Origin of the sequence: Stutzerimonas marianensis (genome assembly GCF_022810315.1) — a bacterium.
GTDB lineage: Bacteria > Pseudomonadota > Gammaproteobacteria > Pseudomonadales > Pseudomonadaceae > Stutzerimonas > Stutzerimonas marianensis.
Map to the genome: position 1 here is coordinate 282,513 of NZ_JALGRD010000007.1, position 42,291 is coordinate 324,803.

The 42,291-nt window shown below is 62.8% G+C and carries 34 protein-coding genes, 1 tRNA gene and 1 pseudogene (1 of these 36 cut by a window edge); 29 read left to right on the forward strand and 7 right to left on the reverse strand.

Translation table 11 applies throughout. The features are described 5' to 3' along the window. From asd to MST27_RS14370, 11 genes and pseudogenes are all read left to right on the forward strand, one after another. Positions 1–458, forward strand: partial view of an aspartate-semialdehyde dehydrogenase gene (asd, locus tag MST27_RS14320; RefSeq protein WP_243606613.1) — the final stretch only. 655 nt of this gene lie to the left of the window's left edge; the window shows 458 of its 1,113 coding nt (coding positions 656–1,113); its start codon lies off the left edge, out of view; it ends in the stop codon at positions 456–458. A gap of 270 nt (positions 459–728) precedes the next feature. After that, positions 729–824, forward strand: a pseudogene (locus MST27_RS14325) (aspartate-semialdehyde dehydrogenase); the annotation flags it as partial. A gap of 150 nt (positions 825–974) precedes the next feature. Then, positions 975–3,698 (forward strand): motility hub landmark protein FimV, encoded by a 2,724-nt coding sequence (locus MST27_RS14330; protein ID WP_243606614.1) that lies wholly within the window; start codon positions 975–977, stop codon positions 3,696–3,698. A 2-nt stretch (positions 3,699–3,700) separates the two neighbouring features. After that, positions 3,701–4,564 carry a tRNA pseudouridine(38-40) synthase TruA gene (gene truA / locus MST27_RS14335; protein ID WP_243606615.1) on the forward strand — a complete coding sequence of 288 codons (864 nt, stop codon included), beginning with the start codon at positions 3,701–3,703 and terminating at the stop codon, positions 4,562–4,564. A gap of 100 nt (positions 4,565–4,664) precedes the next feature. After that, on the forward strand, positions 4,665–5,288 hold the full coding sequence (locus MST27_RS14340; protein WP_243606616.1) for a phosphoribosylanthranilate isomerase: 624 nt from the start codon (positions 4,665–4,667) through the stop codon (positions 5,286–5,288). A gap of 224 nt (positions 5,289–5,512) precedes the next feature. Beyond that, complete coding sequence (gene accD, locus MST27_RS14345; protein WP_243606617.1) at positions 5,513–6,406, forward strand: acetyl-CoA carboxylase, carboxyltransferase subunit beta; 894 nt, start codon at positions 5,513–5,515, stop codon at positions 6,404–6,406. After that, positions 6,403–7,707 carry a bifunctional tetrahydrofolate synthase/dihydrofolate synthase gene (folC, locus tag MST27_RS14350; RefSeq protein ID WP_243606618.1) on the forward strand — a complete coding sequence of 435 codons (1,305 nt, stop codon included), beginning with the start codon at positions 6,403–6,405 and terminating at the stop codon, positions 7,705–7,707. The genes accD and folC overlap by 4 nt, the downstream gene beginning before the upstream one ends. Continuing rightward, on the forward strand, positions 7,673–8,332 hold the full coding sequence (locus MST27_RS14355; RefSeq protein ID WP_243606619.1) for an SPOR domain-containing protein: 660 nt from the start codon (positions 7,673–7,675) through the stop codon (positions 8,330–8,332). The genes folC and MST27_RS14355 overlap by 35 nt, the downstream gene beginning before the upstream one ends. A 131-nt stretch (positions 8,333–8,463) precedes the next feature. Continuing rightward, positions 8,464–8,976, forward strand: coding sequence for a CvpA family protein (locus tag MST27_RS14360; RefSeq protein ID WP_243606620.1), 513 nt, complete (start codon positions 8,464–8,466; stop codon positions 8,974–8,976). 77 nt (positions 8,977–9,053) lie between these two features. Then, a complete protein-coding gene (purF, locus tag MST27_RS14365; protein WP_243606621.1) occupies positions 9,054–10,559 on the forward strand; it encodes an amidophosphoribosyltransferase in 1,506 nt (501 codons plus the stop codon). Between the two features lie 40 nt (positions 10,560–10,599). After that, complete coding sequence (locus MST27_RS14370) at positions 10,600–11,811, forward strand: O-succinylhomoserine sulfhydrylase (protein WP_243606622.1); 1,212 nt, start codon at positions 10,600–10,602, stop codon at positions 11,809–11,811. Positions 11,812–11,864: 53 nt separating this feature from the next. Here MST27_RS14370 and gspD read toward each other — a convergent pair whose 3' ends face one another. Both gspD and MST27_RS14380 read right to left on the reverse strand, forming a co-directional pair. After that, positions 11,865–14,126 (reverse strand): type II secretion system secretin GspD, encoded by a 2,262-nt coding sequence (gspD, locus tag MST27_RS14375; protein ID WP_243606623.1) that lies wholly within the window; start codon positions 14,124–14,126, stop codon positions 11,865–11,867. Positions 14,127–14,129: 3 nt separating this feature from the next. Next, positions 14,130–14,708, reverse strand: coding sequence for a type II secretion system protein N (locus tag MST27_RS14380; protein WP_243606624.1), 579 nt, complete (start codon positions 14,706–14,708; stop codon positions 14,130–14,132). Positions 14,709–15,088: 380 nt separating this feature from the next. Here MST27_RS14380 and MST27_RS14385 point away from each other — a divergent pair. Together MST27_RS14385 and MST27_RS14390 are read left to right on the forward strand one after the other, a co-directional pair. Beyond that, a tRNA-Asp gene (locus MST27_RS14385) sits at positions 15,089–15,165 on the forward strand. Positions 15,166–15,504: 339 nt separating this feature from the next. Then, a complete protein-coding gene (locus MST27_RS14390) occupies positions 15,505–17,634 on the forward strand; it encodes a putative bifunctional diguanylate cyclase/phosphodiesterase (RefSeq protein WP_243606625.1) in 2,130 nt (709 codons plus the stop codon). 11 nt (positions 17,635–17,645) lie between these two features. Here MST27_RS14390 and MST27_RS14395 read toward each other — a convergent pair whose 3' ends face one another. Further along, positions 17,646–17,813 carry a hypothetical protein gene (locus tag MST27_RS14395; RefSeq protein ID WP_243606626.1) on the reverse strand — a complete coding sequence of 56 codons (168 nt, stop codon included), beginning with the start codon at positions 17,811–17,813 and terminating at the stop codon, positions 17,646–17,648. Positions 17,814–17,855: 42 nt separating this feature from the next. Between MST27_RS14395 and MST27_RS14400 the strand changes: the two genes are divergently transcribed. Genes MST27_RS14400 through MST27_RS14410 form a run of 3 tightly spaced genes read left to right on the forward strand, consistent with a single transcriptional unit; the run spans position 17,856 to position 20,483 of the window. Next, positions 17,856–19,295, forward strand: a complete 1,440-nt coding sequence (locus MST27_RS14400) for a cytochrome ubiquinol oxidase subunit I (RefSeq protein WP_243606627.1) — start codon at positions 17,856–17,858, stop codon at positions 19,293–19,295. A 3-nt stretch (positions 19,296–19,298) separates the two neighbouring features. After that, positions 19,299–20,306: a cytochrome d ubiquinol oxidase subunit II gene (cydB, locus tag MST27_RS14405; protein WP_243606628.1), complete on the forward strand. Its 1,008-nt coding sequence runs from the start codon at positions 19,299–19,301 to the stop codon at positions 20,304–20,306. A 21-nt stretch (positions 20,307–20,327) separates the two neighbouring features. After that, a complete protein-coding gene (locus tag MST27_RS14410) occupies positions 20,328–20,483 on the forward strand; it encodes a DUF2474 domain-containing protein (RefSeq protein WP_243606629.1) in 156 nt (51 codons plus the stop codon). 266 nt (positions 20,484–20,749) lie between these two features. On the opposite strand, the gene MST27_RS14415 is transcribed toward MST27_RS14410, so the two are convergent. Beyond that, positions 20,750–21,793: an AraC family transcriptional regulator gene (locus MST27_RS14415; protein ID WP_243606630.1), complete on the reverse strand. Its 1,044-nt coding sequence runs from the start codon at positions 21,791–21,793 to the stop codon at positions 20,750–20,752. Beyond that, positions 21,790–22,797 (reverse strand): carbon-nitrogen hydrolase family protein, encoded by a 1,008-nt coding sequence (locus tag MST27_RS14420; protein ID WP_243606631.1) that lies wholly within the window; start codon positions 22,795–22,797, stop codon positions 21,790–21,792. The genes MST27_RS14415 and MST27_RS14420 overlap by 4 nt, the downstream gene beginning before the upstream one ends. Positions 22,798–23,014: 217 nt before the next feature. Here MST27_RS14420 and MST27_RS14425 point away from each other — a divergent pair, with 217 nt between their 5' ends. From MST27_RS14425 to MST27_RS14445, 5 genes are all read left to right on the forward strand, one after another. Further along, complete coding sequence (locus MST27_RS14425; RefSeq protein WP_243606632.1) at positions 23,015–25,045, forward strand: NADPH-dependent 2,4-dienoyl-CoA reductase; 2,031 nt, start codon at positions 23,015–23,017, stop codon at positions 25,043–25,045. A 43-nt stretch (positions 25,046–25,088) separates the two neighbouring features. Continuing rightward, on the forward strand, positions 25,089–25,517 hold the full coding sequence (locus tag MST27_RS14430) for a nuclear transport factor 2 family protein (RefSeq protein ID WP_243606633.1): 429 nt from the start codon (positions 25,089–25,091) through the stop codon (positions 25,515–25,517). 166 nt (positions 25,518–25,683) lie between these two features. Then, positions 25,684–27,045, forward strand: coding sequence for a chromosome partitioning protein ParA (locus tag MST27_RS14435; RefSeq protein ID WP_243606634.1), 1,362 nt, complete (start codon positions 25,684–25,686; stop codon positions 27,043–27,045). A gap of 2 nt (positions 27,046–27,047) precedes the next feature. Further along, the gene (locus MST27_RS14440) at positions 27,048–28,004 is read left to right on the forward strand and encodes a 1-aminocyclopropane-1-carboxylate deaminase/D-cysteine desulfhydrase (RefSeq protein WP_243606654.1); all 957 of its coding nucleotides are present in this window, start codon (positions 27,048–27,050) and stop codon (positions 28,002–28,004) included. A 24-nt stretch (positions 28,005–28,028) separates the two neighbouring features. Then, entirely contained in the window at positions 28,029–29,132 is a 1,104-nt protein-coding gene (locus tag MST27_RS14445) for a cyclic nucleotide-binding domain-containing protein (protein ID WP_243606635.1), read from the forward strand. Between the two features lies 1 nt (position 29,133). Here MST27_RS14445 and chrA read toward each other — a convergent pair whose 3' ends face one another. Beyond that, positions 29,134–30,345 (reverse strand): chromate efflux transporter, encoded by a 1,212-nt coding sequence (gene chrA / locus MST27_RS14450; RefSeq protein WP_243606636.1) that lies wholly within the window; start codon positions 30,343–30,345, stop codon positions 29,134–29,136. A gap of 58 nt (positions 30,346–30,403) precedes the next feature. Beyond that, complete coding sequence (locus MST27_RS14455) at positions 30,404–31,351, reverse strand: DUF1853 family protein (RefSeq protein WP_243606637.1); 948 nt, start codon at positions 31,349–31,351, stop codon at positions 30,404–30,406. Positions 31,352–31,560: 209 nt separating this feature from the next. Between MST27_RS14455 and MST27_RS14460 the strand changes: the two genes are divergently transcribed. The 8 genes from MST27_RS14460 (at position 31,561) to MST27_RS14495 (ending at position 41,949) form a co-directional block, all read left to right on the forward strand. Next, positions 31,561–32,448 carry an NAD(+) kinase gene (locus MST27_RS14460; protein WP_243606638.1) on the forward strand — a complete coding sequence of 296 codons (888 nt, stop codon included), beginning with the start codon at positions 31,561–31,563 and terminating at the stop codon, positions 32,446–32,448. Next, on the forward strand, positions 32,448–33,407 hold the full coding sequence (locus MST27_RS14465; RefSeq protein ID WP_243606639.1) for a metallophosphoesterase: 960 nt from the start codon (positions 32,448–32,450) through the stop codon (positions 33,405–33,407). The genes MST27_RS14460 and MST27_RS14465 overlap by 1 nt, the downstream gene beginning before the upstream one ends. After that, a complete protein-coding gene (locus MST27_RS14470) occupies positions 33,408–34,274 on the forward strand; it encodes a rhomboid family intramembrane serine protease (protein WP_243606640.1) in 867 nt (288 codons plus the stop codon). Between the two features lie 61 nt (positions 34,275–34,335). Continuing rightward, positions 34,336–34,611: a YeaC family protein gene (locus MST27_RS14475; protein ID WP_243606641.1), complete on the forward strand. Its 276-nt coding sequence runs from the start codon at positions 34,336–34,338 to the stop codon at positions 34,609–34,611. Then, positions 34,611–35,444 (forward strand): DUF2797 domain-containing protein, encoded by an 834-nt coding sequence (locus tag MST27_RS14480; RefSeq protein ID WP_243606642.1) that lies wholly within the window; start codon positions 34,611–34,613, stop codon positions 35,442–35,444. Before MST27_RS14475 ends, MST27_RS14480 begins: the two co-directional genes overlap by 1 nt. A 98-nt stretch (positions 35,445–35,542) precedes the next feature. After that, positions 35,543–38,200, forward strand: a complete 2,658-nt coding sequence (gene pepN, locus MST27_RS14485) for an aminopeptidase N (RefSeq protein WP_243606643.1) — start codon at positions 35,543–35,545, stop codon at positions 38,198–38,200. 294 nt (positions 38,201–38,494) lie between these two features. Further along, complete coding sequence (locus tag MST27_RS14490) at positions 38,495–39,583, forward strand: YCF48-related protein (protein WP_243606644.1); 1,089 nt, start codon at positions 38,495–38,497, stop codon at positions 39,581–39,583. A gap of 11 nt (positions 39,584–39,594) precedes the next feature. Further along, a complete protein-coding gene (locus MST27_RS14495) occupies positions 39,595–41,949 on the forward strand; it encodes an efflux RND transporter permease subunit (RefSeq protein ID WP_243606645.1) in 2,355 nt (784 codons plus the stop codon). Positions 41,950–42,291 lie beyond the last annotated feature (342 nt).

Below are 42,291 nucleotides of genomic sequence, written 5' to 3' on the forward strand. Positions count from 1 at the left end.
GCGTGCCGTTGGCTGGTAGTCTCATCCCCTATATCGACAAGGAACTGCCAAACGGGCAGAGCCGCGAGGAGTGGAAAGCACAGGCCGAGACCAACAAGATCCTGGGGCGTTTCAAGAGTCCGATTCCGGTCGACGGTATCTGTGTCCGCATCGGTGCGATGCGCTGCCATAGTCAGGCATTGACGATCAAGCTGAACAAGGATGTGCCGATTTCGGACATCGAGGGGATGATCAGCCAGCACAATCCGTGGGTCAAACTGGTACCCAATCATCGCGATGCCAGCATGCAGGAGTTGAGTCCGACCTCCGTCACCGGCACGCTGACCGTTCCGGTGGGGCGCCTGCGCAAGCTCAACATGGGCTCGCACTACCTTGGCGCCTTCACTGTGGGTGACCAGTTGTTGTGGGGTGCCGCCGAGCCGCTGCGTCGCATGTTGCGAATCCTGCTCGAGCGCTAAGCTTCGTTTCAGTTTGTCAGATGAAAACGCCACGCATTGCCGTGGCGTTTTTTTTGCCAGAAGGAATAAGCCGGCGATTTGTGACGCATGGAACAGAAGTGCTTCACGTTCGTCGGGCTGCGGCCGATATAGGCGGAAAGGGCTTTGATTTCCTATAGAGTCCGGCACGTCCGCGGTTCAGCGCCGGAAGGTTGGATAGCTAACGTCACGTGCACGCCATCCTGCCCAGAATGCGGATTCGCTGACAGGGACCTGACCTTAGGCAGCGCGCAGGTCAAATTGTGGATTGTGTCTGATAACGTGCGAAAAGGCCTGAGGCTTAATGCGGTGCGGTCGGGTCGGTTGTTGATAAAACACTATCTGTAAAAGATACTTACTGAAAGTTCAAAGAACTATTCTAGCTGACGGTGTTAACAGGCTTGTCGCTGACGGGGGCCGCCATCCGGGCGGCATGGGCAGTGATTATGGCCTCTCTCTCGAAAATCCGAGAAAGTTAAAAAACAAGGGATTACATCAATGGTTCGGGTTCGCAATCTGGTGCTGGCAATCGCGGCTGCTACCGCGTTGACTTCCGAAATGGCTTACGCGCTAGGGTTGGGCGAAGTCACCCTGAAATCGGCGCTGAATCAGCCTCTTGTCGCTGAGATCGAGCTGCTCGATGCGAAATCCCTTGCGCCTGGCGAGGTTGTTCCGGTGCTGGCCTCGGTTGAGGACTTCAACAAGGCGGGCGTTGATCGTCAGTATTTTCTCACTGACCTGACGTTTACGCCGGTGCTGCGGCCTGATGGCAAGAGCATCATTCGCGTGTCTTCGACCAAGCCGGTTCGCGAGCCCTACCTTAACTTTTTGATCGAGGTGCTGTGGCCGAACGGTCGTCTGTTGCGTGAATACACGCTGCTTCTCGATCCGCCACTGTATTCGCCGGAAATCGCCGCGGCCGTCGCTCCGCAGCTGCCGGTTTCCGTACCGACCTCGAGGCCCGCCGCGCCATCGCGTACCCCCACGCCTTCAGCGGCAGGCACCCCTGCCGCCTCCACGGTTACGCCACTTCAGGGTAATGAGTACAAAGTCACACCTAACGACACGTTGTGGGAGATTGCCGAACGCGCGCGTCAGGGTGGTACGGTCCATCAAGCCATGCTTGCGATCCAGGATCTGAATCCTGATGCATTCATCGGCGGCAATATCAATCGCATGAAAAACGGTCAGGTGCTGCGTTTGCCAACCGAGGAGCAGGTCCGGAGCCGCTCCCAGGCTGAGGCGATTCAGCAAGTGGCGCAGCAAAATGCCAGCTGGCGGCAGGGGGCCGGTGTCGCGGGCCAGGGCTCGCGCCAGCTCGACGCCACTCAGCGGGGTCAGGCTGGTGCCGCGCCTGCCCGCAGCGAGACAGGCGACAATTTGCGTCTGGTTGCACCTGAGGCGGGTGAGGCCACCACCGGTAGCGATACTGGAGGTACTGACGACACCAAGTCGCTTCGCGACAAGCTCGCCGTTACTGAAGAGAGCCTGGACTCCAGTCGCCGAGAAAATCTGGATCTCAAGGATCGCCTGAATGATCTGCAGGGGCAGCTCGACAAGCTTCAGCGCCTCATGGAGCTCAAGGACAATCAGCTGGCCAAGCTTCAGGCCCAGCTGGGCGCCGATGCTGAGCCGATATCTAGTGCGCCGGCTGGCGTCGAAGGGCCAGTCGACACTCAGGCTGACGCTGGCAATGGGGCGGCCGAGCCGGTTACGGCCGGTGCGGATGCTCAGGGCAGTGAGTCACCCGTCGAACAGGACGACACGGCGCAGCCCGTCGAGCCAGTTCAGCAGCCGACCGCGCAGACGTCACCTGCTCCTGTTGCCGCTGCCCCTGAGCCGGCACCTGTATCTGCCCCCAGCTCCGAGGCACCGGAATCCGGTGGCTTTGTTGACGACCTCATGGGCAATCCGGTAATGCTGGGCGTGATCGGAGGCAGTGCGCTCCTGTTGCTGCTGGTCGGCCTGATGGCGCTGTCGAGACGCAACGCAATGAAGGAGGCAGAGCTGCAGGAAAGTCTGCTTGCCGAAAATGAGGACGATCATTTCTACGGCGCCGTTCATGAGGGTGCTGCATCCGGCAAGGACAATCACGTCAACCAGGCGCCTGTTGAAACGAGCCCGGCTGACGCATTGGCTGGTGCGGCGACCGACCCGCTCGCGGAAGCCGATATCTACATCGCCTATGGCCGATTCAATCAGGCCGCCGAACTGCTGCAAAACGCCTTGAATGATGAGCCTCAGCGTAGCGATCTGCGTCTGAAATTGATGGAGGTCTACGCCGAGCTGGGAGACCGTGAAGGTTTCGCCCGTCAGGAGTCGGAACTTCGCGATATCGGTGGCTCGACACCTGCTATCGAGCTATTGAAGGCACGTTACCCCGGCATGGCGGTGGCTGCCGCGGCCGGTTTCGCTACGGGTGCAGCAGCCTCCAGTCAGGATGATCTCGACACGCTGAGCCTGGATGATCTCGATCTGGATGGCCCTGCGGCACCGGTAGCTAAGGCTGAGTCCGATAGCGCTTTCGATTTGAGTCTCGATGATCTGGAGCTAGACGAGTCCACTGCGCCTGTCGAGCAGCCGAAGGGCGTTTCCGAGACCGATGCGTTCAGCTTTGACGAGCTGTCGCTGGAGGCGGCTGCTGAAGAGCAGCGTGGGGATGACTTCGCGCTTGAGCTCGATGAATCGACCGCATCGGACGTGTCTTTCGAGCAGGAAATGGCAGCGTTCTCGCTTGATCTCGACGAAGAACAGGCGCAGCCAGCGGATAATCGCGACGATGAACTTGGCTTGAACATGAGCGCGGCTGCCGACGCTTCTGTTACCAAGCCTACGGCTGACAGCTTCGATTTCGAGTTGCCCGAATTGACCGAAACGGCGGCGATGCCCGATGAGTTCGACCTTTCGCTCGAAGAGGAAGATACGTCGGCTCAGCCTGAAAGCTTCGCCTCCAGGCTCGAAGAGGTCGAGGCCGAGCTTCAGGATCTTTCGCGCGATCTGGAGGAGCCGGCAGCGCCTGCTGCCGAGTCGGTCGATGAACTCGGCGATGATTTTGATTTCTTCTCGGACACTGATGAGACCACCACCAAGCTGGATCTGGCGCGGGCCTATATCGATATGGGCGATGCCGAAGGGGCACGGGATATCCTGGACGAAGTGATGAACGAAGGAAGCGATGTTCAGCAACAAGAGGCGCGCGAGATGCTCGCCAAACTCGCCTGAACATGATCGATGCAGTACCTGAAGCGGCAGCCTCCTTGGCTGCCGCTGGCATTTCCAGGATTGCCCTCGGAGTCGAGTACAAGGGCTCTCGCTATCGTGGATTTCAGCGCCAGCGTGATGGCGTGCCGTCTATCCAACTGTCCCTGGAAACTGCATTGAGCAAGGTTGCGGGCGGGCATCCGGTCACGTTGAGTTGCGCGGGACGGACGGATGCTCTGGTCCATGCCTGTGCGCAGGTCGTCCATTTCGATACGCCTGTTACCCGGTCCATGCATGCCTGGGTGATGGGTGCCAACATGAACCTGCCAGGCGACATCAGCGTGACCTGGGCCAAGGAAATGCCGCTTCACTTCGATGCGCGTTTCAGCGCCATGGCTCGCCGTTATCGTTATGTCATCTATAACGACCAGATACGGCCGGCGCATCTGGCCGAAGAGGTCACTTGGAACCACCGTCCGCTCGATATTGATTTGATGCGCGAGGCGGCGAAAGCGTTCGTGGGCACCCATGATTTCAGCGCCTTTCGTGCGCGTCAGTGTCAAGCCAAGTCGCCTGTCAAGACGATTCATCATCTGGAACTGTTGCAGCATGGACGTCTGATCGTCGTCGATGTCCGGGCAAACGCATTTCTTCATCACATGGTGCGCAACTTTGCTGGCGTACTCATGACGATTGGTGCTGGTGAGCGCCCTGTCGAGTGGGCCAAACAGGTGCTGGAGTCGCGGGTAAGGCGAACCGGCGGCGTAACGGCGCACCCCTACGGCCTGTACCTGGTCGAGGTCGATTACCCCGAGGAGTTCGAGCTCCCCAATCGCTATCTGGGGCCTCACTTTCTTTCAGGCCTGCCGGACGTTAGGCCGCGCTAAGGGGCGGGCCTTGTCCCCTCGACTCGGTGTATGAATGGCCGCTTGCAGGCCTCGATGCTTTTGTTAAGATCGAAGGTCTTTTATCGCAGGTATCCCACCGTTGGCCATCGTTCGCACCAAGATATGTGGCATCACCAGTGTTGAGGATGCAGTCGTGGCCGCCGAGGCGGGCGCGGACGCCATCGGTCTTGTTTTCTACAGGCCGAGCCCGCGCGCAGTCGATGTTCGGCAGGCGCGGGCTATCGTTGCGGCGTTGCCGCCTTTCGTCACCACCGTCGGCTTGTTCGTCAACGCTTCGCGCTGCGAAATCAACGAAACGCTGGATGCGGTTCGACTGGACATGCTGCAGTTCCATGGTGATGAATCCCCGGCGGACTGCGACGGTTACCATAAGCCCTGGTACAAGGCGCTGCGCGTCAAACCGGGGATCGATGTCCGCGCACACGCTGGCGAATACCAGGGTGCCAGCGCGATCCTTCTCGATTCCTATGTCGCCGGCGTGCCCGGCGGGACCGGCGAGTCGTTCGATTGGTCACTGATCCCGCGCGATTTGAGTCAACCTTTGGTGCTTGCCGGCGGGCTAAACCCCGAAAACGTCGAACGTGCCATCGCTCAGGTCAAGCCTTACGCCGTAGACGTGAGTGGCGGCGTGGAGGTGCGCAAGGGTGTCAAGGATGCCGACCGTGTTCGCGATTTCGTGAGAAGAGTAAGAGGGTGGGTGTGACGAACCGGTGCTGGATGCCGTCCAGTTACCGCTCGCTGGCAGATTAGCCGGTATTCAGTGCGGCCCGGCGGTGAGTCGGGTGTTTTTGGCACGTTCGGTGCGGCCTTTGTGGCGCATCGCTTTCGCGGTACGGAGCGCTCCGACGGAGCCCGAGCCGCCACGATGAATTCGCCTGTAGCGTGCATGCTCACGCGCGGGACAGACAAGCTGTGGAGAATAAAAGCATGAGCAACTGGCTGGTAGACAAGCTGATCCCCTCGATCATGCGCTCGGAATCGCAGAAGAGCTCAGTCCCGGAAGGGCTTTGGCATAAGTGCCCGTCTTGCGAGGCGGTGCTCTATCGTCCCGAGCTGGAAAAAAGCCTGGATGTCTGCCCGAAGTGCCAGCACCACATGCGCATCGACGCCCGCACGCGTCTGGACATCTTTCTGGACAAGGATGGGCGGCATGAAATCGCGGCGGAGCTCGAACCGGTCGACCGACTCAAGTTCCGTGACAGCAAGAAGTACAAGGATCGCCTGTCCGCAGCCCAGAAGCAGACCGGTGAAAAGGACGCGCTCATCGCCATGAGCGGCACACTTATGAACATGCCGGTTGTCGCCTGTGCCTTTGAGTTTTCCTTCATGGGCGGCTCGATGGGTGCGATCGTTGGTGAGCGCTTCGTCAGAGCAGCGGACGCCGCGTTGGAGCAGCGCTGTCCGCTGGTATGCTTCGCGGCCTCCGGTGGTGCGCGCATGCAGGAAGCCCTGATTTCCCTGATGCAGATGGCGAAGACTTCAGCCGTACTGGCGCGCATGCGTGAAGAAGGTCTGCCCTTTATTTCCGTGCTGACTGACCCGGTTTACGGGGGGGTTTCCGCGAGCCTGGCGATGCTGGGCGATGTGATCGTGGCCGAACCCAAGGCGCTGATCGGTTTCGCCGGCCCGCGCGTCATCGAGCAGACGGTGCGAGAGAAGTTGCCCGAAGGCTTCCAGCGCAGCGAGTTCCTGCTTGACCATGGTGCGATCGATCTGATCATTCCGCGTGCAGAACTGCGTGCACGACTCGCTCGTCTCCTGGCGCAACTGCAGCGGCTGCCAACGCCTGCTGAGCCGGCACTGGTCAACGCTCCTGCATGACCAATCGGGGGCTGGAGGATTGGCTCTGTTATCTGGAGCGCTTGCACCCGACCGCGATCGACATGGGGCTCGATCGCGCCCGACTCGTTGCGCAGCGGCTCGGGCTCAAGCGCCCGGCGCCGCGGGTGGTGACTGTTACAGGCACCAACGGTAAGGGCTCCACCTGCGCGTTCATCTCGAGCCTTTTGTCCGCACAAGGCTTGAAAGTCGGCGTGTACAGCTCGCCGCACCTGCTCCGATACAACGAGCGCGTCCGCATCGATGGTCGCGAAGCAAGCGATGCTGCCCTCTGCGAGGCTTTCGAAGTCGTCGAGCAGGCACGGCGCGAGACGTCACTGACCTACTTTGAAATGGGGACTTTGGCGGCGTTCTGGCTATTCGAACGTGCACAGCTCGATGCGGTGGTGCTTGAAGTGGGGCTGGGAGGCCGCCTGGATGCGGTCAATCTGGTCGCTGCGGACGTTGCGGTCGTCACGAACATTGGCCTCGATCATGCGGAGTGGTTGGGTGACACCCGGGAAAGCGTAGGCTTCGAAAAAGCAGGGATCTTCCGCTCGGGCGCACCTGCCGTCTGCGGTGATTCGCGTCCACCGGCGACGCTGCTCGAAGTGGCTGATCGCTTGCCCGCACCGCTGATGCTTCGCGGACGCGAGTTCGATCTTGCCGCTACCCCTGGCGGGTGGCGTTGGCGCGGCCTGGCTGCTGATGGGCAGCCCCTGCTGCTCGATCATCTGCCGCTCCTGGATCTGCCCATGGAGAACGCTGCGGTTGCGTTGCAGGCCTATGCGCTGCTCGACCTGCCCTGGCAGCCCGATCGCCTGAGTGAGGCTTTGGCGAGCACGCGGATCGCGGGCCGTCTCGATCGCCGTCAGATTGTCTGGCGTGGTAAGCGACTCAATCTGCTCCTAGATGTGGCGCATAATCCTCATGCCGCCGAGTACCTCGCATGCCGCCTGGCGGAACGACCCGTGTTGGGACGGCGCACCGCCGTGTTCGGTCTGTTGACCGACAAGGATCTGGCCGGGGTCGTCGGTCCGTTGCTCGGCGCTATTGACGCATGGGCCGTTGCGCCTTTGCCCAGTCCACGCTCTTGCACAGCGCAGCAGTTGGCTCAGGCATTGAACGAGCGAGGCGCCTCGGTCAGTATCTGGCCAGACGTGGCGCAGGCGATCGAGGCGCAGGGTACCGAGGTGACCGAATCGGACGAAATATTGGTTTTTGGCTCTTTCTATTGCGTGGCTGAGGCGCTGACGTGGCTCGAGCGCAATGCGGAAAACGGAGGGCGAGACATTGCTGGATAAGGGATTGCTGCAACGAATCGTAGGCGCGTTGGTGCTGGTCGCGCTGGCGGTGATTTTCGTGCCGATGCTGTTCAATCGCGAGGATGCCGGGCGCGAGGTGGTGGTCGACGCGCCGCGTATGCCGGAGTCGCCCGAGGCGCCAGAGATTGAACCGACCCCCGTTGAGGTGCCGGAGCCGGTACCGGAGTCGTTCGAAATCATCGAAGAGGAGCCGGTCGTCGAAGGAGTCTCGCCAACCCCGGAGCCCGAGCTACCCTCCGCTCCGATCGCCGACGCGCCTGAAGTGGCTCCGGCTCCGGACGCACCCACACCAGCACCTTCGTCCGCACCGGAGTCTGGCCCGGCGCAAGCTGAAGGGGACGGCCAGCGCCTGGACGCGTCAGGTCTGCCCGTGAGCTGGTCGGTGCAGCTGGCAAGCCTGTCCAGCCGCGAGAACGCGGAGAAGCTTCAGCGTACGCTGCGGTCTCAGGGCTACAACGCCTATATCCGCACAGCCGACGGCATGAATCGAGTGTTTGTCGGCCCGCTGGTCGAGCGCGCCGAAGCGAACCGTTTGCGCGACCAGTTGCAGCGTCAGCAGAAGCTCGACGGCTTCGTGGTGCGTTTCAAGCCCGAAGCACAGTAGGACAGGCATTTAGACGTACGGGTGACCGGGCTCGAGCGCCCCTGGTCGCCGCACGAATACACTGACGAGGCATACTCCTTGTTGAGGCGCTCTGCTAAAATGCGCCGCCTTTCTCCCTTGCAGGAATACCTGTGGCATTCACCTGGGTCGATTGGGCGTTTGTCGCCATCGTGGTCATCTCCAGTCTCATCAGCCTGAAGCGTGGTTTCGTCAAGGAGGCGCTCTCGCTGCTTACCTGGATCATCGCCGGTGTCGTCGCCTGGATGTTCGGCGGTGCGCTGTCGCATCATCTCGCCGAATACATCGAAACCCCGTCCTTCCAGGTCATTGCCGCGTGCGCGATTCTCTTCGTGGTGACCTTGCTGGTCGGAGCACTGATCAATTTCCTCATCGGCGAACTGGTCCGCGTGACAGGGTTGTCCGGTACGGATCGTTTTCTTGGAATGGTCTTTGGAGCGGCAAGGGGTGGTCTGCTGATCGTCGTGTTGGTGGGGTTGCTCAGCCTCGCACCCGTTCAACAAGACCCCTGGTGGCGCGAATCCGCGCTCGTTCCGCATTTCCTGCTGGTGGCCGATTGGTCGAAGAACCTCATTCTGGGGTTTGGGAGCCGTTGGGTCGCCGGCTCGTTCGACTCGGGCATCTGAGTCAACGCACATTCACAACGGACGCGCGTGGAATCCACCAAGCGTTCGGATCAGCCTGTAAATGAGGGGTTCCTTGCATGTGTGGCATTGTCGGCATCGTCGGTAAGTCGAACGTCAACCAGGCGTTGTATGACGCGCTTACCGTACTGCAGCATCGCGGGCAGGACGCGGCTGGAATCGTCACCAGCGACCGGGGCAAGCTGTTCCTGCGCAAGGACAACGGCCTCGTTCGTGATGTGTTCCAGCAACGCCACATGCAGCGACTGGTCGGTAACATGGGAATCGGGCATGTGCGTTATCCCACGGCGGGCAGTTCCAGTTCAGCCGAGGCGCAGCCCTTCTACGTCAACTCGCCGTATGGCATCACCCTGGCGCACAACGGCAACCTGACCAACGTCGACCAGCTGACCAAGGAAATCTACGAGTCCGATCTGCGCCACGTGAACACCAATTCGGACTCCGAGGTGTTGCTCAATGTCTTCGCCCATGAGCTGGCGGTGCGCGGGAAGCTGCAACCGACCGAAGAAGACGTCTTTGCCGCGGTGACGAAGGTGCACGAGCGGTGCGTCGGCGGCTATGCCGTGGTGGCGATGGTTACCGGCTACGGCATCGTCGGCTTCCGTGACCCGCATGCCATTCGGCCGATCGTTTTCGGTCAGCGCCACACCGACCAAGGGGTCGAGTACATGATCGCCTCGGAGAGCGTCGCCCTCGACGTGTTGGGTTTCACCCTGATCCGCGATCTGGCCCCGGGCGAGGCGGTCTACATCACGACCGACGGTAAGCTCCATACCCGCCAGTGCGCGCCGAACCCCCAGTATGCCCCCTGCATCTTCGAGCACGTCTACCTGGCACGCTCCGATTCCCTGATGGATGGCGTATCGGTGTACAAGGCCCGCTTGCGGATGGGTGAGAAACTGGCTGAAAAGATCCTGCGCGAACGCCCGGACCATGACATCGATGTGGTGATTCCGATTCCGGACACCAGCCGCACGGCCGCGCTCGAGCTGGCCAACCGGCTGGGTGTGAAGTTTCGCGAAGGTTTCGTCAAGAACCGTTATATCGGGCGTACCTTCATCATGCCGGGCCAGGCGGCCCGCAAGAAGTCGGTTCGGCAGAAGCTCAACGCGATCGATCTCGAGTTTCGTGGCAAGAACGTGATGTTGGTGGACGATTCGATCGTGCGAGGCACCACCTGCAAGCAGATCATCCAGATGGCGCGCGAAGCAGGGGCGAAGAACGTCTACTTCTGTTCCGCCGCGCCGGCTGTGCGATACCCGAACGTATACGGCATCGACATGCCCAGCGCGCACGAACTCATTGCCCACAACCGCACCACCGAGGAGGTGGCCGAGCTGATCGGGGCTGACTGGCTGGTCTACCAGGACCTGACGGATCTGATTGACGCTGTAGGTGGTGGAAAGGTGAAGATCGATAACTTCGACTGTGCGGTGTTCGACGGCAACTACGTCACCGGTGACATCGACGAGGCCTACCTGCACAAGATCGAGCAGGCACGCAACGATCTCAGCAAGGCCCAGGCTGCCGTCGCCAGCGCCATTATCGACCTGCACAACAACTGACCGATTTCGGCGGCATGCTGCCGGACCGAGGAGGATGACCATGGCACACGATTGGGATGCCGGCCGCCTGGACAGTGATCTGTCCGGAGCCGGCCCGGACACGCTGGCCGTACGGGCAGGCCAGCAGCGTACGCCTGAAGGCGAACATGGCGAGCCGCTGTTCTTTACCTCCAGCTATGTGTTCCGCAGTGCTGCCGACGCGGCGGCGACCTTTGCCGGGGAAATGCCGGGTAACGTCTATTCGCGCTATACGAACCCGACCGTGCGCGCGTTCGAGCAGCGTATCGCCGCGATGGAGGGGGCCGAACAGGCCGTGGCGACTTCCTCCGGCATGTCGGCGATCCTGGCGACGGTGATGAGCCTGTGCTCAGCCGGCGACCATGTGCTGGTCTCTCGCAGCGTGTTTGGCGCGACCGTCTCCCTGTTCGAGAAGTATTTCAAGCGCTTCGGGCTCGAGGTGGACTTCGTCCCGCTGGTCGACCTGCAGCGCTGGGAGCGAGCCTTCAAGCCGAACACGAAACTGGTGTTCGTCGAGTCCCCCTCGAACCCGCTGGCCGAACTGGTCGACATCGAGGCACTGGCTGGGATTTGTCACGCCAAAGGCGCATTGTTCGCGGTGGACAACTGCTTCTGTACGCCCGCGCTGCAACAGCCGCTGGCCCTGGGTGCCGACATCGTCATCCACTCGGCGACCAAATACATTGATGGACAGGGCCGATGCCTGGGTGGCGTGGTTGCCGGGCGTGCAGAGCTCATGAAGGAGCTTGTCGGGTTCCTGCGTACCGCTGGGCCGACCATGAGCCCGTTCAACGCCTGGGTATTCCTCAAGGGTCTGGAAACCCTTCGCCTGCGCATGCAGGCCCATTGTGCGAGCGCGCAAGTGCTAGCCGATTGGCTGGAACAGCAGTCGGGCGTGGAGAAGGTGTATTACGCGGGGCTCGAAAGCCATCCGCAGCACGAGCTGGCCAAGCGTCAGCAGAAGGACTTCGGCGCGGTGCTGAGTTTCGAGATCGCCGGTGGCAAGGAAGCAGCCTGGCGCTTCATCGATGCGACGCGCCTGATCTCCATCACTGCGAACCTGGGTGACAGCAAGACCACCATCACCCATCCCGCGACTACCACGCACGGTCGTCTTTCTCCCGAGGAACGCGCCAACGCAGGGATCCGCGACAGCCTGATCCGCGTCGCGGTGGGCCTGGAAGAGGTCGAGGACCTCAAAGCCGACCTCGCCAGAGGCCTGGCGGCCATCTGAAATGCATGCCATGCGGCCCTCCGAGGCCGCATTGCCTGCTACCGCTCGGTCGGCTAATTGCTAGCCGGCCCGACTCTTACCAGGAAACCATTGAGCCGTTGCTCATCGGACAGCTGTTGGAGCAGGCGATTCGCTTCCGCGCGTTGCTCGACGGGGCCCACGAAGACTCGATGGGTAGCGCCGGCAGTTTTCACATAAGCGTTGTAGCCCTGACTGACGAGCTTCTCCTGCAACGCTTGCGCGCCGTTCCGGTTCCTTAGACTGGCAAGCTGAATGGCCCAGCCCGAACGTACCTCGGTTGTTGCAGATTGAGGCTCGGGCGTCGATTGCGCGGGCGCCCGTTGCGGTGCCGGCTGTGAGGGCGGGGTGGCCGAGGTATCGCCTGAACGCAGGTCGATCGCTGGCGCTGGCTGGCCTTGTCCATCGAACAGGCGTTCCGGCGTGGCGGGTAGGATGCTGGGGCTTTCCGAGTCGGTCTCGATGACTCGGATATCGCTGTATTTCTTGCCCGACAACGCCGCCAGGCCTGCACGATCGCGAACCACCGTCGGTTTCAGGAACACCATGAGGTTGCGCTTGACATGCGTTTCCTGCGTGGAGCGGAACAGGGCGCCCAGAAGAGGAATGTCACCGAGCAGCGGCACCTTGGAATCGGTGCGGGTCACGTCGTCCTGGATCAGGCCGCCGAGCACGATTACCTGCCCGTCTTCGGCAAGGATGGTGCTCTTGATGGAGCGTTTGTTGGTCACCAAGTCCACAGCCTGCGCCGAGAGCGAAGCCGACGGGGCAATGGACGAAATTTCCTGCTCGATTTCCAGGCGCAGCGTGGCGCCGTCATTGATGTGTGGCACCACCTTCAGAGTGACACCGATGTCCTGGCGCTCGATGGTAGTGAAGGGGTTGTTGGCGCCGGAGGCATCTGTGGTGTAGGTGCCGGTCTGGAAAGGGACATTCTGGCCAACCAGTATCTCGGCTTCCTGGTTGTCGAGCGTGAGCAGGCTGGGGGTCGATAGCAGGTTGCTCTTGGTGTTGGCCGACAGGGCCGTGATCAGCGCACCGAAGCTGCTTGTGCCGATCCCAATGATCGCGCCATCCGGTAGGTCGCTCGGGATTTCATTTTCGTTGATGGCGTTCAGCACGCTGCCGATGGAAATGCCGGTGTTACCGAAGCTGACGCCGCCGGCGCCGCCTGTGCTGCCGCGCGCGTCCACTGCCCATTGCACGCCGAGGGCGTCGGTGATGTCACCGGACACTTCGACGATAGCCGCCTCCACCATCACCTGGGCGCGTGGGATGTCCAGCTGGCGCACGATGGACTCGAGGGTACCGATGACCTCCGGCTCGGCCAGCATCACCAGCGCATTGAGGCTCTCGTCGGCGCGGATGAGAATATTCTGCTGGCGCGCGCTTTGGGTTTCGCCCTCGGCCGGCTCGGACAGGCGTTCGGAGATGTCGCCCAGTGTCTCGGCCAGTGATTTGGCGTCGTTATGCCGCAGCCGAATGACGCGGGTGTTCGCCGAGCGGGTGCTTGGCGTATCCAGTGTCTTGGCCAGGCTGGCGAGCTTCTGTCGAGCCTGCTCGGGGCCGGTGAACACCAGGCGATTGGTGCGCGAGTCGGCGATGATCTGCGCCCCGGCGGTATCGCGGGCCTCACCACGGGCGAGGGTGTTGCGCAGGACTTCGGCAATGTCAGTCGCCCAGCCATATTGCAGGTTGACCACGCTGTGATCATCGCTCTGGGCCCGATCAAGCTGGCGAACGATGTCTTCGATACGCGCAATGTTCGCGCTGCGATCGCTGATGATCAGTGCGTTGGCGGAGCCGACGGCGGCGAGGTGGCCGTATTGGGGCACGAGCGGGCGGATCAGTGGAATCAGTTCGGTTGCCGAGGTGTGCTGCACCTGGATGACCCGGGTTTCCAGCAGGTCGCCTCCGCCCGGGCCGCCGCCGGCCTCCGACTTGGCTTCCGCGTTCGGCACGATGCGCGTCACTTCGCCCTGAGTGAGGACGCTGTAGCCATGTGTCGCCATCACGGACAGAAACAGTTGATACACCTCGTCCAGCGACAACGTTGTCGAAGACACCACGCTGACCTGTCCTTTGACCCTGGGGTCAACGATAAAGGTTTGCCCGGTCAGCTGGCTGATCTGGTCGACGAAGGCGCGGATATCGGCGTCCTTGAGATTGATCGTCCAGCCATCCTGCTGGGTTTCGCTGGGTTCGATGCCGGGCTCCGCGGCGAGCAGGGGAAGTGGAGCGGCCAACAGACTAGCGGCCAGCAACAGGGCAAGCGGACGAGAGGAGAAAGGCGGCATCAGTCAGTCATCTTCCATGTTCTGTTCATCTAGGGGCGTATCCTCCGGCGGGTTGGTCGAGCCTTCCATCTGCTGGCGAAGCGCTTCCATCTGCTGCTGAAGCATTTCCGCTTGGGGATCCAATGCGTCCATCTCGGCAGGCTCGCTGTAGTCCGGCAGATTATCCGGCACGGCTGTTACGGCTCGGGTAGTGGGGAAGAATAGGTTCTCGATCCGGCCGCCGCGCTGTATTTCGACGCGGTCGGGGTGCACGCTTTCCAGGCTCAAGCCAGGTTGGAGTTCTTCTCCGACCCGATACAGACGGGGAGGGCTGCCGGCCAGCTGGACGATCGCGGTCGAACGCGACGGATCGGCATGTACGAAGCTGCCAAGCAAGGTTAGATCAGTATTCGTCGCCTCGGGGGTATAAGCAGCGCTTGGGGGAGTACCGAAAAGGCTGGACATGCGCTGCAGGTCAGGCACCACGCCGGCGGGTTGGGTCTCGCCTGCAGGCCGTTCGGTCGGCTCGCTTACCAGTTCCAGCCACTCGCTGATCTGCATCGCCAGATAAAGGCCGAACAGCACGACCACTACGGCGCTCACGATGAGCGGTGCCAGCGGTCGAACTCGTTGGAGAGCAGCGGGAAAAGCCAAGCGAGGCACTCCGAGGGCTAAAGGAGGAACAGACATGACCCATCCCGGTAACACTGCGAGCCGATGCCTGTAGGACAGGCTAGCCTCACGGCAGGATCATGGCGAGGAAATGCCTGAGTATGCCAGGCCAACTGACTGTTTTTCAGGCAAAAGGTGCCCGACGGGCTGAGAAATGCGTGGCGTGATTGCATCTTGCCGTCCTTTCTAGGAAAAAAATGTTGCAGCCTGTTGACTTGCCTGGGGTGGGTGCGTAAATTGCGCGCCTCGCAGGGCGGTCGGCCATCAGGCTGGTCAGCAATCTGCGAATCGGACATCAGTCCGGCCGACGCGCAGCGGTAGTTCAGTCGGTTAGAATACCGGCCTGTCACGCCGGGGGTCGCGGGTTCGAGTCCCGTCCGCTGCGCCATATCTGCTTCCACTGGAAGCCTCGCTAAAAGCGGCCATTGGCCGCTTTTTTCGTTTCAGTTCCTCATCCTTCTTTCATGAAGCTGCTGCGTGTCCGCTACGGCGATGCCCGTGCGCCCATTTGGTGCTTGTCGGCGGTGCGCGGGGAGGCTCGGCACCGAGGTGGTGCGTCGCTTGATTTCGCTCGGTAGCCGATGCACCGCTTGGCGAGGGTTGTGGGTGCATCGGCTCAGGAGTCGCGCTGGCACATTAATAGCTTCCCGCTGGGTTTCCGAACCCGCTGCGTCTTCTGAGGGATCAGCGGTGGCCAGTCCCGAATCCACTGCCGAGCGATAGCTAAATGACCCTCCCTCCCAGCCGCCCACAGCGGCCGCGCAAGAGCTTGCTCTCCAGCGAAGTACTGGACCGTTCGCGTGTGCTCGACACGCTGGTCAACAACCTCGATGCCATGACCTACCGCTGCCTTCACGATGCCCAATGGACCATGATCTTCGTCAGCCAGGGGTGCGTGGCGCTGACGGGGCACAGCGCGGCGGATCTGATCGGTCCTTCGGGCGTTTCCTGGGAGCTGATCACCCACGAGGAAGATCGCGGTCGGGTTCGTCGGGCTGTCGACCGAGCGGTGGCCAGTCGCCAACGGTTCTCCGTTCAGTACCGTATCGTCACCGCGAATGGCCTGATCAAGTGGGTCACCGAGCGTGGAGTGGCCGTTCATGATGAGCAGGGGCAGCTCGTCATCGAAGGCATCATCGAGGACTACACGGTGCAGAAGGCGACGCTCGATGCGCTGGAACAGGCCGAGTCGCGTTACCGCAGCATTTTCGAGAATGCCTCCGAGGGCATCTTCCAGTCGACGCGCGAAGGACGCTACCTGGCTGCGAACCAGGCGCTGGCCCGGCTGTACGGTTATGCCTCGGCCAAGGCGTTGATCGCCGACCTGTCCGATATCGATCGTCGACTGTACGTTCAGAGCGGCCGCCGCGAGGAGTTCTGCCGTCTGATGGAGCTTCATGGGCAGGTGCTCAATTTCGAGTCGGAGGTGTTTCGCCAGGACGGCTCCCGTATCTGGATATCCGAAAATGCTCATGTCGTGCGGGATCCGGCTGGGCGTTTCATCTGTTACGAAGGCACGGTCCAGGATATTTCCGAACGGCGGCACTACCAGGCGCAACTCGAGCGTCAGGCCAACCACGATCTGCTGACGGGATTGCCGAACCGTATCCTGCTCGCCGACCGGATCGAGCAGGGCTTGGCACATGCCGCGCGGTCGGGCTACTACCTGACGCTGGTATTCATGGACCTCGACAACTTCAAGTTCATCAATGACGGCCTTGGGCACAGCGCTGGCGATGAGCTGCTGAAGATCGTCGCGAGCCGCCTGACGGGTTGCCTGCGCAGCTCGGATACCGTCGCCCGGCTGGGCGGGGACGAGTTCGTGCTGGTGCTCAATGATCATTACCGTATCAGTACCGTGGTGACCCTGCTCGAACGGGTCGTCCAGGATGTCGGTCGTCCCATTACCCTGGGCAACCGGGAATTCCAAGTCACATCCAGCCTCGGCGTCGCGCTTTATCCGGAGGACGGTGAGGATGCACAGAGCCTGCTCAGGCACGCCGACGTCGCCATGTACGAAGCGAAGAAGCGAGGGCGTAACAATTTCCAGTTCTTTACTCCGGAGCTCAACCGGGTGGCGGACGAGCGGCTCAATATCGAGGCCGCGATGCGCGTGGCGTTGGACACGGGCGGGTTCGAAGTGCATTACCAGCCGAAGGTCGATCGCGCTCGTCGCGTTACCGGCGTAGAGGCGCTGGCGCGCTGGACGCACAAGGAGCTCGGGCCGATCACACCGGACCGCTTCATCCCGGTCGCCGAGGAAACCGGGCTCATTCTGCCGCTGACCCTGGCGGTCCTGCGCCAGGCCTTCGCCGCGGGGCAGCGATGGAACCGTGAACGCCAATCGCCTCTGCGCGTGGCGGTCAATCTGTCCGCCCAACTGTTTCTCACCGACGATATCGTCGGTCATGTCGCCGGATTGCTTGAGCAGACTGGCTTGTCGGCGCGGCAGGTGGAGCTGGAAATCACCGAAACCGTATTCCTCGGCGACAACGATCGCGCCGTGACGATCCTGCGTGACTTCAAGGCGTTGGGGCTCAGCCTTGCCATGGACGATTTCGGGACCGGTTACTCCTCGCTCGGCTACCTGCGTCGCTTTCCGCTCGACACGATGAAGATCGACCGCTCATTGGTTACCGATGTGGAGCGAGAGCCAGAGGTGGCGATGATCGCCCGTGCCGCCATCTCCCTGGGCAAGAGCCTGGGCAAGACGGTGGTCGCCGAAGGCGTGGAGAACGCTGCCCAATTCGACTTTCTCGCGCTGCACGGTTGCGATGAGTTCCAAGGCTACCTGCTGTCCCGGCCGGTGCCGGAAGCCGCTATCGATGAGCTCCTGGCGCAGCACGCGGCAATCTGACCCAGGACTCGTCAGCGCCCGCCGCTTTGCTGCGAATGCTTCGTAACGCCCCGGTTTTCGCCGCTTCGGGTGATATCAATGCCGACCTTGATCCAGGTCATCCGGCGTGCCTGCGTCATCTGGTAGCGCGCCTCGTGCGCACCCTTGCGTTCTAATGCTGTCACTAATGCGTGAATCATTAACGAAGCCAAGTGCAAGCGGCTGCTGACGAGGGGTAGTGAATGTTCGGTTTGGAAGCTCTCGAGCTTGCGCGGATCCAGTTCGCTTTTACCATTTCCTTCCACATCATCTTTCCGGCGATCACCATCGGCCTGGCGAGCTTCCTGGCCGTGCTGGAAGGCCTGTGGCTGAAGACCAAACGCCAGGTCTACCGGGATCTCTACCACTTCTGGCTGAAGATATTTGCGGTCAACTTCGGGATGGGCGTGGTGTCGGGCATCGTCATGGCCTACCAGTTCGGTACCAACTGGAGCGCCTACTCGGAATTCGCCGGCAGCGTGACGGGTCCCTTGCTGGCCTATGAAGTGCTGACCGCGTTCTTCCTCGAGGCGGGCTTCCTCGGGGTCATGCTGTTCGGCTGGAACCGGGTCGGGCCGGGGCTGCACTTCTTCTCCACGCTCATGGTGGCGGTCGGCACCCTGATCTCGACGTTCTGGATCCTTGCTTCCAACAGCTGGATGCACACACCACAAGGACACGAAATCATCGATGGCGTGGTGGTCCCGGTGGACTGGCTGGCAATCATCTTCAACCCCTCGTTCCCCTATCGCCTGACACACATGGCCATCGCCGCGTTCCTGGCGACGGCCTTCATGGTTGGCGCTTCTGCCGCCTGGCACCTGCTGCGCGGAAACGACAACCCGGCAATTCGCAAGATGTTGTCGATGGCGATGTGGATGGCGTTGATCGTCGCGCCGATTCAGGCGGTGGTCGGTGACTTCCACGGTTTGAACACGCTCGAGCATCAGCCGGCGAAGATCGCCGCGATGGAAGGGCATTGGGATAACAGCGCGGGCGAGGCCACGCCGTTGCTGCTGTTCGGCTGGCCGGACATGGAGCGGGAGGAGACCCGATACAAGGTCGAAATTCCCTATCTGGGCAGCCTCATTCTCCAGCACAGCCTGACCGAGCAGGTGCCCGCGCTCAACGAGTTCCCGCCTGAGGACCGTCCCAATGCGACCATCGTGTTCTGGACCTTCCGGGTCATGGTCGCGCTGGGGTTGTTGATGATCCTGACCGGATTCTGGAGCCTCTGGCTGCGGCGCGGGGGGCGGTTGTACCAATCCCGCCCCTTCCTGCGGCTGGCCTTGCTGATGGGGCCGTCCGGCATCCTGGCGATCCTGGCCGGCTGGTTCACGACCGAGATCGGGCGGCAGCCTTGGGTCGTCTACGGCGTGATGCGCACCGCCGATGCGGTTTCCAACCACGGCGCCGAGCAGCTCGGGCTCACCTTGGCCATGTTCGTGCTCATTTATTTCGCAGTGTTCGGTATCGGTTTCGTCTATGTGCTGAGACTGATTGCCAAGGGGCCGATCCTCAACGAGGGCAACGAGAAGGGTGCCGGAGGTCCTGGCGAGAAGCGTACGCCGATGCGGCCGTTGTCGGCTGCGGACGAGGCCATCCCGCATGATGGCGGTGACGAACTGGGCGAGAGGAACTGAGTCATGGGCATCGATCTTTCGCTGATCTGGGCGATCATCATCATCTTCGGCATCATGATGTACGTGGTCATGGACGGCTTCGATCTGGGCATCGGCATCCTTTACCCCTTCCTCGCCGACAGTTCGGAGCGGGACGTGGCGATGAATACCGTCGCGCCGATCTGGGACGGTAACGAGACCTGGCTGGTATTGGGTGGGGCAGGGCTGTTCGCGGCTTTCCCGATGGCCTATTCGGTGGTGCTATCGGCGCTGTACCTGCCGATCATCTTCATGCTGATGGGCCTGATCTTCCGCGGTGTAGCCTTCGAGTTCCGTTTCAAGGCCAGTGCGGATCGCCAGCATATCTGGGACAAAGCCTTTGTTGGCGGCTCGCTGGCCGCGACCTTCTTCCAGGGGGTTGCGCTGGGGGCGTTCATCCACGGGTTCCCGGTCGAGGATCGCGCCTATGCGGGCGGTGCACTGGATTGGCTGACGCCCTTTTCGGTGTTCTGCGGCCTGGCCCTGATCGCTGCCTATGCCCTGCTAGGTTGCACCTGGCTGATCATGAAAACCTCCGGTGAGCTGCAGAAACGCATGCACGATATCGGCATCCCGCTGGTCTGGGCGGTGCTTGCCGTGACCGGTATCGTCAGCATCTGGACCCCACTGACGCACCCGGATATCGCCGAGCGCTGGTTCAGCATGCCTAACCTGCTGTTGTTCATGCCGGTGCCAGTTCTCGTGCTGCTCTGCACCTTCGGTCTGCTCCGTTCGATTGCCCGCTACGCTCACTACTCGCCATTCCTCTTCACGCTGGCGCTGATCTTCCTTGGTTACAGCGGACTGGGCATCAGCCTCTGGCCGAACATCATTCCGCCTTCGGTCAGCATCTGGGAAGCGGCTGCGCCCCCGCAGAGCCAGGGTTTCGCCGTTGTCGGCGCCTTGCTGATCATTCCGCTGATCCTCATGTACACCGCCTGGAGCTACTACGTATTCCGCGGAAAGGTCAGTGCGGAAGACGGCTATCACTGAGGCCTGCGATCGGAGCGCGACATGAGGAAACAGCACGAAGAGGGTGCGCCGCCCAGGCCGTTGTGGCAGCGCATGACCTGGCTGGTGGTCATCTGGTCCGCCAGTGTCCTGGCGCTCGGTGTGGTGGCCTGGCTGCTGCGACAGTTCATGACAGCGGCAGGGCTGGCGACACCTTAGGGCCCGTTTCAGTGGCCTCGGCACCTGTTCACCAGCCGCGGCAATAAGGCGCGTTGCAGCTTCACCTCGCCGGGATTATTTCTAGACCAGCCTGAGTGCGGTCATCTGTCGGTCATTTGCGCGAATTAGTGTGGCTGGCACGGCCTTTGTATTGGTCCAGTCGAACCTCCAGAGGAGACGCCAATGGACGACTATCAAGACGAAATCCTCGAATGGCATGCCGCCGAGCAGGACGGCCCGGAGCCGGCTGACGACGCCTTCGAACTTTAACCGGCACGCCGCTGGGCGCGTCTGTATTCGCCGGGTGTCTGGCCGCACCAGCGCTTGAACGCCCGTTGAAACGCTTCCGCTGACGAAAAACCGAGTAGCCAGGCGATCTCGCCGAAGGCTGATTCGGTTTCGCGGATGTAGGCCATCGCCAGGTCACGTCGGGTGTCGTTGATGATCGCCCGATAGGTGGTCCCTTCTTCTTCCAGCTTGCGCCGCAGCGTCCAGGGCGGCAGTTGCAAGCGCGCCGCCACCTCATTGAGATCCGGTTCCTGGCCTTTGAGCATCGGCCCCAGCAACTGTGCCACCCGCTCGCGAAGGCTGCGGGTTCGGGTACGTCGGTCCAGTTCGGCCTCGCAGAGCTCGCGCAACTGACGCCAGGTGCCGGGGCAGTGCTCGGGGTTGCGTAGCGCCAGCGAGGCCTGATCGAGCCGAAGCTGGTTGTGCTCGGCGCCGAATGCCACGGGGACGCCGAAGAACGACTCGTAGCGCGACCCGTACGGCGGCCGGTCGAATTCGATATGCACCGCGCTCGGCGACAGTGGACGTGCCGCGATGGCGGCCAGCTGGGTCACCCAACTGGCCAGCACCGTATCCACCACGAAGCGGTTGTAGCCGTTATACGGGCTTATGGAATAGAAGCGCAGCCAGGCTCCACCGGCATCCTCATGTAGGCTCGAGGTGCCGCGGTAGTTCGATGCGTAGAGCGGTTCGAAACGGATCAGCGTGCGGGCCGCTTCCCGCACGGTGGGGGCCTGGGCAGCGGTCACACCGACGAGGCCAAGGTGACCCGCCTTGCGCAGACGGCCCATGTCCAGCCCGAGCCCCGGTTCGCCCGTCAGCTGCATGGCCGCGTGCCCCAGCCGCATATAACGCGGGATGGACAATCGCGCCTGGGGTTCGGCCAGCCTCGCCTGGTCCAGCCCATAGGCGATCAGCAGTGGCTGCGGGTCGATGTGCCGTTCCTGCAGTGCACTGGCGAGGCTGTGGACGAAGCCGACGGAAAGGTCGCCCAGGCGCACCTTCTGTTGCGAAGGCCTCACGGCTCGGGTAACCACAAGTTGGTGATACGCACCGGCTCGCCGCGTGGATGGCGAGTCGGGCGTCGCGGCGAGCCGACCAGGTTCCAGGGCAGCTCGAAGGTGCTGACACGAAGCGTCGGTACGTCAGGGGTGGCGGCCTGGTCGTTCGAGCACGGCGGCGGCAGCGCTTTTCCTGCGCCGGTGATCACGAGCAGTTCGGCATCGGCTTCGAGCGCTCGCCGGTCGCCATCGCACCCGATCCTGACGGCCAGCCGGCCAGCTGGCGTCTGGATCAGCGTATTCTGTGCGTCGGCCGGCGCTTCGCTGTAACGGCGCTCATAACGGCTCAGCTGCTCTTTGTATTGCAGCGGCCCCAGGGGCGTGCCGTCGCGGGAAAAGGTCAGGCTCACCTGTCGCAACGGCCCGCTACCGGCGACGAGCCGGCCGTCGGTCAGCCGCGGCTCCGGCAAGACGATCGAACCGGCCACGAGCGTCACACCGTAGGTCTTCGCCAGGCCGCCGAATACGGTCTGGTAATCGCGCGCCATCTGGTCCGCCTTGATCTTCAGTACCGCTTCGGTGCGGCGATCCCGGCCTTGGTGATCGAGCAGAGCGCGCAGATAGCCCCAGGGGTTGCTCAGTGCCATCCACTGCATGGCGTCGCGCAGGGTGCGGGCCTGCTGTACTTCGGGTTTTTCGTCCACGGCGAAGAGCCCGGTGCCGACATGTTCGGGCAAAACGACCAGGGTTCGTTCGTTCAGTAAGCCCTCCTTGCGCGCCTGGTCCAGGTAGGTGGCGAAGCGCAGGTGCAACCGCTGTGCATCCTGATAATCGGCGGGCAACAGCCGCGCCTCGATCCCCAGCAGGTTGCCGGCGGTGCCGGGCTTGCCCTGGCTCTGGATCGGCAGGGTGCGCAGATCCGAGAGCAGCGGGCCGCTACGCCGGTCGCCGGTCCAGTCCAGATAGAGGATGAGGGCAGCGAGGCCGATCAGGGCGAGGGCGAAGAATTTGCTGTGCGTTGGCATGTGGGCATTGGCGTGACGGACGGTCTCAGGGTAGTCAGATGCGGCATAGGTGCCAAGTGATAATGCGCGAAACGATCAGATAGTTGTGCGTTTCGATCATTGAGCCGGTCGTGCTGCCTGTTTATCGTCGCTGCATCCGGATCGCACCCATGAGAGGCGCGACCATGACCGTTGAGCGCCTGCACATGCTTCGTGCCGCCTGAATCGAGGATCGACCATGACCGCCTTTCCCCACCTGCTGGCTCCGCTGGACCTGGGCTTTACCACGTTGCGCAATCGCACCCTGATGGGCTCGATGCACACCGGCCTGGAAGAGATGCCCGATGGTTTCGAGCGCATGGCCGCGTTCTTTGCCGAGCGGGCCCGTGGCGGTGTCGGCTTGATCGTCACGGGAGGCGTTGGACCCAACGAGGAGGGTTCCGTGCGCGCCGGTGCAGCCAAGCTCTCGACACCGGAAGAGGCGGATGAACACCGGATCGTCACCCAGGCGGTCCATGAAGCCGGCGGCAAAATCTGCATGCAGATCCTGCACGCAGGGCGCTATGCCTATAGCCCGCAACTGGTGGCGCCTAGCGCGATCCAGGCGCCCATCAACCCCTTCACGCCGCGTGAACTGGACGAGGCGGGTATCGAGAAGCAGATCGGCGACTTCGTCAACTGCGCGCGCCTGGCGCAACAGGCGGGGTACGACGGCGTTGAGATCATGGGGTCGGAAGGCTACTTCATCAATCAGTTCCTGGTAGCGCACACCAACCATCGCACGGACCGCTGGGGTGGTAGCTACGAGAACCGGATGCGCCTTCCGGTCGAGATCGTCAGCCGGGTGCGCGAAGCGGTGGGGCGCGATTTCATCATCATCTATCGGCTTTCCATGCTCGATCTCATCGAGGGCGGCAGCACCTGGGATGAGGTCGTGTTGCTGGCCAAGGCCATCGAGCGCGCCGGTGCGACCCTGATCAACACGGGCATCGGCTGGCACGAGGCGCGGATCCCGACGATCGCCACCAAGGTCCCGCGCGCCGCCTTTACCAAGGTGACCGCCAAGCTGCGGGGTGAGGTGAGCATTCCGCTGGTCACCACCAACCGCATCAACACCCCTGAAGTGGCTGAACAGGTCCTGGCCGAGGGCGATGCCGACATGGTGTCGATGGCGCGTCCGTTCCTGGCCGATCCGGAATTCGTCAACAAGGCCGCCGCTGGTCGCAGCGAAGCCATCAATACCTGCATCGGCTGCAACCAGGCCTGCCTCGACCATACCTTCAGCGGCAAACTGACCACCTGCCTGGTCAACCCGCGTGCCTGCTACGAAACCGAGCTGAACTACATCCCAACCGCGAAGGTGAAGAACATCGCGGTGGTGGGGGCCGGACCGGCTGGTTTGGCCGCGGCCACGGTGGCGGCGGAGCGAGGTCATCAGGTCACACTGTTCGATTCGGCGAGTGAAATCGGTGGCCAGTTCAACATTGCCAAGCGAATCCCCGGCAAGGAAGAGTTCCACGAAACGCTGCGCTACTTTTCGAACAAGCTGCGCGAGACGGGCATATCGCTCCGGTTGAACACGCGAGCCGGTGCTGCGGATCTGCTGTCTGGCGGCTTCGACGAGATCGTGCTGGCCACAGGTATTGCCCCGCGTACCCCGGACATTCCCGGCATCGACCACCCGATGGTGATCGGGTATCTCGATGCCATTCTTCAGCGCAAGCCTGTCGGACAGCGGGTCGCGGTCATCGGTGCTGGTGGCATCGGCTTCGACGTGTCCGAGTTCATCACCCATGACGGTCAGTCGACCAGCCTGGACCGTGAAGCGTTCTGGAAAGAATGGGGCATCGATCTTGGTCTGCAGGCGCGTGGCGGGATCGCCGGTATCCAACCGGCACCGCATGCGCCGGCTCGGCAGGTCTATCTGCTCCAGCGCAAGAAGAGCAAGGTGGGCAACGGCTTGGGCAAGACCACCGGCTGGATCCATCGAACCGGACTGAAGAACAAACGGGTGCAGATGATCAGCGCGGTGGAGTATCTGCGGATCGATGACCAGGGTTTGCATGTGCGCGTGGCCGAGGGTGAGCCGCAGGTTCTGCCGGTCGACACGGTCATCGTCTGCGCCGGTCAGGATCCGCTGCGTGAGCTGCAGGGCGAGCTCGAAGCGGCGGGCCGCAAGGTGCACCTTGTCGGCGGCGCCGACGTCGCCGCTGAACTCGATGCCAAGCGTGCCATCAACCAGGGTTCGCGCCTGGCGGCCGAACTCTGATCCCCCGCGCCCCGCTCGGGGCGCTTCGCCCGAGGGCTCTGCCATGAATGCTGCACCCCCAGAACCTGCCATCGCCGAAAGCCTGAAACGCTGGCATCAGATGATTGCGGCACGGCGGTTGGATCGCCTGCCGGAGCTGCTGGACCCCGCAGTGGTGTTTCGTTCGCCGATGGCCCATACACCCTACCAAGGGGCGCCGACGGTCAACCTCATCCTCAATACCGTGCTCGGCGTGTTCGAGGACTTCACCTATCACCGCGAGCTGTTCAGTGATGACGGCACGAGTGTGGTCCTGGAGTTCAGTGCCAGGGTCGGTGAGCGCCAGCTCAAGGGCATCGACCTGATTCGCTTCGATTCGAGCGGGGCGATCGTCGAATTCGAGGTCATGGTTCGCCCCATGAGCGGCCTTCAGGCGCTGGGTGAAGAAATGGGAAGGCGGTTGGGACCGTTGCTTGCAGCTGGCAATCGCTGAGCAGCCAACCCGGTCACAATTTACCGGCGCCGGTGTCGAAGCGCTTCTCCGGCGCCGGATCGCCTGCCAACCCAATCACATTGCCCGCCCGACTTTTTCCCCTACACTTGCCGCCATACAGCGCAGTTCGGGTGCGCTACGAGACTAGCCGTGAAGGATGCCGAGCATGCAGATCAAGCCGCAGACGGTCGAGGCCGTACTGTTTTTCAACGACAGCGGTATCTGCAAGGAAATGCTCTATCCCGAATTCGAGGCCATGCTCGACGGCCTTGTATCCATGCCCGCATTCGCCGACCAGCAAATGCGCGTTGCGTACGTGCTGGTGAATGCCCGGCTGCAGATCCGCGCGGCAGTGTTCTTCTATCTCGATTTCAATGAAGACGGCTCTGCCGACAGCGGCTGGAACATTCCACTGCGCAGCCTGGCCGAGCGCACCGGTCGAGGGCCCGATCTCGGCGCAGGCCCCATCCGTCTGGCCTGCCGAAGTCAGTGCCCCGTCGCCTGGCACCAGATGCACCTCTGGGATCCGCAGATGACGCAGGGCAACAACCATTTCGTCATGCTGCGCGACCGCATCAAGCGCAACCAGCTCGGCTTGCTGGTCGAGGATGAAGCGCCACCACCGGTACCGACCGAGCGGTTGCAGATGGTCGCGGAGGACACCTGGTACGCGGCCGATGCCGGCAAGGAAGCTGCGGCACGTCAAGCCGACAAGCTTGAGCAGGAGCAGCGGCTAAAGGCCGCGCAACTGATCAAGCAGCAGCGTCAGCGTATTGCCAACCTCGAGCAGGCAAGGGAACTCGAGGCGACCAAGCTGCGCGAGCTGGCGGCTCAACAGCAGGCGCGTCTGGAGGAGGAGATCGCAACACTGCGAGTCGAGCTTAGCCGACAGGAGCGCCTTGCCGGTGAGCTGCGCGATCAACTGGCCGCTCAGGCCGAAGGCTTTCAGAAAACACGCGAGGAAATGAGTCGGCAGTTGCGGGCGCTGGAAGAGAACAGCCGCGCCGAAGCCGCGATCGCGCGGGAGCGCTTTGCCGAGGAGCTGCAAGTGCAGGTGGCCGCCGCCGTCGCCGAATACCAGGAGCAGGTGACCATTCGTGACGTCGAGCTGGCGTACCGCAACGAGCTCGACACCCAGCTTCAGGAGGAAATAGAGCAACTGCAAAAGCGTTGCGAAGCGCTTACCGAACAGAGTGGTGAGCGCAAGCTCGAAGCCCTGTCGCGCATTGGCGTGCTTTTCATGGCCTACCACCCCGGCGCCGGTCACCTCACCATTCCGCTTCAGGACATGGCGCGCTACCAAGACAATCCGCTTGCCTACGCAGCGGCCAAGTGCGGGGTATCCGAAGAGCAGTACCGGCAATGGGTCCAGCACTTCCAGCAGCCTACATGCGTGGCGTCGCTCCCAAGCGGCGAACGCTGCAACATGCCTTTGGACAAGATCGACTCCCCGGCACGCTTCGTCATTGGCGAATCCAACTGCTGTGCGCGCCATCGGACGCTGGATCGCCTGCGCACGGGTAGCTGACGCTGGTGCAGGCTAGCCGGACGTTGTTTTCCGATATTCCCTCGGCTGCGCTCCAACCGCTTCGCCTTGGCTGGCTGGATCGAGCCGGCGTCGAACTGGCCATCTTGCGCCTCGATCAGGTCGATCCGCTGCTTTCCGGCAACAAGTGGTACAAACTCGCGCACCATCTTGCCGCCGCCCGGGCGGCAGACGCCAAGGGGCTTATCAGCCTCGGCGGCCCTCACTCCAATCATCTGCATGCACTTGCGGCTGCCGGCCAGCGTTTCGGCTTGCCGACCGTCGGCCTGCTACGGGGTGAGCCCCAAGCCACGGCGACTGTGCAAGACCTCCAACGCTTCGGCATGACGCTTCACTGGTTGGGTTATGGCGGTTACCGCGACCGGCATCGCGCCGATTTCTTCGAAGCCTGGCGGATTCGCTACCCGGACTATCACTGCATCCCGGAGGGGGGTGGTGGACTGCCGGGGGCCTTGGGGTGCGCGACCTTGCCAGCAATGGTCGAGGCGCAGTTGCCTGGTCTGGGCTGGCCCGACCACCAGGGATGGTGGTTGGCAGCGGGGACGGGCACGACGCTCGCGGGGATTGTCATCGGTGAAGCCGGGATGTCCGGGCGCCCGGTCTTCGGTGCATTGGCTGGGCCTGTTTCACATCGCGTTACCGATACGGTCCGGCAACTGCTCGACGAAGCAGGGATTCGCGCACCCGCCTACCAGCTGATCGACGCCAGCCGTGGCGGCTTCGCTCGATTCGACGCGGACCTCGCTCACTTCATGTTCGAGACGGAACGTGAAGGACGCCTGCTGCTCGAGCCCGTCTATACCGCAAAGGCCATGATGGCATTGCGCCTTTACGTCGAGGCCGGGTATTTTGCCGCCGGTACGCGGCTCGTTTTCGTGCACACCGGCGGGCTCCAGGGCAGGAGGGCTGCCCTGCCACGTCTGAACGCACTGCTGCGCTGACCCAACGCTTTCTGGAATCCAAGGATGAACAAGCCGCTGCATGTCGATCAGATCAGTCACCTGTTTCCGCTCAACGCGCTTGCGCCGAGGCAACTGCAGCAGCTTCGCGACCAGCTGACGCCAAGGGCGCTTGGGCGTGGCGAGGCACTTTTCGAGGCCGGGGCTGGCGTGAACGCTACCTATTTCCTGCTGAAAGGTGCGCTGGCGCTCCACGGACCGGGCGGCGACCGTTCGCTCGTGGCGGAGTCGCCGGAGGGTCGTCGGGCGCTGGTGCCGGGGGCCTCGCTGCAGAGCGCCCACGCTACCGAGGACTCGAGTGTGCTCATGATCGACAGCCGGGCGCTCGATCGATTGCTGTCCAGGCAACAAGCCGATGCCGATCTGCTCCTGGAGCTGGCGTCCACCGGCGAGCTGACCGATTGGCTCGAGGAGCTGCTGGACAACCCGCTATTCGCCAAAGTCCCCGTGGAAAACGTGCGCCAGATGCTCGGCAGACTTCACGAGATCGAGCTGCCGGCCGGCTATGTACTGCTGCGTGAAGGGGATGCCGGCGACTGCTGTTATTTCCTCAAACGCGGCCGCGCCGAAGTCATTACCGGCCTTGGCGGCAACCGTCAGGTCGTCGCGGAACTGGCCGTAGGCGCCTGCTTCGGGGAGGAGGCGCTGCTCAGCGATGCGCCACGCAACGCGACCGTCTCGCTGATCGAGGACGGCGCTGTGTTGCGTCTGGCCCGGCAGGATTTTCTGGCGCTGCTGCAGGCGCCGGTGGTGGCCGAAGTCGAGCTGGACGAGGCGGAGGCGTTGCTCGAACAGGGCGCGCAATGGCTGGACGTCCGCCTCACCGATGAATACGAGCGAGGGCATGCGGCGCAGGCCTTGAACATGCCTCTGCATCTGCTGCGCCTCAAGACGCGTTTGCTCGCACCCGAGCGGGTCTACCTGTGCTACTGCGACAGCGGCAAGCGCAGCGCCAATGGCGTCTTTCTGCTGGCCCAACTGGGTTTTCGCGCCTATGGGTTGCGTGGTGGGTTGAACGCGCTGAGCTGCGAACGGCTCGATCGTTTTCTCTGCGAGCAGGGCAGCGGCTACCTGGCTCGCTCCGGCGGCCGTACCGAACGCAGCGGTTGAGCTAGAACCCTGGAAGCCACCAGCCGACGAGCCCGCCGCCGAGCACCACCAGCCAGGGCGGCAGTTTCCAGGCGGTCAGGGCGGCCAGCGCAAGGAGCACCAGCGCGAAATCGCCCGAGTCATGGACGGCGCTCGTCCACACCGGATCGTACAGCGCGGCCAACAGCAGGCCGACCACGGCAGCGTTGATTCCAGCCAGCGCGCCCTGCAGGTGTTGATTGGCGCTCAGGCGCGCCCAGAATGGCATCACGCCCAGCACCAGCAGGAACGAGGGAGCGAACACCGCGACCAGACACACCGCGGCGCTGAAAGGGCTGCCGCCGTGCATCGCGCCTCCCAGGAAGGCGGCAAAGGTGAACAGCGGGCCCGGCACGGCCTGCGCTGCACCGTAGCCGGCCATGAAGGTGTCCTGGTTGACCCAGCCGTTGGTTACGACTTCTGCCTCCAGCAGCGGCAGCACGACATGCCCGCCGCCGAAAACCAGGGCGCCAACCCGATAGAAGGTGTCGACGAGCGCTACCAGGGGGGCGCTCCATGTTGCGGCCAGTAACGGCAAGATCAGTAACGACGCGAAAAAGAACGCCAGCAACAGCCCCCCGGTCGATCGGCTGATACGAGGGGCGACAGGCGCCCGCTCGGCGACTCGATCCAACCGAAACAGGGCCAGGCCCAGCAGGCCCGCGGCCAGGATGATGCCCAACTGGGTCCAGGCGGCCGGCGCGAGCAGGGCAGCGCTTGCCGCCATCACGGCGAAGCCGATCCGCAGGCCATCGCTACAGAAGGTACGTGCCATGCCCCAGACCGCCTGGGCAACGACCGCCACCGCGACGATCTTCAGCCCATGCAGCAGGCCGCTTGCCGTGGCGCTTTCCCAACTCGCCAACCCCAGCGCGAACAATGTCAGCGCGACAGCCGATGGCAGGGTAAACCCGGCCCAGGCGGCAAATGCCCCGGGCGTGCCGGCGCGCAACAGACCGATGGCGATACCGACCTGGCTGCTCGCCGGGCCCGGCAGGAATTGGCAGAGCGCGACAAGGTCCGCGTAGCTTCGCTCGTCGAGCCAGCCGCGACGGCTGACGAAGGCGTCTCGAAAATAGCCCAGGTGTGCGACCGGGCCTCCGAACGATGTGAGGCCGAGGCGCAGGAAAATCAGGAAGATGCGCCAGGGGCTGTCGGACGGGGCTTGGCTGGAGAGGGTGGCAGAATCGGTCATGGCGTGCGGTGGTTGGGTCGAGTCTGGACAGCGCAGTATCGCTGCCGTGCATGACAGTTCAAGCGTCTTCGGCGGCCTGGCCCGGCCAGGCATCGGGCACGATGAAGCGGCGCTCGCATTCGGCCCAGTGTCCTTCAGGCTGGGCGTTGAGTCTGACCAGCAAACGCGCCTGGCCGCGGCGGAGGAAGGCTTCATGCCAGCGCTGCCAATCGTCAGCCAGGCTGAGTGGTGCATGTTCCAGGCGTGCGGGGGCCAACCAGGCGGGCCGCGCCAGGGGGTGCCAGCGCCCCTGCGCGAACTCGTCACCGGCGATCCAGTCGCGATAGCGCATCCAGTGCCCGCGAAGATGATCGGGGTTGGCGCCGTCGGGTAGCGCCTCGGTCACCCCGATGGGCTGGAACAGATAGCCGCCCATCCAGAGTGCGCTGCGAATATCGCGGCTGGTCAGCTCGCACAGCAGGCTGCGCGCCTCTGCACTGCCGCAGAGTTGCAACTGGTGGGCACAGAGTCGTTGCAGCTTGATGTCCAACCGATCGTGGCTGCCCGGCCCCAGCCAGTGGTCGTGTCGGTGGCGATCGCCCTCATCCGTGCCCAGATAGAACTTGACCGCCAGCTCGATGTGATGGACGCCCTCGTCATCACGCACGATCAGATCGAGCTCGCCCAGCGTCTGGCCTCCATTGCGGATTGGCAGATTGGCCACCAGCAGGTCGACGTCGGGTGCCTGGCTCACGGCGAACTGCCAGAGCCGCTCGTAGTACAACCCCAGGCGCCGGATGCTGTGCTGCGCTAGCCAGGCGAGGAGCAGGTCGGGCTGTCTGTCGAGCGCCCTCAGCCAGTCGCTCATCGCGTCCGGGTGCGTCGTCCAGCGGCTGGCCGTGAGCGGGTGGCGCTGCGGCGCGGGTGCCTCGCTCAGTATCGGCGGCGACAGTAGGGTCCAGGCAAGGTCCCGTACCTGGGGGTGCGCAAGGGTCGGCAGCAATTCGTCGAGACGGGGGAGGGTCATGCAAGCAGCATAGCCGAGGATGGTTTGCTGCCACTTCCAGCTTTCGCCCATAATCGCGCAGCCGCACGCTTGCGCGGCCTGGCGCGCTGAGACGGGTTGAACTCGCGGGCCCCCGCGCGACACCAAACTAGTGCCTGTTACGCTTCGGCTGGCCTGTGTCCCGCGACCTCGCGCCTGCCCGTCACATGTCACGCCTACAGGGAGCTTCAATGGATCAGTTCCGCAATATCGGCATCATCGGGCGCCTTGGCAGTTCCCAGGTGCTGGACACGATTCGCCGACTGAAGAAATTTCTCGTTGAACGGCATCTGCACGTGATCCTCGAGGAGAACATCGCCGAAGTGCTTCCCGGTCACGGCATGCAGACGTCCTCTCGCCAGCGCCTCGGTGAATCCTGCGACCTGGTGATCGTGGTCGGCGGGGACGGCAGCCTGCTTGGCGCCGCACGCGCCATGGCTCGTCATCGTGTTCCGGTGCTTGGCATCAACCGCGGCAGCCTGGGCTTCCTGACCGACATACGCCCCGATGAGCTGGAGCAGAAGGTTGCCGAGGTGCTGCGCGGCGAATACACGTTGGAGAACCGCTTCCTGCTCGAAGCCCAGGTCAGGCGCCTCGAGGAGTCGATCGGCGAAGGCGACGCGCTCAACGACGTGGTGTTGCACCCCGGTAAATCCACGCGGATGATCGAATTCGAGCTGTACATCGACGGCCAGTTCGTCTGCAGCCAAAAGGCAGACGGCCTGATCGTCGCCACGCCGACCGGCTCGACGGCCTATTCACTCTCGGCCGGCGGGCCGATCATGCATCCACGGCTCGATGCCATCGTGATCGTGCCGATGTATCCGCACACCCTGTCCAGTCGACCGATCGTGGTGGACGGCAACAGCGAGCTGAAGATCGTTGTCTCACCGAACATGCAGATCTATCCGCAGGTGTCCTGCGACGGTCAGAACCATTTCACCTGTGCGCCGGGTGACACCGTCACCGTGCGCAAGAAGTCGCAGAAACTGCATCTGATCCATCCGCTGGACCACAATTACTACGAGGTCTGCCGTACCAAGCTAGGCTGGGGCAGCCGCCTCGGTGGAGGGGAATAGTGATCGTCGACCCGGAGCGCAGCTACGACCTGATCGGTGACGTGCACGGTTGCGCCCATACGCTGGTGCGGCTGCTCGACCTGCTTGGGTACCGTCAGCATGGCGGCGTCTGGCGTCATCCCCGTCGGCAGGTGATCTTTCTGGGCGACATCATCGATCGCGGCCCACGGATCCGCGAGGCGCTACACCTGGTGCACGACATGGTCGATGCCGGTCAGGCGCACTGCATCATGGGCAATCACGAGTTCAACGCGCTGGGCTGGTTCACCCCGGCTCCGCCGGACAGCGGCAGGACCTTCGTGCGCGACCACACGCCGCGCTACGCCAAGCTGCTGGAGCAGACCTTCGAGCAGTTCGAACACTACCCGGACGAGTGGCGTGCCTTTCGCGAGTGGTTCCTGCAACTGCCGCTGTACCTGGAAAGCGAGCGCTTTCGCGTCGTGCATGCCTGCTGGGACAACCGCGTGATCGACCAGCTGCGCGAACGCCTGCAGGATGGCCGCCTCGACCCGGCGTTCCTGGCCGAGGCGGCATATCCCGATCGCTTCGCTGCCAAGGCGCTCGATCGCCTTCTGCGCGGCACCGACATGCCATTGCCCGCAGGCGTGACGCTGACTAGCGCCGAGGGCTTCACGCGCAGTTTCTTCCGCACCAAGTTCTGGGAAGAGAACCCACAGACCTACGGTGACGTGGTGTTCCAGCCCGACGGATTACCCGAGCAGGCGGCGCGACTGCCATTGAGCGACAGCCAGAAAAGCCGGCTCTTCCTGTATGGGCCGGACGATCCGTTATTGTTCGTCGGTCACTACTGGCGCAGCGGCACACCGGCACCGATACGACCTAACCTGGCGTGCCTGGACTACAGCGCGGTCATGTACGGCAAGCTGGTGGCCTACCGCCTTGATCGGGAACCGCTGCTCGATCCAGCGAAGTTCGTATGGGTGGAGGTGGAGCAATAGATGGCCGTCGTCGAGGCCCTGCGCCTGCCACTATCGGAAGACCTTAGTGGATTCATCGCGCTGCTGCAGCGTTTGCGCGTGCCTTGCCGGGTGTCCGAGGAGGCCGGCGAGCAGGTATTGCGGGTGCCGGCTGAAACGGCCGATCAGGTGCGTGAGCTCTATCAGCGTTATCCGCACGGCGACGGTGCGGTGGTGGCTGAACAGCCGTCCCGGCGCGGTGGTGGTTTCCTGGCGAGTTTGCGGCGCAGCCCCCTGACCGCTGCCGTATTGGTGCTGACGTTCATTGCCGCTGCGATCACGATGCTTGGTGAAAACTTCGACACCATCCGCTGGTTCAGCTTCAGCGACTTTCGCATCGATGGCGAGTACGCCTACTTCGCCACGCTGGGCCAGACCCTCGCCGCCGGGCAGTGGTGGCGGCTGATCACGCCGATATTCGTGCACTTCGGCATTCTGCATCTGGCAATGAACAGCATGTGGTACTGGGAGCTTGGGCGGCGCATCGAGTACCGCCAGGGCGCGCTGATGCTGGGAGGCTTGACGCTCCTCTTCGGCGTCGTTTCCAACCTGTCGCAATACACTTTCGGTGGTCCGGGCATCTTCGGTGGACTGTCCGGCGTGCTCTACGGCTTGCTGGGGCATTGCTGGCTGTTCCAGAAGCTGGCGCCGGACGAGGCCTATCGGCTGCCGCCGGGCGTGGTGGTGCTGATGCTGCTCTGGCTGGTGATCTGCCTGACCGGCGTCATCGAGGTGGTCAGCTTCGGCGCTCTGGCCATCGCCAATGCCGCGCATGTCGGTGGGTTGGTGGCCGGCTGCATCACCGGCGTCATCGGCGGCGCGCTGTCGCGGCGAAGCGCGAGGGCCTGAGGCTTCCAGCTTGCCGCTTCTTTTCCGTTAGAATGCCGGCTTGTTTCCACGGGAGCCGGCCATGTCGTCCTTTATCGAAGCCATCGAAAACATCACCCCCGAAATCTATGAAAACCTCAAGACCGCCGTCGAGCTGGGCAAGTGGAGCGACGGTCGCAAGCTGACCCCCGAGCAGAAGGAAACCTGCCTGGGCGCGATGATCGCCTGGGAAATCAGGAATCTGCCCGAGGAACAACGCACCGGCTACATGGGCGGCCAGGAATGTGCCTCCAAGAGCAAGAACCAGCCGCCGATCGATACCAGCCTGTTCGCCCCGGCTTCCGGAACCCGTCACTGATGCTCGAACTCGGACGTGGCGCCCTCGACAAGATGGCGATCCAGCTGGGCGCTCCGGCGCAATATGCCTTCCGCCTGAACGGTGAACGGGTGCCGGTCAATCCCCTGATCGGCAAGACCCTGCGGCTTGAGTACCTCGGCGCCATCACCTGTACCCATTGCGGGCGCAAGACGAACAAGAGCTTCAGCCAGGGCTATTGTTATCCCTGCTTCAAGAAACTGCCGCAGTGCGACGTCTGCATCATGAGCCCGGAGAAGTGCCACCATGATCTGGGGACCTGCCGCGATCCTCAATGGGGCCTGGATTTCTGCATGACCGACCATGTGGTCTATCTCGCCAATTCCTCGGGGATCAAGGTCGGTATTACTCGCGCTACGCAGTTGCCGACGCGCTGGCTCGACCAAGGCGCCAGCCAGGCGTTGCCGATCATGCGCGTCGCCACGCGCCAGCAGTCGGGCCTGGTCGAAGACCTGTTGCGCAGCCAGGTGGCAGACCGCACGAACTGGCGTGCTCTGTTGAAAGGCGACGCCGAGCCCCTCGACCTGATCGACACCCGCGAGCGAATCTTTGACGCCTGCGCCCAGGGCTTGCAGGACCTGCAACAGCGCTATGGTCTGCAGGCCATCCAGCCGATCGCTGACGCCGAGGTGCTGGAGATCCGTTATCCCGTCGAGGCCTATCCGACCAAGATCGTCAGTCTAGACTTGGAAAAGACCCCGGTGGTCGAAGGCACCCTGCGTGGCATCAAGGGTCAATATCTGATCCTCGATACGGGCGTAATCAACATCCGCAAGTTCACGGCCTATCAGGTCGCGGCCAGCGCCGCGGCCTAGGCAGTACCTCGGGCGGGCCAGGTTTCGGGCTCGCCGAACAACGCTAGTCATCTGCAGCTCCCGCCTCGATGCTCGAGCTGCCTCGAAGAGGCCATTCCATGCGCACCGAACAACCGAAAGTCATTCATCTCAAGGATTACCAGGTTCCGGATTACCTGATCGATGAAACCCACCTGACCTTCGAGCTGTACGAAGACCGAACCCTGGTACACGCGCAACTGGTCATGCGGCGCAACCCCGAGGCGGGCGCCGGCCTGCCGCCGCTGCAGCTCCACGGCCAGGACCTCGAGCTGATGTCGCTATCGCTCAACGACCGCGCACTTGGCCTGGGCGACTATCAGGTCGCCGAGGAAAGCCTGACCCTGCAGCCGGACACGGCCAGTTTTACCCTCGACAGCACCGTGGTCATTCACCCCGAAAGCAACACGGCGCTGGAAGGCCTCTACAAGTCAGGCAAGATGTTCTGCACCCAGTGCGAGGCCGAAGGCTTCCGCAAGATCACCTATTACCTCGACCGCCCGGACGTGATGAGTACCTTCACCACCACGGTCAGCGCCGACAAGCAGGCCTATCCGATCCTGCTGTCCAACGGCAACCCCATCGCCAGCGGCGAAGAAGAGGACGGCCGCCACTGGGCGACCTGGGAAGATCCGTTCAAGAAGCCGGCCTACCTCTTCGCCCTGGTGGCAGGCGATCTCTGGTGCGTCGAGGACAGCTTCACCACCATGAGCGGTCGCGACGTGGCGCTGCGTATCTACGTCGAGCCCGAGAACATCGACAAGTGCCAGCACGCCATGGACAGCCTGAAGAAGTCGATGAAGTGGGACGAAGAGGCCTATGGTCGCGAGTACGACCTGGACATCTTCATGATCGTCGCGGTGAACGACTTCAACATGGGGGCCATGGAAAACAAGGGGCTGAATATTTTCAACTCCAGTGCCGTGCTGGCACGTGCCGAAACGGCCACCGACGCGGCGCATCAACGTGTCGAGGCGATCGTCGCGCACGAGTACTTCCACAACTGGTCGGGCAACCGCGTGACCTGCCGCGATTGGTTCCAGCTGTCACTCAAGGAGGGCTTTACCGTCTTCCGCGATTCGCAGTTTTCCGCCGATATGAACTCGCCGACGGTCAAGCGTGTAGAGGACGTATCTTATCTGCGCACCCACCAGTTCGCCGAAGATGCCGGCCCGATGGCGCACTCGGTGCGTCCGGAATCCTTCATCGAGATCTCCAACTTCTACACCCTGACGGTGTACGAGAAGGGCGCCGAAGTGGTGCGCATGATCCAGACCCTGCTGGGGGAAGAAGGCTTCCGCAAGGGCAGCGACCTGTATTTCGAGCGCCACGATGGCCAGGCGGTGACCGTCGACGATTTCGTCAAGGCGATGGAAGACGCCAATGGTGCCGACCTGACCCAGTTCAAGCGTTGGTACAGCCAGGCCGGTACGCCGCGGCTGGCCGTCAGCGAGCGGTACGACGCCGCCGCGAAAACCTACAGCCTGACATTCCGCCAGAGCTGCCCACCGACACCCGGGCAGAGCGAGAAGCTGCCGTTCGTCATCCCGGTATCGCTGGGCCTGCTGGACGGGCAGGGCAGGGAGATCCCGTTACGCCTGCAAGATGAAGATGCCGCGGTTGGCACCACGCGCGTGCTGGCGGTGGAGCAGGCCGAGCAGACCTTTACGTTCGTCGAGGTGCCCGAACAGCCACTGCCGTCGCTGCTGCGCGGCTTCTCCGCACCGGTCAAGCTGGAGTTCCCCTACAGCCGCGATCAGCTCATGTTCCTCATGCAGCACGACTCCGACGGCTTCAATCGCTGGGAGGCGGGGCAGCAGCTGTCCGTACAGGTGCTGCAGGAGATGATCGGCCAGCACCAGCGTGGTGAAGCCTTGCAGCTCGACCAGCGCCTGGTTACCGCGTTGCGCAGCCTGCTGGAGGACGAACGCCTCGATCCGGCCATGGTCGCGGAGATGCTGTCGCTTCCGAGCGAGGCCTATCTGACCGAGATCAGCGAGGTGGCGGATGTGGACGCCATCCATGCTGCACGCGACTTTGCGCGCCAGGGCATCGCCACGGCGTTGTTCGATCTGTTCTGGAAGCGCTACCAGGCCAACCGCGAAGTGTCACGCCAGACGCCATACGTGGCCGAGGCGAGCCATTTCGCCCGCCGCGCCTTGCAGAACATCGCCCTGTCCTACCTGATGCTCAGCGGCAAATCCGAAGTGGTGGCGGCTTGTGTTGAGCAGTTCGACCAGGCCGACAACATGACCGAGCGGCTGACGGCGCTGGCCGTGCTGGTCAACTCCAACTTCGAGACCGAACGCCAGCAGGCGCTCGATGCCTTCGCCGAGCACTTCAAAGACAATCCGCTGGTGATGGATCAGTGGTTCAGCGTGCAGGCCGGCAACACCCAGCCGGGCGGGCTGGAGCGCGTCCAGCACCTGATGCAGCACCCGGCGTTCACGCTGAAGAACCCGAACAAGGTTCGTGCGCTCATCGGTGCCTTCGCCAACCAGAACCTGGTCAATTTCCACCGCGCCGACGGCGCCGGCTACCGCTTCCTGGCCGACCAGGTCATCGTGCTGAACAAGCTCAACCCGCAGATCGCCTCACGCCTGCTGGCACCGCTGACTCGCTGGCGCAAGTACGATGCCGCCCGGCAAGGCCTGATGAAAGCGGAGCTGGAGCGCATCCTGGCCGCTGGCGAGCTGTCCAGCGACGTCTACGAAGTAGTCAGCAAAAGCCTCGCCTGACGACGAACGACGACATCGCGCTACTCGCGCGGTGTCGTCGCCTCTGCACAGCACCAATACCTTCGAATCCCCGCCGTCCAGCCCGCTCAAGCCTCTCATCTGCGTCCGCCTTACCAACGCTCCGTGGCCTCTTTTCGCGTCCTGCCATAAGGCGCGCCTATTGGGCAATATCAATCAGCCCGGCTTAACAAAACATAACGTCCAGTCGATTGCCGCTGCTTTCGAAAGCCCTATAGCATGGCTCCGCCTGTTCCCATACGCAGGCCTTACCTAATAAGAATAAAGGGGGTATGTATGAGTGAGCCCGTCATGTGGCGCACCCAGTTCGGCCGCGCGGTGAAACTGCTCGGTAGGTCGTCATCCAGCCATCACTCAACGCTCACCAGGACGCTATCGATCTGCGGCTTGCTCTGCATGCTGCCGTTCCTGACCCCTGCGCATGCGCAGAGCCCCACGGAGCCCGGTGCTCGCTACGCCATCGAATCGAAGAAAGCGGTCAGCAGCCTGTTGCTCGACATCACGCGAGCCGGGTCGCGCCTGGTGGCGGTGGGCGATCGTGGCCACATCCTCTTCTCCGACGACAACGGTGGCCGCTGGACCCAGGCCAAGGTGCCGACGCGGCAGATGCTCACCGCTGTGCATTTCATCGACGACAAGGCCGGCTGGGCCGTGGGCCATGACGCGCTGATCCTCGCCACCAGCGACGGCGGCGAAACCTGGACCCGCCAGTACGAGAACCGCGAGGGTGAGGTGCCACTACTCGACGTCTGGTTCGAGAACGCCGAACACGGTTTCGCGACCGGTGCCTATGGCGTCCTGCTGGAAACCCGTGACGGCGGCCGCAACTGGGAAGACGTCGCCGATCGCCTCGATAACGAGGATGGCTCGCACCTCAATGCCATCGCCGAAATTCCCGGCTCCGGTCTGTTCATCGTCGGTGAGATGGGCGGCATGTTCCGCTCCAGCGACATGGGCGAGACCTGGGAGCGCGTCGAGTCGCCTTATCAGGGTTCGCTGTTCGGTGTCGTGGGAGGCGGTGAGCCCGGCGTCGTTGTGGCGTTCGGCCTGCGTGGCCACCTGTTTCGCTCGACCGACTTCGGTGACAGCTGGGACGAAATCCGCCTGCTCGACGGCCAGGATGCCCTGGAAACCGGGCTGGCCGACGGCAATTTGCTCGAGGATGGACGCATCGTCGTGGTGGGCCATGGCGGCACCGTTCTGACCAGCCGTGACAATGGGCAGACGTTCACCCTGTTCAGCCGCCCCGACCGGCGCTCGCTGTCCGGCGTGGTGGGCGTCGACAAGGGCAACCTGGTGCTGGTGGGGCAGAGCGGCGTCAGGGTCGTCTCGCCGGAAGGCGCCAACCTGCCCGTACAACAATAGCCGGAGCCAACATGACCAAGCATCAGCAGAAGCCGGCGTCCTTCCTGGAGCGCCTGATTTTCAACAATCGGCCGGCAGTGATCCTCATCTGCCTGTTGATCAGCCTGTTCCTGTTCTTCCAGGCCGCACAGGTTCGCCCCTCGACCAGCTTCGAGAAGATGATCCCGCTGGGCCACCCCTTCATCCAGAACATGATCCAGCACCGGGACGACCTGGCGAACCTGGGCAATACGGTGCGGATATCGGTCGCGGCCAAGGATGGCGACATTTTCTCCCAGGAGTACATGGAGACGCTGCGCCAGATCCACGATGAGGTCTTCTACATCCAGGGCGTCGACCGCTCGAACATGAAGTCGCTGTGGAGCCCCAGCGTGCGCTGGACAGAGGTCACCGAGCAGGGCTTCGCCGGCGGCGAGGTCATCCCGCAGACCTACGACGGCTCGCCGCAGAGCCTCGACGATCTGCGCAGCAACATCCTCAAGTCCGGGCAAATCGGCCGCCTCGTGGCGAATGACTTCAAGTCCAGCATCATCGACGTGCCGCTGATGGAGTCCTATTCGGACCCCGACGACCGCAGCAGGCTGATCACGCTCGACTATCAGAAGTTCTCTCATGAACTCGAGGAGAAGATTCGCGACAAGTACGAGGCGCAGAACCCGAACGTGGAGATCCACATCATCGGGTTCGCCAAGAAGGTCGGTGACCTCATTGACGGCCTGGTCGGGGTCGCGCTGTTCTTCTTCGTGGCCATCGGCATCACGCTGGCGCTTCTGCTGTGGTTCACGCGTTGCATCAAGAGCACCATCGCCGTGGTGGTCACCACGCTGATCGCCGTAGGCTGGCAGCTCGGCCTGCTGCACACGCTGGGCTTCGGGCTGGATCCGTACTCGATGCTGGTGCCGTTCCTGGTCTTCGCCATCGGCATCTCCCACGGTGTGCAGAAGATCAACGGTATCGCCATGGCCTCGGGCGAGACGGACGATCCGCTGGCCGCAGCGCGCATGGCGTTCCGCCAGCTGTTCATTCCCGGCATGGTGGCGCTGGCCTCCGACGCCGTGGGTTTCGTGACGCTGCTACTGATCGATATCGGCGTGATCCGAGAGCTGGCCATCGGCGCGTCGCTGGGCGTCGCGGTGATCATCCTGACCAACCTGATCCTGCTGCCGGTGACTATCTCGTACCTCGGTATCAGCAAGCGGGCGATCAAGCAGGCACGCGAGGAGGCCGCGCGCGACCATCCGTTCTGGCGGGCGCTGTCGAGCTTCGCCAGCCCCACCGTCGCGCCGATCTCCATCGTCATCGCGCTGCTCGCCGTCGGTGGCGGGCTCTGGTACGGGCAGAACCTGAAGATCGGCGACCTCGACCAGGGCGCTCCGGAACTGCACCCCGACTCGCGCTACAACCTCGACAACGACTTCGTAATCCGTAACTACTCGACCAGCTCGGACGTGCTGGTGGTGATGGTCAAGACCGCACCCGAAGGCTGTGCCCATTACGACACCCTGGCCGCCATGGACGAGCTGATGTGGAAGATGGAAAACACCGAGGGCGTGCAGTCGGCGGTGTCGATGGTCACGGTCGCGAGGCAGAGCATCAAGGGCATGAACGAGGGCAGCCTGAAGTGGGAAACGCTGTCGCGTAACCAGTTCGTGCTCAACAGCTCCATCGCGCGCGCCGAGGGCATGTACAACGGCGATTGCTCGCTGGCCCCGGTGCTGGTGTTCCTCAACGATCACAAGGCCGAGACGCTGGAGCATGTGGTCTCTGCGGCCCGCGAGTTCGCCGAGGAAAACAACCGCGAGGGCCTCGAATTCGTGCTGGCAGCGGGCAACGCGGGCATCGAGGCGGCGACCAACGAGGTCATCGCCGCATCCGAAACCACCATGCTGATCGCGGTGTATCTGGCCGTGAGCATCATGTGCCTGCTGACCTTCCGCTCCATCGCTGCCACGCTCTGCGTGATCCTGCCGCTGGTGCTGACCTCCATTCTCGGCAATGCCCTGATGGCGTTCATGGGTATCGGCGTGAAGGTGGCGACGCTGCCAGTGATCGCGCTCGGCGTTGGCATCGGGGTGGACTACGGCATCTACATCTACAGCCGGCTCGAGTCCTACCTGCGCCAGGGCATGACGCTGCAGGATGCCTATTACGAAACGCTGAAATCCACCGGCAAGGCGGTGATCTTCACCGGCATCTGCCTGGCGATCGGCGTGTTCACCTGGGTATTCTCGGCGATCAAGTTCCAGGCCGACATGGGCCTGATGCTGACCTTCATGTTCCTCTGGAACATGGTTGGCGCGATCTGGCTGCTGCCGGCACTGGCGCGCTTCCTGATCAAGCCGGAGAAGCTGCGGCAGAAGGCTTGATCGGTTCGCGGTCATGAAGAACCGCGGCCCTTTGGGCCGCGGTTTTTTTGTGGGTAATGATTCGGGTCGCTACGCATCCTGTTTGGGATCGCTGGGCGAGTAAATTTGCCCCTACTCAGGCGATCTGGCTCAAGACCTGCAACTGCTGCTTGGGTGGCTGCTTCGCCGACGACCAGGAGCGGGGCTCTTCAACCGAAAGGTGGCAGGCTGCTGCCAGCCCTGACGCGCGCTCTGATCAAGCCGGAGTAGCTGCGGCAGCAGGCTTGATGCTCAGGGAGGGAATCAAGAACCGCGGCTCTTTGGGCCGCGGCTTTTTTGTAGGTAATGATTCGGGTCGCTACG

Coding starts and splice junctions, on each gene's coding strand:
- MST27_RS14330 (WP_243606614.1), top strand. CDS start 975: ATGGTTCGGGTTCGCAATCTGGTGCTGGCAATCGCGGCTGCTACCGCG.
- truA (WP_243606615.1), top strand. CDS start 3,701: ATGATCGATGCAGTACCTGAAGCGGCAGCCTCCTTGGCTGCCGCTGGC.
- accD (WP_243606617.1), top strand. CDS start 5,513: ATGAGCAACTGGCTGGTAGACAAGCTGATCCCCTCGATCATGCGCTCG.
- folC (WP_243606618.1), top strand. CDS start 6,403: ATGACCAATCGGGGGCTGGAGGATTGGCTCTGTTATCTGGAGCGCTTG.
- MST27_RS14355 (WP_243606619.1), top strand. CDS start 7,673: ATGCGGAAAACGGAGGGCGAGACATTGCTGGATAAGGGATTGCTGCAA.
- purF (WP_243606621.1), top strand. CDS start 9,054: ATGTGTGGCATTGTCGGCATCGTCGGTAAGTCGAACGTCAACCAGGCG.
- MST27_RS14370 (WP_243606622.1), top strand. CDS start 10,600: ATGGCACACGATTGGGATGCCGGCCGCCTGGACAGTGATCTGTCCGGA.
- gspD (WP_243606623.1), bottom strand. CDS start 14,126: ATGCCGCCTTTCTCCTCTCGTCCGCTTGCCCTGTTGCTGGCCGCTAGT.
- MST27_RS14390 (WP_243606625.1), top strand. CDS start 15,505: ATGACCCTCCCTCCCAGCCGCCCACAGCGGCCGCGCAAGAGCTTGCTC.
- MST27_RS14395 (WP_243606626.1), bottom strand. CDS start 17,813: ATGATTCACGCATTAGTGACAGCATTAGAACGCAAGGGTGCGCACGAG.
- MST27_RS14400 (WP_243606627.1), top strand. CDS start 17,856: ATGTTCGGTTTGGAAGCTCTCGAGCTTGCGCGGATCCAGTTCGCTTTT.
- cydB (WP_243606628.1), top strand. CDS start 19,299: ATGGGCATCGATCTTTCGCTGATCTGGGCGATCATCATCATCTTCGGC.
- MST27_RS14410 (WP_243606629.1), top strand. CDS start 20,328: ATGAGGAAACAGCACGAAGAGGGTGCGCCGCCCAGGCCGTTGTGGCAG.
- MST27_RS14420 (WP_243606631.1), bottom strand. CDS start 22,797: ATGCCAACGCACAGCAAATTCTTCGCCCTCGCCCTGATCGGCCTCGCT.
- MST27_RS14425 (WP_243606632.1), top strand. CDS start 23,015: ATGACCGCCTTTCCCCACCTGCTGGCTCCGCTGGACCTGGGCTTTACC.
- MST27_RS14430 (WP_243606633.1), top strand. CDS start 25,089: ATGAATGCTGCACCCCCAGAACCTGCCATCGCCGAAAGCCTGAAACGC.
- MST27_RS14435 (WP_243606634.1), top strand. CDS start 25,684: ATGCAGATCAAGCCGCAGACGGTCGAGGCCGTACTGTTTTTCAACGAC.
- MST27_RS14445 (WP_243606635.1), top strand. CDS start 28,029: ATGAACAAGCCGCTGCATGTCGATCAGATCAGTCACCTGTTTCCGCTC.
- chrA (WP_243606636.1), bottom strand. CDS start 30,345: ATGACCGATTCTGCCACCCTCTCCAGCCAAGCCCCGTCCGACAGCCCC.
- MST27_RS14455 (WP_243606637.1), bottom strand. CDS start 31,351: ATGACCCTCCCCCGTCTCGACGAATTGCTGCCGACCCTTGCGCACCCC.
- MST27_RS14460 (WP_243606638.1), top strand. CDS start 31,561: ATGGATCAGTTCCGCAATATCGGCATCATCGGGCGCCTTGGCAGTTCC.
- MST27_RS14470 (WP_243606640.1), top strand. CDS start 33,408: ATGGCCGTCGTCGAGGCCCTGCGCCTGCCACTATCGGAAGACCTTAGT.
- MST27_RS14475 (WP_243606641.1), top strand. CDS start 34,336: ATGTCGTCCTTTATCGAAGCCATCGAAAACATCACCCCCGAAATCTAT.
- MST27_RS14480 (WP_243606642.1), top strand. CDS start 34,611: ATGCTCGAACTCGGACGTGGCGCCCTCGACAAGATGGCGATCCAGCTG.
- pepN (WP_243606643.1), top strand. CDS start 35,543: ATGCGCACCGAACAACCGAAAGTCATTCATCTCAAGGATTACCAGGTT.
- MST27_RS14490 (WP_243606644.1), top strand. CDS start 38,495: ATGAGTGAGCCCGTCATGTGGCGCACCCAGTTCGGCCGCGCGGTGAAA.
- MST27_RS14495 (WP_243606645.1), top strand. CDS start 39,595: ATGACCAAGCATCAGCAGAAGCCGGCGTCCTTCCTGGAGCGCCTGATT.